Origin of the sequence: Paraburkholderia susongensis, from assembly GCF_900177725.1 — a bacterium.
Lineage (GTDB): Bacteria > Pseudomonadota > Gammaproteobacteria > Burkholderiales > Burkholderiaceae > Paraburkholderia > Paraburkholderia susongensis.
The window spans coordinates 227,509-285,179 of sequence record NZ_FXAT01000002.1; the positions used below are offsets into that span (position 1 = coordinate 227,509).

At 61.5% G+C, this 57,671-nt stretch carries 52 protein-coding genes and 3 pseudogenes; 19 read left to right on the forward strand and 36 right to left on the reverse strand.

Annotation, left to right across the window (positions count from 1 at the left end; genetic code table 11):
* The first annotated feature begins 348 nt into the window (after positions 1–348).
* Genes B9Z01_RS06120 through B9Z01_RS06130 form a run of 3 tightly spaced genes read left to right on the forward strand, consistent with a single transcriptional unit; the run spans position 349 to position 3,280 of the window.
* Positions 349–1,458 carry a sugar ABC transporter substrate-binding protein gene (locus B9Z01_RS06120; RefSeq protein ID WP_085481366.1) on the forward strand — a complete coding sequence of 370 codons (1,110 nt, stop codon included), beginning with the start codon at positions 349–351 and terminating at the stop codon, positions 1,456–1,458.
* The gene (locus B9Z01_RS06125) at positions 1,458–2,468 is read left to right on the forward strand and encodes an ABC transporter permease (RefSeq protein WP_085481367.1); all 1,011 of its coding nucleotides are present in this window, start codon (positions 1,458–1,460) and stop codon (positions 2,466–2,468) included. Before B9Z01_RS06120 ends, B9Z01_RS06125 begins: the two co-directional genes overlap by 1 nt.
* Positions 2,468–3,280, forward strand: a complete 813-nt coding sequence (locus B9Z01_RS06130) for an ATP-binding cassette domain-containing protein (protein ID WP_085481368.1) — start codon at positions 2,468–2,470, stop codon at positions 3,278–3,280. The genes B9Z01_RS06125 and B9Z01_RS06130 overlap by 1 nt, the downstream gene beginning before the upstream one ends.
* Positions 3,281–4,027: 747 nt before the next feature.
* On the opposite strand, the gene B9Z01_RS06135 is transcribed toward B9Z01_RS06130, so the two are convergent.
* The 13 genes and pseudogenes from B9Z01_RS06135 to B9Z01_RS06185 all read right to left on the reverse strand — a co-directional run bounded on the left by B9Z01_RS06135 (position 4,028) and on the right by B9Z01_RS06185 (position 17,670).
* Positions 4,028–5,479 (reverse strand): MFS transporter, encoded by a 1,452-nt coding sequence (locus tag B9Z01_RS06135; RefSeq protein ID WP_085481369.1) that lies wholly within the window; start codon positions 5,477–5,479, stop codon positions 4,028–4,030.
* Between the two features lie 136 nt (positions 5,480–5,615).
* A pseudogene (locus tag B9Z01_RS36085) lies at positions 5,616–5,777 on the reverse strand (IS256 family transposase); the annotation flags it as partial.
* A gap of 263 nt (positions 5,778–6,040) precedes the next feature.
* On the reverse strand, positions 6,041–6,892 hold the full coding sequence (locus B9Z01_RS06140; protein ID WP_143808841.1) for a shikimate dehydrogenase family protein: 852 nt from the start codon (positions 6,890–6,892) through the stop codon (positions 6,041–6,043).
* Complete coding sequence (locus tag B9Z01_RS06145) at positions 6,889–7,896, reverse strand: Gfo/Idh/MocA family protein (RefSeq protein WP_085481371.1); 1,008 nt, start codon at positions 7,894–7,896, stop codon at positions 6,889–6,891. Before B9Z01_RS06145 ends, B9Z01_RS06140 begins: the two co-directional genes overlap by 4 nt.
* 24 nt (positions 7,897–7,920) lie before the next feature.
* Positions 7,921–8,865: an electron transfer flavoprotein subunit alpha/FixB family protein gene (locus B9Z01_RS06150; protein WP_085482022.1), complete on the reverse strand. Its 945-nt coding sequence runs from the start codon at positions 8,863–8,865 to the stop codon at positions 7,921–7,923.
* Positions 8,866–8,896: 31 nt separating this feature from the next.
* A complete protein-coding gene (locus B9Z01_RS06155) occupies positions 8,897–9,646 on the reverse strand; it encodes an electron transfer flavoprotein subunit beta/FixA family protein (protein WP_085481372.1) in 750 nt (249 codons plus the stop codon).
* A gap of 51 nt (positions 9,647–9,697) precedes the next feature.
* Positions 9,698–10,657: an ABC transporter permease gene (locus B9Z01_RS06160; RefSeq protein ID WP_085481373.1), complete on the reverse strand. Its 960-nt coding sequence runs from the start codon at positions 10,655–10,657 to the stop codon at positions 9,698–9,700.
* A gap of 7 nt (positions 10,658–10,664) precedes the next feature.
* Entirely contained in the window at positions 10,665–12,164 is a 1,500-nt protein-coding gene (locus B9Z01_RS06165; protein WP_085481374.1) for a sugar ABC transporter ATP-binding protein, read from the reverse strand.
* 18 nt (positions 12,165–12,182) lie between these two features.
* Positions 12,183–13,118: an ABC transporter permease gene (locus B9Z01_RS06170; protein WP_244195934.1), complete on the reverse strand. Its 936-nt coding sequence runs from the start codon at positions 13,116–13,118 to the stop codon at positions 12,183–12,185.
* Between the two features lie 77 nt (positions 13,119–13,195).
* Positions 13,196–13,975 (reverse strand): sugar ABC transporter substrate-binding protein, encoded by a 780-nt coding sequence (locus tag B9Z01_RS06175; RefSeq protein ID WP_244195935.1) that lies wholly within the window; start codon positions 13,973–13,975, stop codon positions 13,196–13,198.
* 48 nt (positions 13,976–14,023) lie between these two features.
* Complete coding sequence (locus B9Z01_RS36090) at positions 14,024–14,275, reverse strand: twin-arginine translocation signal domain-containing protein (protein ID WP_244195936.1); 252 nt, start codon at positions 14,273–14,275, stop codon at positions 14,024–14,026.
* Positions 14,276–14,389: 114 nt separating this feature from the next.
* On the reverse strand, positions 14,390–16,063 hold the full coding sequence (locus B9Z01_RS06180; RefSeq protein WP_085482024.1) for a GMC family oxidoreductase: 1,674 nt from the start codon (positions 16,061–16,063) through the stop codon (positions 14,390–14,392).
* Between the two features lie 98 nt (positions 16,064–16,161).
* Positions 16,162–17,670 carry an aldehyde dehydrogenase family protein gene (locus B9Z01_RS06185; protein WP_085481376.1) on the reverse strand — a complete coding sequence of 503 codons (1,509 nt, stop codon included), beginning with the start codon at positions 17,668–17,670 and terminating at the stop codon, positions 16,162–16,164.
* 191 nt (positions 17,671–17,861) lie between these two features.
* On the opposite strand from B9Z01_RS06185, the gene B9Z01_RS06190 reads away from it, so the two are divergent.
* A complete protein-coding gene (locus B9Z01_RS06190; RefSeq protein WP_085481377.1) occupies positions 17,862–18,545 on the forward strand; it encodes a TetR family transcriptional regulator in 684 nt (227 codons plus the stop codon).
* A 52-nt stretch (positions 18,546–18,597) separates the two neighbouring features.
* On the opposite strand, the gene B9Z01_RS06195 is transcribed toward B9Z01_RS06190, so the two are convergent.
* Positions 18,598–20,154 (reverse strand): acyl CoA:acetate/3-ketoacid CoA transferase, encoded by a 1,557-nt coding sequence (locus B9Z01_RS06195; protein ID WP_085481378.1) that lies wholly within the window; start codon positions 20,152–20,154, stop codon positions 18,598–18,600.
* A gap of 5 nt (positions 20,155–20,159) precedes the next feature.
* On the opposite strand from B9Z01_RS06195, the gene B9Z01_RS06200 reads away from it, so the two are divergent.
* From B9Z01_RS06200 to B9Z01_RS06245, 9 genes and pseudogenes are all read left to right on the forward strand, one after another.
* Positions 20,160–21,488, forward strand: coding sequence for an acyl-CoA dehydrogenase family protein (locus tag B9Z01_RS06200; protein WP_244195937.1), 1,329 nt, complete (start codon positions 20,160–20,162; stop codon positions 21,486–21,488).
* Positions 21,485–22,264: a 3-ketoacyl-ACP reductase gene (locus tag B9Z01_RS06205; protein WP_085481380.1), complete on the forward strand. Its 780-nt coding sequence runs from the start codon at positions 21,485–21,487 to the stop codon at positions 22,262–22,264. Before B9Z01_RS06200 ends, B9Z01_RS06205 begins: the two co-directional genes overlap by 4 nt.
* 7 nt (positions 22,265–22,271) lie before the next feature.
* Positions 22,272–23,441, forward strand: coding sequence for a dihydrodipicolinate synthase family protein (locus B9Z01_RS06210; RefSeq protein WP_085481381.1), 1,170 nt, complete (start codon positions 22,272–22,274; stop codon positions 23,439–23,441).
* 59 nt (positions 23,442–23,500) lie between these two features.
* The gene (locus B9Z01_RS06215) at positions 23,501–24,352 is read left to right on the forward strand and encodes a sugar phosphate isomerase/epimerase family protein (RefSeq protein ID WP_085482026.1); all 852 of its coding nucleotides are present in this window, start codon (positions 23,501–23,503) and stop codon (positions 24,350–24,352) included.
* A gap of 41 nt (positions 24,353–24,393) precedes the next feature.
* The gene (locus tag B9Z01_RS06220; protein ID WP_275937492.1) at positions 24,394–25,365 is read left to right on the forward strand and encodes a Gfo/Idh/MocA family protein; all 972 of its coding nucleotides are present in this window, start codon (positions 24,394–24,396) and stop codon (positions 25,363–25,365) included.
* Positions 25,366–25,682: 317 nt separating this feature from the next.
* On the forward strand, positions 25,683–26,108 hold the full coding sequence (locus tag B9Z01_RS06230; protein WP_085481383.1) for an acyl-CoA thioesterase: 426 nt from the start codon (positions 25,683–25,685) through the stop codon (positions 26,106–26,108).
* A gap of 569 nt (positions 26,109–26,677) precedes the next feature.
* Positions 26,678–27,064: a DUF3331 domain-containing protein gene (locus B9Z01_RS36860; RefSeq protein WP_085481384.1), complete on the forward strand. Its 387-nt coding sequence runs from the start codon at positions 26,678–26,680 to the stop codon at positions 27,062–27,064.
* Positions 27,065–27,083: 19 nt separating this feature from the next.
* Positions 27,084–27,227 (forward strand): annotated as a pseudogene (locus B9Z01_RS36865) (D-glycerate dehydrogenase); the annotation flags it as partial.
* A gap of 663 nt (positions 27,228–27,890) precedes the next feature.
* Positions 27,891–28,691 carry an acetoacetate decarboxylase family protein gene (locus B9Z01_RS06245; protein WP_085481386.1) on the forward strand — a complete coding sequence of 267 codons (801 nt, stop codon included), beginning with the start codon at positions 27,891–27,893 and terminating at the stop codon, positions 28,689–28,691.
* Positions 28,692–28,924: 233 nt separating this feature from the next.
* Here B9Z01_RS06245 and B9Z01_RS06250 read toward each other — a convergent pair whose 3' ends face one another.
* The 6 genes from B9Z01_RS06250 to ehuA form a co-directional block, all read right to left on the reverse strand.
* A complete protein-coding gene (locus B9Z01_RS06250; RefSeq protein WP_085481387.1) occupies positions 28,925–30,283 on the reverse strand; it encodes an MFS transporter in 1,359 nt (452 codons plus the stop codon).
* 149 nt (positions 30,284–30,432) lie between these two features.
* Positions 30,433–31,206 (reverse strand): ectoine utilization protein EutA, encoded by a 774-nt coding sequence (eutA, locus tag B9Z01_RS06255; RefSeq protein WP_085481388.1) that lies wholly within the window; start codon positions 31,204–31,206, stop codon positions 30,433–30,435.
* 3 nt (positions 31,207–31,209) lie between these two features.
* Positions 31,210–31,869: an ectoine/hydroxyectoine ABC transporter permease subunit EhuD gene (ehuD, locus tag B9Z01_RS06260; RefSeq protein ID WP_085481389.1), complete on the reverse strand. Its 660-nt coding sequence runs from the start codon at positions 31,867–31,869 to the stop codon at positions 31,210–31,212.
* A gap of 4 nt (positions 31,870–31,873) precedes the next feature.
* On the reverse strand, positions 31,874–32,533 hold the full coding sequence (gene ehuC, locus B9Z01_RS06265; protein WP_085481390.1) for an ectoine/hydroxyectoine ABC transporter permease subunit EhuC: 660 nt from the start codon (positions 32,531–32,533) through the stop codon (positions 31,874–31,876).
* A gap of 73 nt (positions 32,534–32,606) precedes the next feature.
* A complete protein-coding gene (gene ehuB, locus B9Z01_RS06270; protein ID WP_085481391.1) occupies positions 32,607–33,449 on the reverse strand; it encodes an ectoine/hydroxyectoine ABC transporter substrate-binding protein EhuB in 843 nt (280 codons plus the stop codon).
* 36 nt (positions 33,450–33,485) lie between these two features.
* Complete coding sequence (gene ehuA, locus B9Z01_RS06275) at positions 33,486–34,376, reverse strand: ectoine/hydroxyectoine ABC transporter ATP-binding protein EhuA (RefSeq protein WP_275937493.1); 891 nt, start codon at positions 34,374–34,376, stop codon at positions 33,486–33,488.
* Positions 34,377–34,783: 407 nt separating this feature from the next.
* On the opposite strand from ehuA, the gene doeA reads away from it, so the two are divergent.
* Both doeA and B9Z01_RS06285 read left to right on the forward strand, forming a co-directional pair.
* Positions 34,784–36,004, forward strand: coding sequence for an ectoine hydrolase DoeA (gene doeA / locus B9Z01_RS06280; RefSeq protein ID WP_085481392.1), 1,221 nt, complete (start codon positions 34,784–34,786; stop codon positions 36,002–36,004).
* A 61-nt stretch (positions 36,005–36,065) separates the two neighbouring features.
* On the forward strand, positions 36,066–37,160 hold the full coding sequence (locus B9Z01_RS06285) for an alcohol dehydrogenase family protein (RefSeq protein ID WP_085481393.1): 1,095 nt from the start codon (positions 36,066–36,068) through the stop codon (positions 37,158–37,160).
* 187 nt (positions 37,161–37,347) lie between these two features.
* On the opposite strand, the gene B9Z01_RS06290 is transcribed toward B9Z01_RS06285, so the two are convergent.
* From B9Z01_RS06290 to B9Z01_RS06365, 16 genes are all read right to left on the reverse strand, one after another.
* Positions 37,348–38,745 carry an aspartate aminotransferase family protein gene (locus tag B9Z01_RS06290; protein WP_085481394.1) on the reverse strand — a complete coding sequence of 466 codons (1,398 nt, stop codon included), beginning with the start codon at positions 38,743–38,745 and terminating at the stop codon, positions 37,348–37,350.
* 41 nt (positions 38,746–38,786) lie between these two features.
* Entirely contained in the window at positions 38,787–40,310 is a 1,524-nt protein-coding gene (locus B9Z01_RS06295; protein WP_085481395.1) for an NAD-dependent succinate-semialdehyde dehydrogenase, read from the reverse strand.
* Positions 40,311–40,453: 143 nt separating this feature from the next.
* Positions 40,454–40,945, reverse strand: a complete 492-nt coding sequence (locus B9Z01_RS06300) for an Lrp/AsnC family transcriptional regulator (RefSeq protein ID WP_085481396.1) — start codon at positions 40,943–40,945, stop codon at positions 40,454–40,456.
* Between the two features lie 7 nt (positions 40,946–40,952).
* Positions 40,953–41,990, reverse strand: coding sequence for a N(2)-acetyl-L-2,4-diaminobutanoate deacetylase DoeB (gene doeB, locus B9Z01_RS06305; protein WP_085481397.1), 1,038 nt, complete (start codon positions 41,988–41,990; stop codon positions 40,953–40,955).
* A gap of 105 nt (positions 41,991–42,095) precedes the next feature.
* A complete protein-coding gene (locus B9Z01_RS06310; protein WP_085481398.1) occupies positions 42,096–43,103 on the reverse strand; it encodes a cyclodeaminase in 1,008 nt (335 codons plus the stop codon).
* Positions 43,100–44,104 (reverse strand): hydroxyectoine utilization dehydratase EutB, encoded by a 1,005-nt coding sequence (eutB, locus tag B9Z01_RS06315; protein WP_085481399.1) that lies wholly within the window; start codon positions 44,102–44,104, stop codon positions 43,100–43,102. Before eutB ends, B9Z01_RS06310 begins: the two co-directional genes overlap by 4 nt.
* A 165-nt stretch (positions 44,105–44,269) precedes the next feature.
* The gene (ehuR, locus tag B9Z01_RS06320) at positions 44,270–45,667 is read right to left on the reverse strand and encodes a MocR-like ectoine utilization transcription factor EhuR (protein ID WP_085481400.1); all 1,398 of its coding nucleotides are present in this window, start codon (positions 45,665–45,667) and stop codon (positions 44,270–44,272) included.
* Between the two features lie 354 nt (positions 45,668–46,021).
* The gene (locus B9Z01_RS06325; protein ID WP_085481401.1) at positions 46,022–46,363 is read right to left on the reverse strand and encodes a zinc ribbon domain-containing protein YjdM; all 342 of its coding nucleotides are present in this window, start codon (positions 46,361–46,363) and stop codon (positions 46,022–46,024) included.
* A 66-nt stretch (positions 46,364–46,429) separates the two neighbouring features.
* The gene (locus B9Z01_RS06330; RefSeq protein WP_085481402.1) at positions 46,430–46,762 is read right to left on the reverse strand and encodes a hypothetical protein; all 333 of its coding nucleotides are present in this window, start codon (positions 46,760–46,762) and stop codon (positions 46,430–46,432) included.
* A 170-nt stretch (positions 46,763–46,932) separates the two neighbouring features.
* Entirely contained in the window at positions 46,933–47,460 is a 528-nt protein-coding gene (locus tag B9Z01_RS06335) for an NADH-quinone oxidoreductase subunit B family protein (RefSeq protein WP_085481403.1), read from the reverse strand.
* Positions 47,460–49,022 (reverse strand): hydrogenase large subunit, encoded by a 1,563-nt coding sequence (locus tag B9Z01_RS06340; RefSeq protein ID WP_085481404.1) that lies wholly within the window; start codon positions 49,020–49,022, stop codon positions 47,460–47,462. Before B9Z01_RS06340 ends, B9Z01_RS06335 begins: the two co-directional genes overlap by 1 nt.
* Before the next feature lie 3 nt (positions 49,023–49,025).
* A complete protein-coding gene (locus tag B9Z01_RS06345; RefSeq protein WP_085481405.1) occupies positions 49,026–50,486 on the reverse strand; it encodes a hydrogenase 4 subunit F in 1,461 nt (486 codons plus the stop codon).
* Positions 50,479–51,138 carry a formate hydrogenlyase gene (locus B9Z01_RS06350; RefSeq protein ID WP_085481406.1) on the reverse strand — a complete coding sequence of 220 codons (660 nt, stop codon included), beginning with the start codon at positions 51,136–51,138 and terminating at the stop codon, positions 50,479–50,481. The genes B9Z01_RS06345 and B9Z01_RS06350 overlap by 8 nt, the downstream gene beginning before the upstream one ends.
* A complete protein-coding gene (locus B9Z01_RS06355; RefSeq protein ID WP_085481407.1) occupies positions 51,139–52,089 on the reverse strand; it encodes a respiratory chain complex I subunit 1 family protein in 951 nt (316 codons plus the stop codon).
* Entirely contained in the window at positions 52,086–54,095 is a 2,010-nt protein-coding gene (gene hyfB, locus B9Z01_RS06360; protein ID WP_085481408.1) for a hydrogenase 4 subunit B, read from the reverse strand. The genes B9Z01_RS06355 and hyfB overlap by 4 nt, the downstream gene beginning before the upstream one ends.
* Positions 54,096–54,115: 20 nt before the next feature.
* Positions 54,116–54,949 carry a fused MFS/spermidine synthase gene (locus tag B9Z01_RS06365; RefSeq protein WP_244195938.1) on the reverse strand — a complete coding sequence of 278 codons (834 nt, stop codon included), beginning with the start codon at positions 54,947–54,949 and terminating at the stop codon, positions 54,116–54,118.
* Positions 54,950–55,459: 510 nt separating this feature from the next.
* Between B9Z01_RS06365 and B9Z01_RS06370 the strand changes: the two genes are divergently transcribed.
* The 4 genes and pseudogenes from B9Z01_RS06370 (at position 55,460) to B9Z01_RS06385 (ending at position 57,660) form a co-directional block, all read left to right on the forward strand.
* The gene (locus B9Z01_RS06370; RefSeq protein ID WP_085481409.1) at positions 55,460–56,215 is read left to right on the forward strand and encodes a YoaK family protein; all 756 of its coding nucleotides are present in this window, start codon (positions 55,460–55,462) and stop codon (positions 56,213–56,215) included.
* Complete coding sequence (locus B9Z01_RS06375) at positions 56,212–56,658, forward strand: hypothetical protein (protein ID WP_085481410.1); 447 nt, start codon at positions 56,212–56,214, stop codon at positions 56,656–56,658. Before B9Z01_RS06370 ends, B9Z01_RS06375 begins: the two co-directional genes overlap by 4 nt.
* Positions 56,659–56,688: 30 nt before the next feature.
* Positions 56,689–56,826 (forward strand): annotated as a pseudogene (locus B9Z01_RS06380) (HPr family phosphocarrier protein); the annotation flags it as partial.
* 66 nt (positions 56,827–56,892) lie between these two features.
* A complete protein-coding gene (locus tag B9Z01_RS06385) occupies positions 56,893–57,660 on the forward strand; it encodes a fused MFS/spermidine synthase (RefSeq protein ID WP_143808843.1) in 768 nt (255 codons plus the stop codon).
* Positions 57,661–57,671: the final 11 nt, after the last annotated feature.

A 57,671-nucleotide genomic window follows, 5' to 3' on the forward strand; every position in this document is an offset into this window, starting at 1 on the left:
GTCACCACGCCGATCACCGCGCGGAGCTCGCCGCCCTGCTCCCGCGCGAGGCATAAACCCTGCATATTCGCTTTGTCGATGCCCTGGCTTGGCGGCTCCTGACCGCGCATCCCAATAGTCGGAATAGTCGGACTAGTTAGGGGTATACATGGATTAGGAGGTGCAACCGCGTTGCACTAACATTTTTGGTGCCGCACGGCGCATATCGAGCGCTTTCAGATCGGGGTTGCACGTCTCCACGCCCAAGTCCCGCGCTGCCCAGCGCATTCCCGGTACCGTTCAGCATCTGCATGCGATCGACCCGACGTCGAGCGCATCGACCAACGAAGAAAAGAACCGGAGGAAGACATGGCACAGCAACGTGATGACGAGCAGAAACACAGCCTTAATGGTTTCAGCGCAGCGCGGCGGGGGCTGATGCAGGGCACGGGATTAGGCGCGGCGCTTTCGCTGATGGGGGCGCTCGGCGGCGCGGGCGGACTGATCGGCACCGCGCAGGCGGCGGAGGCGGCTTTCCCCGCGCACAAGAAGTGGAAGATCGTGTTCGTCAATCACGTCACCACCAACCCGTTCTTCGTGCCCACGCAGTACGGCATCCAGGATGCCTGCTCGCTGCTCAGCATGGATTACCAGTGGACCGGCTCGGCCACTTCGGACGCGGGTGAAATGGTCCGCGCCGTGAACTCGGCGATTGCCGCCAAGGCCGACGCCATCGCGGTGCCGATCGTCGATCCGAGCGCCTTCGACAAGCCAATTCAGGCCGCGCTCGATGCCGGCATTCCGGTGTTCGCCTATAACGCCGACGCGCCGCGCGGCAAGAAGAATCCACGCCTCGCCTATATCGGCCAGGACCTGTATCTCTCCGGCTACCAGATGGGCGAGCGCATCGTGAGCCTCATCGACAGCGGCATGGTCGCGCTGTTCATCGCGACGCCGGGGCAGCTCAACATCCAGCCGCGACTGGACGGTGCGAGCGACGCCATCAAGAAGTCCGGCAAGAAGATCGACATCCAGACCGTGGCCACGGGCGCGACCGTCAACGAGGAGCTGTCGAAAATCAAGTCGTTCTATCTGGGCCACCAGGACCTGAAGGGCATGTTCGCCGTCGATGCGGGCAGCACGCAGGGCGTCGCGCAGGTGATGAAGGAATCGAACCTTCGCGCGAAGGGCGTGCACGGTGGCGGCTTCGACCTGCTGCCCACCACGGTGCAGCTCATTCACGAAGGCCACCTCGACTTCACGATCGACCAGCAGCCCTACGTGCAGGGCTTCTATACGGTGATGCAGGCGTTCGTGTTCCTCTCCTCGGGCGGCCTGGTCGGCCCGGCTGACACCAACACCGGCCTGAAATTCGTCACGAAGGAAACCGTCGAACCGTACCTCAATACCTCGACGCGTTATGAAGGCAAGACCACCAAGCCGCAAATCGTTCCGATGAGCGGCGCAATCAGGTCGTGATGAATACAGTGAACGAAACCAGCAAGATCGAAGCGACCCGCGCGCCCCCGCGCGCGGGGGTTTCATTCGCGTCACACTGGGCGGCCGAGTTGCGTATCCTGCTCGTGGCCGTGCTGCTGGCCGCCTACTTTGAATTCGCGAACCACGATTTCCTGCTCACCAACGCGAGCCTCGTCAACCTTTCGCAGTTCATCGCGCCGGTGGCGATCATCGCGTTCGGTGAAATCATGTTGATGATTGGCGGCGACATCGATCTGTCGGCGGGCATGGTGTTCGCATTCGCGCCGTTCATGATGGTGTTTGCGAACGACGCAGGCGCGCCCATGTGGCTCGCCGTGATCGCGGGGCTCGTGGCCGCGGCGATCGTCGGCTTCGTGAACGGCGCCGTGACGGTGTGGCTGCGGCTGCCCTCGTTCGTCACCACGCTCGGCACGCTCTTTCTCATCAACGGCATCACGCTCACCGTATCGCGCGGTACGCCCGCGCCCACGCCGGGGTCGCCCACGTTCTCGGCGTTCATGGGTGCGTGGGGCTACAGCGAGATCATCTGGACCGTGGCGATCGCCTTCGCGATGCATGTGCTTTTGCGGCATACCCGCTGGGGCCTGCATACGCAGGCCGCGGGCGCGAATCCACTCGGCGCGAGCGAGGCCGGTATTCATGTGAACCGGCTGCGCCTCGGGAATTTCATCATCGCGGCGGTGCTCGCGGGTTTCACCGGCATCCTCGAAGCCTTTCGCATTACCTCGATCGACCCGCAAGCGGGCGGCAATCAGATCATGTTCCTTGCCGTGGCCGCCGCCGTGATCGGCGGCACGCCGCTCACCGGCGGCTCGGGCACCATCGTGGGCGGGCTCATCGGCGCGGCGGTGCTCGGCATTCTCAACGACGGCTTCACGCTCATCGGCATCAACGCGTTCACGTTCAACATTATTCTTGGCGCCGCGATTCTGGCGGCGATGATCTTCAACATCCACATCGGGCGCATTCGCCGCAAGGCAGGGCGCTGATGGACGAATTGCAAACCTCCTCCCCAGGCGCGAATGCCGCGCCCGATGCGCCGCTCGCGCTGCGCGGCGAGAGCCTCGTCAAACGTTTCGGTGCGGTGACCGCGCTCGACGGTGTCTCGCTCACGCTCGGCAATGGCGAAATTCTGGGCGTACTCGGCGACAACGGTGCGGGCAAGTCCACGCTCGTCAAGATCCTCACGGGCTTTCATCAGCAAACGGCTGGCACGCTCTACATCGACGGCCAGGAAACGCTGCTGCGCTCGGTCGATCATGCGCGTTCGCTCGGCATCGAATGCGTGTATCAGGATCTCGCGCTCGCGAATTCGCTGAGCATTTACCACAACATGTTTTTGAACCGCGAGCTCGTGCGGCGCGGGCCGTTCAGGCTGCTCGACCACAAGCAGATGCGCGAGCGAGCGGCGCAATGTCTCGACGATATCGGCGTGCACGTGCCTTCGGTGGATTTGCCCGTGGAGCGCCTTTCGGGGGGGCAGCGCCAGGCCATCGCCGTGGCGCGCGCCGTGCATTCCAATGCGAAGATTCTATTGCTCGACGAGCCGCTCGCCGCGATGGGCGCACGCGAGGCGGGGCTCATCATCGACCTCTTGATGCGCCTGAAGGAAAAGGGCGGCCTATCCATCATCATGATCATGCACAACTATGCGCAGACACTCGATATTGCTGATCGCATCATGTTGATGCAGCGAGGCCGCGTGACGTACGAGCAAAAGAGCGCGCTTACTTCCGTGTCGGAACTCATGGACATCGTGCGACGGGAATACCGGGCAATGCGCTCTACCGGCGCGCATTGAGCCCGTTCCGTTAATCAAGAGGAATGCCCGAACGCGCGGCGCTGGCCGGTTTCAATCTTTGACGCTTTCGAGCCGTGTGAGTTGGTGGAGTTGAGAGCGAGCCCTCGTTGCATACCTGACCGGCGGGTGACACAGGAGTCGAAATACAACGATAAAAGGCCAGCTTTCATCAAACGCAATTGACATGGCTGTCGCCATCTACTGCATATATGAGTCGTCCACCATCGCTTTCTGGCGCTGTCCGATATTGAAAATACTCCGGCAGGCGCTGCATGGGGTAGTGCCATATTGCATGGACGGAGCCTTGGATGGATTACCGAGTCAGCTACGAACACAGCCTCAAAAGCGATCCAGACGCGTTCATCGTTCAGGTCCCATCGCAACTCGTGGAAGGAGTCCCTCCCAACGTTCCTCGAGCACCGCTGCCCGAGTACATAACCTAGCTCATTAGCAATCGCTCGCCGATGATCGGCCGGATTCGGAATCTTCGAGTACTTTGACACTGATCGATCTGCGGACTAGCTTGATACCGGCAAAGGTGCAGACGAAGACTTCTGGCTACGAGAGCGCGTTCGAGCCATGGCCGAAGATCGCGTCTGCACCTGGTGGCACTGCGAAGTGAGCTTGGCGCGCGGGGCGAGTAGATCTTCGATGGCATTCCGTGCAACACAGACCGGCCCACGTGCCCGTGGGAACCCTGGTGTCGGCTCATCATCAGGCAGCCGAAAGAACACCACCGGTTTTGCTTCAATCCTCTGCCGATTTTGAATTTCCGATCGGCCCTATTGTCCGCTTCGCCCCAGTCGGTTTCGCGTCGCTCAAAGTCTTCGCTCGTATCCGCTGGTATTCCCGCTGGTTGACCGGCACGACACCGGGTTTGCCCAGATCTTTCAGGTGGATGCGGTAGGTTTCTCGTGCAGTCAACGCCGCGATTGCAGCGATGATCGTCGCCGCAAAAGTGATTGCGCCGATCGTGAGCGGAATGTTGGCCGCCCCTCCCGGCGGTGCCACGGCAACAAACAGCGCAGGCATCAGCGCCGCGATGGTGATTCCGGTGTTATGTCCGATCGCCACTCCCGTGACCCGATTGCGGGTGCGGAACAGCTCAGGATAGAAACTTGGAAAGACAGCATTGAAACCCTGGTATGCAAGGCCCCACATCAGCACCGCCATAACAATCGCCAGCGGCGCATTATGAATGCTGATGGTATAGAGATAGCCGAACGAAAGCAGGCCGGAGCCGAGCGCACCGACGACCGTTGGGAGTTTGCGGCCGACCTTGTCCGACAGATTGCCGACATAGGGAATCAGGATCACCGCCAGGATGTTGCCGAGCACCGGAATCCACAGGTAGACGTCCGCATGGAAGCCGATACCGTAGGCCGGCTGCACTGCATACGCTGCACCAAAGATCGTCGCCACCACGGGAATAACGGTCGTCAATGACATGCAGGCAACGCGCAACATATCGGCCCAACTGTCGGTGAAGGCCTGGATGATCGGCGACCTGGCAATCTCGCCCTGCTCACCCTCTTCGACAAAGGCCGGTGTCTCATCGACATCGCGGCGAATGTAATAACCCGCGATGATAATAAAAAGACTCAAGATGAAGGGTATGCGCCAGCCCCAGGTATTAAACGCGTCCGTCGGTATATAGTGCGCGAGTGGCAGGAACACAGCCGCAGCCAGAATCTGGCCGGCCTGTACACCCTGCAGCGTGAAACTCGCGAAGAAGCCACGTCGCCCGAACGGGGCGTGTTCAAGCACCATTGAGCTTGCACCTGCGATTTCCCCTGCCACCGCGAAGCCCTGAATCAGGCGCATGACAACCAACCCCGTCGGTGCCCACAGGCCCACCTGCTCATAGGTCGGCAGCAGGCCGACGGCCATGGTCGAGAAGCCCATCATGAACATGCACAGGATCAGCACGAACTTGCGGCCATGGGTGTCGCCCAGGTGGCCCAGCACGAGCGCGCCGATCGGACGCGCCACATAGCCGACACCGTAGGTCGCCAGCGACGCGATGATGGCGATCTTCGGGTCTCCTTTCGGAAAAAAGATTTGTGGAAAGATCAGCGATGCCGCGGTGGCGTAAATAAAGAAGTCGTAGTACTCCAGCGTCGAGCCGATCCAGCCGCTGGCGGCTGCTTTCTTCGATTGGTGCCTGCCTTTCGGCTCGTTATCCATTGGGTTGGCCATGTGTGTCTCCGGGGTGATGGGCCACTTCACTTAACCAATCGCCAGCTTGCCGCGGTCGATGGTTAGCGCGATCGCAAGATGACGACAGTAGGTATGGGCGGTGTGATGGCGATCGATTTCAAGCGGCGAGTTCCTGCTAAACCGGTCGATCGCCCTGTACCGGTTCACTGTCCTTGAAGGCAATATCCTCAAGCAACAGCCTGATCTTTTTAAGCCCGTTGAACTGGCGCCAGGTTTTCTCTGCTTCCTCTATCAGCTTGAATGCCGAGCCGAAGAAGGTTGGTCACGGCATGCAGTTCTGGCTTGAGTAGTCCTGATATCTGTCGGTCCAGCTAGTTGATGAAAGATGTTGGCGATCTGGGTAGCGCCGAAACCTATCAGCGTCGTTTCGAGTCCCAAGCCCGGCTATTTACGACTTTCTGCTGGATTCAACCTTGGCTCCTTCCGTGAGTTGGTCATCCGCACGCCTCATTTATGTAACCCACCAGATAGTTACTTAGCGCGTATACTATGACCCATTCCGCGATCGATCAAGAGGGTTTTCCCGAGGTCCACGCTGCCTTACGTGGACTCGCGTCCCGCCTTTCCTGGCGGGGTTCCGTTCCCGGCTGGCGACGGAAGCAGGCCCAGAAACGCCGTCATCGCCGCCACCGCGTTTTCGAGCAGGTGAAGTCCAGGATGCGTGGTCAAATTTCGTGCTTTCGCGTCTTCCAGGAGGCGCGTTTCTGCAGGTTTCATGATCAGGTCCGCGACGACGGCGTGCGGGCCGGCATCAGAAAGGTCAATCGGCATGAGGTCGTCGGGGCGCATCCCGCATGGCGTCGCGTTGACGACAAGATCATGCGTCGCCTGCGCGCACGCCGGGCGTTCTCGGATGACCGTTCCGCTCCCACGCGCCCGCAATGCCCCCACGAGCTGCTGCAAAGACGCCGTATTGCTGTCGAACAGATCGAGCGACGCAATACCCGCATCGATCAGCGCATGTGCGACCGCCACGCCGGCACCCCCGGCACCGACAATGAGTGCCGACTTGCCACGCACGACATGTCCGCATCTATACAGCCCCTCCACGAAGCCGGCGCCGTCGAACATCGCGCCTGTCCAGGAGCCATCGGCTTCCCGGCGCAGACAGTTGACCGCGCCTGTTTGCTGCGCTGACGCCGACAAACGCGTGGCGCTAGCGGTCGCCTGGAGCTTGTGCGGCACCGTCACGACCACGCCGGCCAGATTGACCACGCCACGCAGTCCGTCGAGAACGGATCCCAGATCCGTGGCCGGCACATGAAACGGTACGAGGGCCGCGTTCATCCCGTGCCGCTCGAACAAAGCATTGAAGATTTGCGGAGACTTCGCCTGTGCAATGGGGTCGCCCAGAATGGCGACAATCCGTGTTTCTCCGTCTATGTGCGTCACTGACGATGCCCTGTGTCGTTGGTGATGCGTTCGATGAATCGTTGCACGCGCAGTGCGTCGTCGCCGGTTGCCAATGGAGCACGGTCCTCGCGAATGGCGGCGAAAAAGTCCTGCAGCAAATCGCGATGGGCCGTGTGCGAAAAGTCCATGGGCTTCGCGCCAAAACCTGACGACGATGGGTCATGGAAGTGGTCGACGCGACCATCATGGAAAAACACGCGCAGATGTCCTCCTTCGAGCACTGCCGTCCCATTCACGCCGATCAGTTCGATACGTTCCGGAAAGCCCGGGTACGCAGCCGTCGTCGCGAGCAGATGACCGGCCGCACCGCTCTCGAATGTGAGTGCAGCGCTCGCGAAATCCTCTGCCTCCATCGAATGCAGGGCAGTTGTTGCGGTTGCGGCCACGACCGATGACACCTCCCCTGCCAGCCACATCAGAATGTCGAGCGAGTGAATAGCCTGCGTCATCAGCACACCGCCGCCGTCGCGCGCATACGTGCCGCGACCAGGCTCGTCGTAGTAAGACTGCGGCCGCCACCAACGCAGATCGACTCCCGCATAGGCGAGCGGTCCGAGTGCGCCGTTTGTTACCAGCGCCGCAAGGCGCTGCACAGCGGGACGGAAGCGGTTCTGGAATACCACGCCAAGCTGTACCCCAGCAGCCCGGCAGGCTTCGACCACACGTTCCGCGCGAGGCATCGATATGTCGAGCGGTTTTTCAAGCAGCACGTGCTTGCGTGCGGCAGCGACCTGCTCGACGAGCTCGAGATGCGTGTATGGCGGCGTAAGCACCAGAACGGCATCGATACATGGGTCGTTCAATACGGCATTGAACGACTCGCTGACGGGAAAGCCGTAAGTGCTGGCGAAGCGCGCGAGCCGTTCCGGCGAACGCCCGACGACGCCCGCCACTTCCACTTCGTCATTCAGTTCGTTCAGGGCAAGTGCGTGAGGCGTAGCAGCCAGCCCGGCCCCAACGATCGCGATTCGAGTCTTGCGCATCCGTACGTCCTTGGCGAAGGTACTTCAGATGAGTGCTGTCAATTCAGGAACGGCCTCGAACAGATCCTGAGCCAAACCATAATCGGCCACGCTGAAAATCGGAGCTTCCGGATCCTTGTTGATCGCGACGATGACCTTCGAGTCCTTCATCCCCGCCAGATGCTGGATCGCACCCGAGATACCGACCGCCACGTACAGTTGCGGCGCGACGATCTTGCCGGTCTGGCCGACCTGATAGTCGTTCGGCACGAAGCCCGCGTCGACCGCGGCGCGCGAGGCGCCCAGTGCCGCGCCGAGCTTGTCGGCCAGCGGTTCGAGAACCTTGGTGTAGTTCTCGCCGTTACCGAGGCCACGGCCGCCCGACACGATGATCTTCGCGCTCGTCAGCTCCGGACGGTCGAGCTTCGTGACTTCACGGCTCACGAACTGCGAGAGGCCGCTGTCGGCCGCGGCTTCGATCTTCTCGACTGCTGCGCTGCCGCCTTCGGCCGCAACCGCGTCGAAGCCCGTCGAGCGCACGGTGATGACCTTGATCGGGTCAGCCGACTGCACGGTCGCAATCGCGTTGCCCGCGTAGATCGGACGCTCAAACGTGTCCGGCGAATCGACTGCGGTGATGTCGCTGATCTGCGCAACGTCGAGCTTCGCGGCGATGCGCGGTGCGATGTTCTTGCCGTACGCGGTGGCCGGCGCGAGGATGTGCGAGTAGTTCTTCTCCGGGTCTCGCACAAGCGTCAGCACCGTCGCTTCGACGTTTTCCGCGAGACCTTCCGCGAGTTGCGGCGCGTCGGCGAGCAGCACCTTGCTGACGCCCGCGATCTTCGCTGCCGCATCGGCCGCAGCCTGCGCGTTGTGACCTGCGACCAGCACGTGAATGTCACCGCCAATCTTTTGTGCCGCTGCAATGGTGTTCAGCGTCGCGGCCTTGATCGACGCGTTATCGTGTTCTGCTATTACCAGGTTAACCAGATTTGTCATTTGCTCTGTCTCCGCGTTCTACTTAAAGCACCTTCGCTTCGGTCTTCAGCTTCTCGACCAGCGTCTTCACGTCCGGCACCTTCACACCGGCGGAGCGCTTCGGAGGCTCGGCGACTTTCAGCGTCTTCAGACGCGGCGTGACATCGACGCCCAGATCTTCCGGCTTGACGACTTCCAGCGGCTTCTTTTTCGCCTTCATGATGTTGGGCAGCGTGACGTAGCGCGGCTCGTTCAGGCGCAAGTCGGTGGTGACGACTGCCGGCAGCGTCAGCGACAGCGTTTCGGCGCCGCCGTCCACTTCGCGCGACACGGTGACCTTGCCGTCTGCAACGACAACCTTCGAGGCGAACGTCGCCTGCGGCAGGTTCGCGAGCGCGGCGAGCATCTGGCCGGTCTGGTTGGAATCGTCGTCGATGGCCTGCTTGCCCAAGATCACCAGTTGCGGCTGTTCCCTGTCGACGAGCGCCTTGAGCAGCTTCGCGACCGCGAGCGGCTGCAGTTCTTCGCTCGATTCGATCAGGATCGCGCGGTCCGCGCCGATCGCGAGCGCGGTGCGCAACGTTTCCTGCGCCTGCGTCACACCGGCCGACACGGCGATCACTTCGATCGCCACGCCCGCTTCGCGCAGACGCACGGCTTCTTCCACCGCGATTTCATCGAACGGGTTCATCGACATCTTCACGTTCGCAATGTCGACGCCCGTACCGTCCGACTTCACACGGACCTTCACGTTGTAATCGACTACCCTTTTCACTGGCACCAGAATTTTCATGAGCAAACCCTTTCTTCAACAAAGCCGGCGCGAAACGGACCGGATCAAAACTCACTTGATGATCAGTACCTTCGAACGATCGAAAGCCACCGTCACCGCGACAATCAGAATCAGCCCGAACACGATCTGCTGAGCGAACACGCTGATACCGACGAACGTCATGCCCACACGCGCCACCGACACCAGGAGTGCGCCGACGAGCGTCCGGCCGATGCCGCCCGCGCCACCCGTCAACGCCGTCCCGCCGACGATCACCGCGGCGATGGCGGGAAGCAGAAACTGGTCGGCCAAAGTAGGCGACCCGCTTCCCAGCCGACCAGCCATCACGACGCCCGCCAGCCCGGCGAAGAACGACGACGTTCCGAACACGAGGCACTTGGTGACCGACACGCGCACACCCGATGCGATCGCCGCCGGCTCGCCGGCACCAATCGCATCCGTATGGCGGCCGAAGACCGTCGAGCGATGCAGAAACACACAGAACGCGAACACCGCGATGCCCAGCAGGATTTCGTGCGGCACGCCGAACGAGGAACCCGTGGTCCAGCCGAGCGAGGCATTGCGCATCTCGTCGCTGATGCCGATCGAGCGGGTACCGGAGAGCGTCAGGGCAGCCGCCGAGGCGATCCCGCCTACAGCGAGGGTCGCGATGAAAGACGGAATGCGCAGCACAGTCTGGATAACCCCGCTGAGCAGTCCGATGCCAAACGATGCAGCGAGCGCGACGACCGCGGCCATCGCCCCATAACGCGGCAGCAACATGGCGACGATCACGCTGGATAGTGACGCCACCGCCTGGAGCGAAAGATCGATACTGCCGAGCAGCACGACAAAGGTCGTGCCGGCCGCCATGATGAACAGCGTGGAACTGTCGGCGAGCAGGCCGAGTTGCGTCGATGGCGCGAGGAAGCTGGGCTGTGCGATCTCGATCAGCACATACAGCACGATGAGCGCGAGAAAGGGTGCGTTGTCACGCAGTCTGGCCGCGAGTGTTGCGTTCAGTTGTGGCATGTTGACCTCAAACCATGTGTTCGACGATTTCGACTTGCGAGGGCTTATGTCCAACCTCGCACGGCAGGATCTTCTCGGCGCGGCCGTCGCGCATCACCATCACGCGGTGGCTGAGCCCCAGGATCTCTTCGAGCGTGTCGCCGGTCAGCACGACAGCCACACCCTCTGCTGTCAGTTCGCGGATGAGCTGATAGACCTCCTCCTTCGCACCGACATCGAGACCGCGCGTCGGATGATCGAGCACGAGGATTCGGCTGCCTGCGAACCGCCACTTCGCGAGCACCACCTTCTGCTGATTGCCGCCCGAGAGATTGCGGCAGGATGCGTCGGGACCCGGCGTCTTGATGTGCAGACGACCGATCCACTCGTTGGCAAGCGCGCGTTCGCTTGCCTTGTGGACCACACCGGCACGGCTGACCGCCCCCAGACGAGGTAACGTGAGGTTTTGCGCGACGCTCATCTGGGTGACGAGCCCCTCCACCTTTCGCTCACGTGGAACGTATCCGATGCCTAGAGCGACCGCGTGATTCGCCTGCGGCTTAAGACGCGTAGCGCCCACCATCACCTCGCCCGCATCGAGTTTTTCCAGTCCCGCGATGACCCGGCACAGTTCCTCGCGGCCAGACCCGACCACCCCCGCCACGCCAAATACCTCGCCGCAGTGAATGTCAAAGGACACGTCGTTGAGCACATGACCCAGTGAAGCATTGCGCACCGACAACGCCACGTCCGGGCGGCAGGGTTTTTGCAGGTTCTCGCGGTAATACTCGCTGTGCAGGGACCGGCCGACCATCAACTCGTGAAGCTTCGTCACCGACGCATTGCCCGAGGACATTTCGGACACGACCTTCCCGTCCTTCATCACATACACCCGATCGCTGAGCGTCAACAGTTCATCGAGCCGGTGCGAGACGAATACGAACGATGCTCGCGACTTGAGTTCGCGCACGAGCCCAAACAGGATCTCGATCTCCTCGGCCTCGAGCACCGAGGTCGGCTCGTCGAGCAGGATGATTGGCGTGCCGCCGGTCCGGCTCGCGAGCGACAAGGCCCTCGCGAGTTCCACCATCTGCCGTTGACCAAACGACAGGTCTTCGCACAGCGCGAGCGGATCGACATCCAGATGCACCGTGGCGAGTTCCTTCTTTGCCGCCCGCTTGAGCTTAGTCCAGTTCACCCGGCCGAATGTGACGAACGCTTCTTCGCGCCCCAGGAACAGGTTCTCGGCGACCGTCAGATTCGGCAGGATCGATTGCTCCTGATAGACCATCGCGATGCCCTTGGCGGTCGCGTCGCGCGGATTGCGGATCACGAGCGGCTTGCCGCCGAGCTCGATCTGGCCGGTGTCCTGGCGGTACGCGCCGGTCAGCAGCTTCATCAGTGTGGACTTGCCCGCGCCGTTCTCACCGATCAGACCGACGATCTCGTTCGGCCGGATTTCGATGGATACGTCGTTCAGGGCAAGCACACCGGGAAATCGCTTGGTGATGTTCTTGAGTGACAGCATGTCTCTTCTCCTCATGGATCACTTGACGATGCGCCGGCGCGAGCGATTGAGCGCAAGGGTCACGGCGGCGATGATCAATACGCCCTGGATACCCTGCTGCACGTAGGGCGGGACGCCGAGCAGCACCATGCCATTGCCGAGCACGACCACGATCAGCGTGCCGATCAATGTGTTCATCGGGCTGCCATTGCCGCCTGCGAGCGACGTGCCGCCCACCACGATCGCGGTAATCGCAACGAATAGCTGACCGTCGGCGATACGCGCATGCCCCTGCCCGTATTGCGCGACGGCCAGGATGCCCGCCACGCCATAGAAAGCGCCGGCCAGCGAGAAGACCGCCATGCGCACGCGTGAGATTCGCACCCCACTCAGCCGCGCCAGATCCTCACCGCCGCCGATCGCCAAGGTATGACGGCCGAGCAGCGTGTGCTTGTAGATGAACCATGCGACTCCAAGAACCAGCACCGCGATCCAGACCGACAGAGGCAGGCCCAGATAGCGCGTGATCGCGATGGCACGCAACGACGGGTCGCTCACGCGGATCGTGTTCCCGGATAACCACGCAGTCCCGATTCCCGTTGCGACAAAACCAATCGCCAACGTCGTGATGAACGAGGGAATGCGCAGGAACACGTGCAGCACGCCATTGACGAGACCCAGTACCGCGCCCGCGGCGATGGCCACTGCCAGCACCCAAAGACCAAAGTGGTTGTCGTTGTACGAGTTCTCGACCAGCATCGACACCGCAATCGCCGCGACCGCGACAATGCCTTCGGCCGACAGGTCGATGCTACCCAGTTGAATGACGAACGCCGCGCCTAGAGCGATGGTGAGCGGAATCGCGGCACCCACCGCGATCCGCGACAGATTCATCGGATCAAAGAAATCGTGATTCAGCGCACCGATGCAAAGACCGAGCGCCACCAGCACCAGGAGCGGTGCAAATCGTCGCACGAGTGCCTGCTTCGATACGATCGGAGTCCCGGTTGTTGTGGGTATGGCCTGCCGGGTGGGCGCTGCGGTCAGCTTGTTCATCGATACACCACCGGACCCGCAACGCGGGCAAAGAGATTGTTCCAATCGGCACCTGGCGCAAGCGCATGCTTCATGACGTCCTGGACGTTCGCCTTGGTCACGAACGTTGCCTTGCAATAGGACTCCCGATGATCCTTGGGCAACGCGGCCACATCGATCTTCTTTTCCTTCGCCTGCAAACCCATCGACAGACCGATTCCACCCAGCCAGTACGGATCCCAGTCGACCGACGCGATCAGTTCACCGGCCTTGATCGCACTCAGACCGGGTGGCGTGCCGTCCATGCCGGTGACGGGCATCTGGCCAGCGAGGCCTTCGGCGCGCAGTGCCTCGATCGCGCCGAGCGCCATATCGTCATTCGCGGCCCACACGCCCTTGATCCTCGCGTTGAAACGCGTCATCCAGGCCTGCATGATCGGAAAGGCCTTTTGTGAACTCCAGTCGGCGACCTGGAAGTCGAGTAGCTGGATGCCGGGAAACTTCTTCAGCGCCGCGTCGAGACCTGCCTTGCGCTCGATCGCCGGCACGTTACTGAAAATGCCGCCGAGCGCAACGACGCCGCCCTTGCCGCCCATCTGCCTGAACAACTGCGTAGCGGTTTCTTCCCCATATGCGACGCCGTCGTACGAAAGGTGAGCAACATAGTTCGGATTGAAGTCCCACGGATGCAGATCTTTAGGCTTGTTCCAGATCGTTGTCACGAACGCGCCCGCCTTCGAGCACGCTTCGACGATCACACGCGCGTCGGCCGAATCGTTCGGGTCGACGTTGAGCACGAGATTGCCTCCCGTTCTTTGCAGCAGCGCGCGAATGTCGGCGATGCCCTATTCGGAACTTCCTTCGGTCGTGAGCGGCACATACGGCAGCCCCACACTCGCTGCAAAGCTCTGCGCGCCCTTGTTGAAAGCCGCGTAGTACGGGTTGGTGAGTGACCGGAAAGAACAGGCCAGGGTAGTTTGCCCCGCGCCGAGCGACAGGCGCGAAATGCCGCTACCGGCCATGGCAAACGCGGCGCCTGCGCCGAGCTTCATGAAGTCCCGGCGAGAAACGGCCGAGCGGTGGTCTTGACTGGACATGGTGTCTCCTATGAATGACTGACTATTCACGAAATAAATATACAGATAGTTACTCACTCCGCAGATAACCTGGTTACCCGGGGCCTCTCTCAGGTGCTCACTGGCGCCATCTAATTAATCCACCGTCGCCGCGCTGTCGCGCATCCGGCGACCCGCGTGAGCGGCCAACTGACCCGCGACCGGCGCCTGATCCGCCACGCGCCCGCGAATCAGGTCCGAGGCTTTCTCCGCGATCATCAGCGTCGGGGCATTGGTGTTGGAGCTGACGATACGTGGCATCACGGACGAATCCGCAACGCGCAGGCCCTCGATACCGCGCACGCGCAACTGCGGATCGACCACCGACATCTCGTCCACGCCCATTTTGCAAGTGCCGACCGGGTGGTAGCCCGTGCGCCCATATTGCTTCGCATATTCCTCGTATTGCGCCTGCGTGCGCACGGCATCTCCCGGGAAGTGCTCGCGCCTGATGTACCTGGAAAGTGCGTGCTGGCTCATGATTTCGCGGCTCTGGCGAATACCCTCCACCGCCACCTTCAGGTCATACGGATCGCGAATGTAGGCGGGATCGATGACCGGCGCATCGGTGGGATCAGCACTGTTGAGCGTCACGCTGCCGCGGCTGTTCGGGCGCAGGAAGTACGAGTTCAGCGTGCAACCCGAGCCCGAAGGCACCGGCGGCACACCGGCTTCCACTCCGGCGCCCGGCAGGAAGTGAAACTGGAGATCGGGGGTCGGCACATCGCTGCTCGAGTACCAGAACGCTCCACCTTCGGCGATGTTCGATGTGACGGGTCCTTTGTTGAACATTTTGTATTCAAGACCGGCGAGCAGCATCATGTGCTTCTTTGCATACTTGTCGAGGCTGTAGGGGCCGTTGAGCTCGTACACGATGTCGATATCGAAATGATCCTGCAGGTTCGCACCCACACCATCGAGCGCATGCACAGGCTTGACGCCCACACGTTCGAGATCGGCTGCACGACCAATGCCTGAGAGCATCAGCAGCTTTGGAGAGCCGATCGCGCCCGCCGTCACGATCACCTCGCGCTCGGCGCGTGCCACGACGACATTCGAGCGCGCGTGCTGATCGGCGAATTCGACACCCACTGCGCGCCCCTTCTCGATCACGATGCTCGACACCAGGCAATTCGTCTTCACCGTCAGATTGCTACGCGAGCGGGCCTGCTGAAGATAGCCGACCGCTGCGCTACAACGCCGGCCGCCGCGCTGGGTGACCTGATAGACCCCGACGCCCTCCTGCTGCGCACCATTGAAATCGCTGTTGTAGGGCAAACCCGCTTCCTGGCCGGCCAGCACGAAGGCCTTGGTGAGCTCATTGACGCTGATGAGATCGGATACACCCAGCGGTCCGCCGATGCCGTGATATTCGTTGCACAGGCGCTCGTTGTCCTCCATGCGGCGCAAGTATGGGAGCACCCCGTCGCGAAAGCCCCAGCCGGTGCATCCGTCGCGTTCCCAGCCGTCGTAGTCGGCTGGCTGGCCGCGCGTGTACACCATCGCATTGATGGAGCCGCCGCCGCCGAGCACGCGACCCTGCGCGAACGGAATCTGTCGCCGTTGCGTTTCCGCCGCCGCCACCGTGCGATAGCCCCATGTCAGCGGGCCGCCCGTCATCTTGAAGAAGCCGACCGGCATATGGATGTAGGGGTCGGTATCGGCGGGACCGGCTTCGAGCAACAGCACGCGGCTGCTGGCGTCTTCGCTCAGACGCGCTGCCAGCGCACAGCCCGCCGCGCCACCACCCACGATCACATAGTCATACATTGCTGTCTCCGATTCTGTGTTCTGCAGCCACGTCATCTCGCGTGGCTCCCACTTTCCAGGCGGTGCCTGGCGACCGCTTTCGTTGAGAAAAAATCGCCTTACGACATCCAGCGCGGCCGATTGCCGAGCTGGACATGCACCGACTTGAGTTCCGTATATTCCTCGACGCCATAGCGTCCCGTCTCGCGCCCGATACCGGATTGCTTGACACCGCCGATCGGCAGTTCAGGACCGCCGGTGATCGTGCAGTTGACCCAGATGCGCCCAGCTTGCACGTCGCGAAAGCTTCTGATAGCGCCCTCCAGATCACGGGTCCAGATGCTCGCCGCAAGACCGTACGGCACGCCGTTCGCCAACTGGATTGCCTGCTCGAAGCTCTCGAACGAGGTGACCGACAGCACCGGCCCGAAGATTTCTTCCTGCGCGAGCGTGCTTGCGGGCTGCACGTTGCGAAATACCGTCGGCTGGATGAAGAAGCGCTCGCCTTCGCTGCTGGCGGTGCCGCCGCAGACGAGCTGCGCGCCGTCGCGCATGCCCGCGTCGATAAAGCCGCGAATCTTGTCGAACTGACGCGCTTCAACAATGGCGCCGACGTGATTGGACGCATCGAGCGGATCGCCGACGCACACTTTTGCAAGCACAGCCTGCACGCGCTCCACGAGTTCCTGCTCGACCGACCGATGCACGACGAGCCGGCTGCCCGACACGCAACACTGACCCGCGTTGAAGGCGATACCGAACGCAATGGCATCGGCTGCGTCGTCGAGATCAGCGTCGGCGAAGACGATCTGCGGATTCTTGCCGCCCAGTTCGAGCCCGACCTTTTTCATGTTGCCGCCGGCGGCGTTTAGCACCGCGCGGCCCACCGGCGTCGAACCGGTGAACGAGATCATGTCGACGTCCATGTGCTCCGCGAGCGCCTGACCGACCACCGAGCCGAGCCCGGTCACCACGTTGACCACGCCATCGGGCAGGCCGGCTTCGGTGAGCAGCGCGGCAAGCTTGAGCGTCGTGGTCGAAGTCAGTTCCGCCGGCTTGACGACCACCGTGCATCCCGCGGCCAACGCGAACGGCAAACGCTCGGAGAGAATGAAGAACGGAAAATTCCATGGTGTGACGATGCCGACCACACCGACCGGCTGCCGTACGACCAGTCCGAACATGTCGGCGCCGAGCGTGTCATGCGAGTCGCCGTGCACCACGCGAGCAAGGCCCGCCGCATATTCCCAGATACCGGCCGCCGCGGTGACTTCGCCGCGCGACTGGCCGATCGGCTTGCCGCTTTCGAGCGTCTCGAGATAGGCCAGCGTCTCCACATTGTCGCGGATCAGTTGCGCCGCTTTGAGCAGAACCGTCGCGCGTTGCTCGCCGGGCAGCCGCGACCAGCGGCCATCGTCGAATGCGCGCCGCGCGGCGGCGACCGCGACGTCGAGATCGCCACGCGTCGCCCGCGTCGTAGCGGTCACCGGCACGCCGTGGCCGGGGCTCTTGCGCGTGAGCCATTCACCAGCCCCGCCTGGATAGTCCTTGCCATCAATGAACATCGACGTGCGCACCGGCTCGCCCGGCAGGCGCAGCGAAGCCGCCAATTCACTCAAGTTCTCCATACCGCCCTCCCAAATAAGCTTTTCACGGTGATGCGCAAAATCGTCGTACGGCAAGACAGCATCACCATCGCGTGTTCCGGCGCCCGTATTGCACCATCCGGTTACTTCCTGACAACATGCAATCTGGTTTATAGTCACCGACATGGGCGCTGGCCGACCTGTGCCCCAAACCCTCTTCTTTCGACAAACCCATGACCCTAACCACCACCGCCCAGCGTCGCGCAGCGAAACCCGAACAAGCGGTCGTGACGCGCCAACCCAAGCAGCGAGACCCGGAGGTGACGCGGGCTCGCATCCTCGAAGCCGCGAAAAAAGAATTCGCGAAGTTCGGTCTGGCCGGAGCCCGCGTTGAAGCGATTGCGACGCGCTCCAAAGCCAACAAGCGGATGATCTATCACTACTTCGGCAGCAAGGAGGAGCTCTTCGTCGCTGTACTCGAAGATGCCTACGCTGATATCCGCTCGGCGGAACTCAACCTGCATCTCGACCATCTTTCGCCGGAGGAGGCACTCGTTGCCCTCACCACCCATACGTGGAACTACTACCTTCGCAACCCCGAGTTCATGACGCTCGTCAACAGTGAAAATCTTCATAAGGCACGTCATGTCAAGAAATCTGAGCGGTTCAAGGAACTGCACCACGATTTCATCTCGATGCTGCAGCGCATCCTCGATCGTGGCGTCGAAGCCGGGGCGTTCCGAAGCGGTGTCGATGCGCGGCAGCTGCATATCACCATGGCCGCGATCGGCTACTACTACCTGACCAATCGGTTCACGAGCGGAGTCATCTTCGAGATCGACTTCATGGATAAGGCAGCCCTGAAAAGCCGGCTCGACTTCAACATCGAGACCATCCTCCGACTCGTACGTCCCTGAGCGTTCTGACGCAGGGAGCGCATAGCACCGTTCCCCGCGCCGCAGCGTTACCTCATGCAACCTTCTCGCGGCTCTGCGAGGCATCGATTTTCGTCCGGACCAGCACTGCCTCGTCGACGAGCGGGCGAAATGCCATTCGCGCCAACACATCGCGCTCGACATCAACGCCTTCCGCGACCTCGATCAGACGCACGCCGTCCGCTTCGAGACGAAACACCGCGCGCTCGGTCACGTACAGCACTTCCTGCCTGCTTCGGCGTGCCTGCTCGCCGCTGAACGTGATGTGCTGCACGCGCTCGACGAGCTTCGACACACTGCCTGGCGAGACGATGTTCAAACGCGCTCCAACTTGTTCAACCGCTAGACCCTTTGCCTCGAAACTGCCGCAAAACACGATCTTGCGAGCCCCCTGCGTGATATCGATGAAGCCACCCGGCCCCACCACCGTCGAGCCGAGCTTCGAGACGTTGATGTTGCCCTCGCCATCCATCTCGCCCATGCCAAGGAAGGTGACGTCGACGCCACCGCCGCTGTAGAAATCGAACTGATCGACACTCGACAGGATGGCGTCCGCGTTGCGTGCCGTGCCGAACATGGGACCATCGAGCATCGCGCCGTTGTGAATGCCCTGCTCCACCGATCCCCAGAAAGTGCCAAGCCGCCCCTGTTCCGCCAACAAAGCGGGGATGCCGCCCGGAATCCCAAAGCCGAAATTTGCCGACTGTCCGGCGTGCAACTCGGCCGCCGCGCGCGCGGCGATGATGCGGCGGATGCCCGTCGGCGCTTCGTAGAAGCCTTCGCCAATGGCACATTGCGCCTCGCCGCTTAGCGCCGGATCGTAATCCGACACCACGCATTGCACCTGCTCCGGCGTTTCGACGAGCGTATCGACGAGGATGCCTGGAATGCGCACGAGCCTCGCCGGTACGTAGCCGGCAGGCGCGCGCTCCTTCACCTGCACGATCACGCGGCCACCACAGTTATGGGCCGCGAGCGCGGCGGCGTAGACATCGAGATCGGCTGGCTCGCGGCGCAGCGTCACGTTGCCGCCCTCATCGGCCGACGAGCCTCGCACGATCGCGAAATCCACCTTGAACGGCTTGTAGCGAAGGTATTCTTTCCCGTCCAGTTCGATCAGTTCGACCAGGTCCTCGGTCGCACGCTCGTTGATTTTTCCGCCATCGAGACGCGGATCGACGAAAGTGCGCAAGCCTACGTGCGTGACGAGCCCCGGGCGCCCCGCGCCGATTTCCCGCAACAGCGTGGAAATCACGCCAGCCGGAAAACTGTAAGCTTCGAAAGCGCCGTCCTTCGCCATCTGCTGCATCGCCGGCGCCCAGCTCCAGTGCCCGCCGATCACGCGCCTGACCATGCCGGGATGGGCGAAGCGCCCAAGTCCGCTGCCCTTGCCGTCGCCGATGCCGAGCGCGTGCACCACCGTCAGATCGCGCGGATGCCCCGTCTCGAAAAAACGCTGCTCGAGCTTCGCGAGCACGGCGTCCGGCTCGAGCACACCGCCACCGTTACTGGCCAGCGCGATAGTGGCGCCGTCAAAAATCTGCCCGACCGCGTCCGCAGCCTCCGTCCACTTACTCACCACACCCTCCATTCAGATTGGCCGCAAAACACGTTGACAGCGGCCTTTCGTTGGTCTTAAATAACCATCCAGATGGTTACTTGTTGCGAATGTTGGCACACGAAACCTCTGAATTCAAGCGGAATTTCGCGGCGCTCGGGTTTACCTTCACAGCGCGCAACACCGCAAACATCAGGTCAACCAATATCCATGGAGACAGCATGAAGCTCTCAGAAACGCACGAGCAGATCCGCGCTACCACACGGCGTTTTGCGCAGGAAGTGATCCGCCCTCTGGCCGAGGAACTGGATCGTGAAGAACGCTTTCCGGCGGAGATTTACAGGCAGATGGGCGAGCTTGGTCTGTTCGGCATTACGGTGCCGGAGGCGTTCGGCGGCGCCGGGCTCGACGTCACCGCCTATGCGCTCGTGATGGAGGAGTTGTCGCGCGGGTACGCGTCGGTCGCCGACCAATGTGGCCTGCTCGAACTGGTCGGCACGCTGCTGAGCGTGCATGGCAGCGACTCCCAGCGCGCGAAATACATGGAGCCGTTGTTGCGCGCCGAACTCCGGCCGGCTTACTGCATCACAGAATCGGACGCGGGCACGGACGTCTCCGGCATTCGCACCACGGCGACACTCACCGCCGACGGATGGGAACTGAGCGGCGCCAAGCTCTGGATTCACAACGCACCGGTCGCCGATCTCGCCTTCGTGCTGGCGCGCACCGACCCGGCGGCGGGCAAGCGCGGCATGAGCATCTTTATCGTCGACTGTCATCTGGCGGGCGTATCGAAGGGGCCGAAGGAACACAAGATGGGACAGCGCGCCTCACAAGTCGGCGAGCTGCATTTCGACCGCGTGAAGCTGCCGCACGACGCCTTGCTCGGACAGACAGGCCGGGGTTTTCACATGATGATGAGCGCACTCGACAAGGGCCGGGTCGGCATTGCCGCACTGGCCGTCGGGATCGCGCAGGCGGGGCTGGAGGCCGCGCTGGAGTATGCGCAGACCCGCAAGCAGTTCGGCACCCACATCGCCGAGTTTCAAGGGATCCAGTGGATGCTCGCCGACATGGCGAAGGATATTCAAGCCGCGCGGCTGCTCGTGCACGATGCGGCCGAACGCCTCGAAGCCGGCGACCGCGCAAGCATCGCCTGCTCGATGGCCAAGTGCTTCGCCGGCGACACGGCGGTCAAGCACAGCGCCAACGCGGTGCAGATCTTCGGCGGCAGCGGCTACATTCGCGGCTACGAAGTCGAACGGCTCTATCGCGATGCGAAGATCACGCAGATCTATGAAGGCACGAACCAGATCCAGCGCACGATCATCGCGCGTGACCTGATCGCCAACGGAGCGTCGTTATGAGCGCCCGCCCCGTTGCACTTGTCACGGGCAGCCGGCGCGGCATCGGTCGGGCGATTGCAGTCGAGCTCGGTCGCGCCGGATTCGATGTGGCGCTCACCGATGCGGCGGCATCCGACGAGCTCGATCGGGCTGTTGCCGAAGTCGAACAGACGGGTGCCCGCGCGATCGCGGTCGTGTCCGATCTCGCCAACATCGACTCGCATCAAGCCACGCTGCTCGATATCGAAGCGCGGCTCGGCGGGCCGATCGATTGCCTCGTGAACAATGCGGGCGTATCGGTGATGTCGCGAGGCGACCTTCTCGATGTGACGCCTGAAAGTTTCGATCGTTGCATTGCCGTCAATACGCGCGGCACCTTCTTTTTCATGCAAGCCTTCGCCAGGCACTTCCTCGCCCGCACGCGCGCCAGCGTTGCGTCCCATCCGAGCGTCATCACGATTACTTCGTCAAATGCGGTCGCCGCTTCGCCTTTACGCAGCGAGTACTGCGTGTCAAAGGCGGGGCTGTCGATGGCGACCACGCTGTTTTCACTGCGGCTCGCCGAGCACGGCGTCAGCGTCTACGAGGTGCAGCCAGGACTGATCGAAACGGAGATGACCGCACCCTCTCGCGCCCGCTACGACGCCCAGATGGAGCAAGGCCTCACGGCCATCACGCGCTGGGGTACCCCGCAAGAGGTGGCGACCACCGTGCGCACGCTCGCGACAGGCGGCCTGCCCTACAGCGTTGGACAGGCCATCCGTGTCGACGGCGGCCTCCTCGTGACCAAATACTGATACGCATATGAACCTGACAATCAACCTGCCGACAACCCTCGGCACGATGGAAAGCTACCGCCTGCAAGGCAAGCCGCTCGACGTTCGCGTACCCACTCGAGCGTTCAACCGCATCGCCTATTCGGCCGCCCATGTGGTGGCCGATCCCCTGCGTGCAGGTGAACTGAACGCGGCGCCCGCAATCGACTGGGAACGCACACTCAAATACCGCCGCTATCTCATCAAGCAAGGCCTTGGCATCGCTGAGGCGATGGATACCGCGCAACGCGGCATGGGTCTGCCCTGGAACAGCGCACTCGAATTAATCACGCGCACGGTCGAAGGCACGCGTGATATCCCCGGCGCGTTGATCGCATCGGGATGCGGCACGGATCACGTTGCACTCAATTCGATCACGAACTGCGATCAGGTGATCCGCGCCTACGCGGAGCAACTCGAAGCCGTGCAACGCGTGGGCGGTCGCGTGATCCTGATGGCAAGCCGCGCACTGGCCCGCGTGGCGCGCTCGCCAGACGACTATCGTCACGTCTACCGCGAAGTGCTGGCGATGTGCGATCAGCCGGTGATCCTGCACTGGCTCGGCGAGATGTTCGATCCGGAGCTTGCCGGATACTGGGGTGCGTCGGACTACGAGAGCGCGGCACAGGTCTGTCTCGACGTGATCGGCGACAGCGTCGATCACGTCGACGGCATCAAGATATCGTTGCTCGATGACGCCAAGGAAATCGCCTTCCGCCGGCAACTGCCGCCCACCGTCAAGATGTACACCGGCGATGATTTCAACTATCCCGATCTGATTGCAGGTGACGATGCCGGATACTCGCACGCGCTACTCGGCATCTTCGATGCGATCGCTCCAGCCGCATCGCAAGCGCTTGACGCGCTCGCCGCCGACGACCTCGAAACGTTCCATGCGCTGCTTGCGCCGACGGTGCCGCTGTCGCGCCACATCTTCCGTGCGCCGACGCAATACTACAAGACCGGTGTCGTGTTCCTGGCTTATCTGAACGGATTTCAGGACCACTTCTTCATGCTGGGTGGCCATCATGGCATGCGCCCGCCCGCCTATCTCGCGGATGTATTCCGCCTGGCCGACCAGGCGGGCCTGCTGCGCGATCCGGCCGACGCAATCGTGCGTGTACGCAAGGTCATGGCATCACTCGGCTGCGGAGACTGACGACGAGCTCGAAAGTGGGATTCGCGGACTACTCGTCGTCGATATCGATCTGGAAAATCATGAGAAACCTCAAGGGAAAACTCGACCTGTGCGCCATCAACACCGCGACGTTCGGTCATCGCGAACCGCTCAGCTGCACAATCGACCGTATCGCCAGAGCGGGGTTTGGCGGCGTCGCACCGTGGCGTCACGAGGTGGAGAAGGCGAACGTTGCCGAAATTGCGAAGCAGATCAAGGCGCTCGATCTGACGGTCACCGGCTACTGCCGTTCCACGTACCTGCCGGCGGCGACGCATGCTCAATTCGTTGCGAACATCGACGCGAACAAGGCCGCATTGCGCGACGCCGCGACGCTCGGCGCGCGCTGCTTCGTGATGGTGGCCGGCGGCTTGCCTGAAGGCAGCCGCGATCTGAGCGGCGCGCGCGCGCAGGTCCGCGATGGTATTGCGGAGCTGCTCGAAACGGCTCGCGATTGCGGCGTGCCGCTCGCGCTCGAGCCGCTTCATCCGATGTACGCTGCCGACCGCGCTGTGCTCAATACACTGGCGCAGGCACTGGACATCTGCGATGCGCTCGATCCCGGGCGCACTGGCTTTCTCGGTGTCGCCGTCGACGTCTATCACTGCTGGTGGGACCCTGCCCTGCAGGCGTCGATTGCGTCGGCTGGCAACGCCGGTCGCATTCTTGCGTACCACGTATGCGACTGGCTGCGCGAAACCCGTGATCTGCTGCTCGACCGGGGCATGATGGGCGACGGGGTCGTTGACCTTGCCGCAATGCGTGAAAGCGTCGAACGTGCCGGTTACGACGGGCTGGTCGAGGTCGAGATATTTTCGAAAGAGAACTGGTGGCGCCGCGATCCGGATGAAGTGCTTCGCATCTGTGCCGAACGGCTCCAGAGCGTATGTTGATCAACACAGCGAACGGCACGAGAGGAACGACCATGCGCGACATGATCCGATGGGGCGTACTCGGCGCCGCCAGAATCGCCGACAATTTCGTGGTGCCGGCAATCCAGAGATCTGGCAATGGCCGTGTCGTCTGCGTGGCTGCCCGCGATGGCGAGCGCGCAGCAGCGTTCGCAGCGAGACACGGCATAGCGGGCTCGTGCGCGAATTACGATGAAGTCATCGCGAACGAATCGGTCGATGCCGTGTACATCCCGTTGCCGACGGCCAGTCACTTCGAATGGTGCCGGAAGGCGCTTCTCGCGGGTAAGCACGTACTGTGCGAAAAGCCGATCGCAATGACCGCCTCGCAGGTCCGCGAACTGATCGCGATTCGGGATGCGACCGGGCTCCTGTGCGGTGAGGCGTTCATGGTCGCGCATCATCCTCAATGGGCGTTCGTGCGCGAACGTATCGCCGATGGATCGCTCGGCGATCTCGAACTCGTGGAAGGCTCCTTCACCTACTTCAACGACGATCCCAAGGCGCTCAAAAACGATCTCGCACTCGGAGGCGGCGGCGTGCGGGACATCGGCGTCTACCCGGTCGTGACGACGCGCATCGCGACCGGTGCGGAACCACTCTCGGTCCGAGCAGACATCGCGATCGACCCGCGCTATGGGACCGACAGGCTCGCGGTTTGCGATCTGACATTTCCGGGATTTCGTCTGAACTTCTACTGCGGAACCCAGCTCGCGCGACGTCAGCATATGACTTTCCACGGTTCCAAGGCCTGGCTTTCGCTGGATGCGCCGTTCAATCCGGGTGTGTACGCCGAGGCCAGAATCAGGATTCGCTCCGATCTTGACGGGAAAGTCGAGACAATCGATTTCGGCAACATCGACCAGTATCAGTTGATGGTGGAGAATTTCGCCTCGGTGTTGCTCGGGCATAACAGGTCAATCGCATTTTCGCTCGAAAACTCACTCGGCAATCAACTCATCATCGACCAGATCCTCGAACAGGCGAGGTGCTAGCGTGCCCACGACGAAAGGCGAGACACGTATGACCGATGTTCAGAAACTTCGCGAGGTTCGCGCACTGGCTGCCGCATGCGCCAATGCCGAGGACGCCTCTATATGGCGATGGTTCTCCGCACTACTGGAGGGCGGGAAGATTCGCTGGTGTTTGTCCGCCAATGGATGGCTCATCAGCGTCAACCACCGGCATGTAGCGACCGCCACGTCTTTTGACGAGGCGATTCGAACTGCGAAGGCACGATCCGACTTCTTGCCTACGTGATATTAGCGCGGCTTCCGCCCATCGCGCGACATTCGCCACAAAAGTTCATGACATGACAACGAACAGAGAATTTCATTGCGACAAGTTGGTGCGGTTCCAGCACTGCGATCCTGCGGGGATCGTGTTTTACCCTCAGTATTTCGTCCTGTTCCACGAAGTGCTCGAAGACTGGTTCAATGACGGGCTAGGCGTGGACTACGCGCGGTTCATCGGAACCGAAGGGCTTGGCATTCCAACAGTCAACATCCAGGCCGAGTTCGTCGCGCCAAGCAGACATGGCGAGACCCTGCGGTTTGCCTTGCGGGCAAGGGAGATCGGAAGAAGTTCGATCAAGCTGGACGTCACGGCGTGCGTGGGCTCAGAGTTGCGCGCAAAGGTTGAACAGACCGTCGTACTGTTTTCGCTGAAGAATCAGTGTTCGGTCGCGGTGCCGCCGGCCCTTAGAGAACAGATGCTGCGGTTCTCGACTCGTGAATAAACTTCGCCGCTTTCTTGTCCGCATTTGCAGTTGACTTCGACACCTTCAGCGGACGAAGTCTGTTGCCGCCGGCACGGAAATAAATCAGTTGCCGATGTGCAGATGCACGCGTATGTGTTGCTTGCAAGAGACGGGCTCAAACTGAAGCCTGGCGTACGGACCGGATTCAATCGGTTCCTACATGAGAGAAGTGGATGAGAACAACAATCGAAAAAAGGCCCGGAGATCCGGAGAGTCCTTATACGCTCCGAACAGCAGAGGATGCAATTGCCCATCTAGAACGGATCCTGTCGTCGGGTGGCGCAAATGTGTTAGCGACCCTAAGCCACCACCGCAAGAAACCTTGAAATCTCGGGTTTGTCGGGTACTACCATCCGTCACCTGGGAACCGGGCTGCGCCGGAAAGAGGCGACTGACTCCAGTTTTATGTAATAGGCAGCGCTCCACAAGCTTCCTATCATCAACACCAAGGTCTGCGAATCGGCCTTCCAACGTCAAAACTTGCAATCACGGTGTCGTCCGGGCACTCATGCCTTGACGATGATGGTTATGACACCAGGAGGGATGCCATGCCCGAAGCGATACCTTCCGACCGGACCTGGTCGTACATCACCGCCCTGCTTGCGGGAAGCCTTCATCCTCTTTACGTTCATCAGACCACCGGCCCGAGATGCAACCCGGTATCGCATCGACGTACCAAAGTCACCGTAGTCGAGCGGCACGGACCCTCAAGTGTTGTCGTCTCCTGGTGCGACCCGACAGCCTGTTGCTATTGGGATCAGATATGGCGGCGCTGCCGCGCACGCAAGCGCGGGTTTTGCGCACTGACAGGAGTCCAGATTGTCGCCGGTGACGATGTCTTTCGCCCGCGACGGGCGTCCCCATCTCCCCGGAACATTGATGCGATGATTCTCGCGTCCGTAATGGAGACCATACCGCTTGGTGAGCTTGTCTGAAGCTTGTGAGGAAGTTTCGATGACAGCTCGTCGCGCGACCCTCGATGCGTCCCTGGCTGGGAGACAAAGCATGCAAAAGATCCTTGTTGCGGGCCCGACTTTTCCGGACGTGATCGAACGCCTCAAACGGTATTTCGAGGTCGACTGGAATAACCGTGAGGCGCATCCGCGCGGCCGGGCTCGACCGGCTCCTGGCGGCGAAGACTTCCGCGGTACAAACCCTGAACAACTCTTCGCCACGGCGATATAGCACGTGCTTCATCGGCACGCTAAAGGCCGTGAGCGCACGCGAGAAGATCGCATTTACCGGGGACCTGCGCCGCACCTGTTTGCAATGCCATTGCATTCTTACGTCACCGTTCGATGCGGCCGATTCCAGCTTTATGTAATAGCCGGCACTTCACAAGCTTCCTATCATCAATACCACGGTTCGCGAATAGTCCCTTCGATGCCAAAGGCGAATAACCAGGGTGTCGTCCGGCATTTTCGTCGCTGCAATTTCTTGCCAATTCTGGAAATGGTGGAGGCCACACATAATGTCTGACTCGAATGTCAGCGACACCGAGACGGAGACGGGCCTTCAATCGCGACCATCGCTGCGGACCATCTGGGAGCAAGGGCACACCACCGTGGGCGCGTGGTGTGGAATTCCAGGTGCGCTGAGCGCGGAGGCGCTGGCGCGTGCGGGCCGCGGCCCTGGCACAGGCGGCCGGCAAGGAACTCTCGAGCCATTCTTTCCCGCAAGTCAGCGCGCACCTTCTGACGGTGATGCGCGACCTGACGCCGTACGCCGCCCCGTTTCAGTCATCCTCGAGGGAGAAACGACATGCCTAAAGCGTTTTCAGTTCCCATTACTCCGCAAGGAAAGTCCGCACTGGCTACGCAGCCGCCATGGCACTATTCCAGCGACTGCCTCGCCATCGAATACTGGACTGATCCAAAAGCGATTGAAACGCTCCTGCCGCCTGGCCTCAGGGTGGACGAGAACTCCGCAGGGCGCGCCTTCTTCTGGTTTCTGGACTGGCAGTTCACCGCGTCCAATGACGAGTTGACAGACCCTGCCCGGTATCAATACCGCGAAGCCTTCGTTCTGGTCGAGGCAATCTTCGAAGGGACTCCGGTCAACTACTGCCCCTACATCTTCGTCGATAACGATGCTGCCATCGCGCGCGGCTGGGCGCAGGGGTTTCCAAAAAAATTTGCGAGCGTCTACCAGACACGCAGTTTCTCCGCCCCCAGTCCAGCGGCTGCGCCAGTCGCCAAAGGAAGTCGCTTCGGTGCCAGCGTATCGGCGCACGGAGAACGACTGGCGACCGCCCGTATCCAACTCGAGGAGCCTGTCGCAGACCCGACGACGATATTCAACCGACCCACGACAATGCGCCGTTACTTTCCCCAACTCGCGGCCGGTCATCATGACAAGCCGCCAGTCGACGAACTGACGATGTCGCTCACGGACAATCTCGCGATCGTGGATGTCTGGACCGGTTCGGCGGAACTGAAGATTCCCGAAGTCGACGGCGAAGACATGCACCTGCTTGCTCCGCTGCGTGTCGGCAAGGGTTATCGGTTAGGTATGGCGTATTCCGTGACAGACCTGCGCATTCTGAAGAACTACGCCAACTGATCAACTTAGCTATCCTTATCAATTAGTAGGGGCTCACGGCACGATATGTGGGCCACCGCCAATGCAAGTGCTCTCGAAAGTCTCCATAGGATTCGCTCTCATGCCGCTCTACACCTTGACTACTCAGAACGGCACACTCAACTCAGTGGTGACGCCAAGACCAAGCTCAGCAAGCAGATTTCGCGTAAGCTGCGCGGCTTCGATCATCGCGTCCCATAGCAGCGGTGACGAGATCATGGCGATGGGCGGATGTCCCGCTTCTTGCCGGGAATCTCCCTCCCGCGTAGTGAACAGCCCGTCGTCTCCGTCACGAAGATCAGCGCCAGTGCGCCAATCGCACACGCGCCCATCATGTAGTACGCGGGCATCAGTGCATTGCCGGTATGCGCGATGAGCCATTCGTTCACCATCGGTGCTGTTCCACCGAAGATCGACGTCGAGATGTTGTAGGCGATCGCCATCCCGGCATAACGTACTTGCGTGGGAAACATCGCCGGGAACATGGCCGAGATACTGGCGAGTTGCGGGACGTAAAGCAAGCCGAGCACGGAGAAACCTACGATTGCGCCGGGCACGCCATGCTTCATCAGGAGGAACATCGGAATGGCGGCGACAAAGAGGCCAACCAGCGAAAACCACCAGACGTTCTTGCGGCCAACCCGATCCGAGAATGTCCCGGCAAGAGGAAGAAAGACCATCATCGCCAACATACCGATGAGCGGAACGAGCAAGGACATGTTGTCACTCATGCCGAGCTGTTTCTGCATGAAAGTCGGCATATAAGCCAGCAACACGTAATTGACGACGTTCAACGCCACCACCAGGCCGCCCAGCAACAGCAGCGGTTTCCAGTACTCGGTCAGCAAGGCTTTCAGCGGCACGCAGGTGCGCTGTTCCTTGTGAATCGATTGTTCCAGTTCGAGGAAGACGGGCGTGTCCTCCAGTTTCGAACGCAGATAGAAACCAATGAGACCAAGCGGTGCCGCGATCAGAAACGGCAGTCGCCAGCCCCAGGCATGCATGGCGGTGCTCCCCAACACGACGGAACAACCGAGCATCAGGAACGCACCGAGCGAGAAACCTGCAAGGGTGGCGAATTCAAGGAAACTGCCGCAAAAACCGCGCTTCCTGTCGGGCGCATATTCGGCCATGAACGTAGCCGCGCCGCCATACTCGCCTCCAGTCGAAAAACCCTGAATCATCCGCAAGACGATCAGCAGCGCCGGCGCCCACCACCCGATGCGTGCGTAAGTCGGCACGAGCCCTACCAGCAGCGTTGCCACCGACATCATGATGATTGTCAGCGCCAGCACGTGTTTGCGCCCCAGCCGGTCACCGAGCGGCCCCCAGAACAGGCCGCCGAGCGGACGAACCAGAAACGAAATAGCAAAGGTGGCAAGTGCGAATAAGGTGGCCTGCGCCGTGCTGCCGGGGAACAGCGCAGCCGATATGTAGGTCAGGCCATAGGCATAAATTCCATAGTCGAACCACTCCGTGGCGTTGCCCAGCGCCGAAGCGGCGATGGCGCGGCGCAACAGGCTCGGCGATTGGGGTTGCAGTGCCTCGCTGTTCAATGGATGTACGTAGCTCATCGCTTCTCCTGAATTTCGAGCGATCCGACACATTCAGTACCGCCCCGAATCCACAATACCGCTGCGGCGATATCTGAAAGATGTTCTAGGACGATGCAATAGTTGGGGTTTTCCATGACGTCCGGTTGCCCGGCGCGAACATAGCTGGCTCAACGAACAGGCAGTGGCAGTGTCATCAATCGTCCCTGCGCGGGTTTGCTTGTGTTGTCGCCGCAAAGGCGCAGACACATCCAGGCAGTGGCGAAATTGCTGCTCACAGCCGCTTTGCCGATTGCGGCTTCGATTCGGGTAATAACCGCCGCGGCCCGCACCGCCGTGCAGGAGATAAAGAGCGCATCGGATTCTTCCGCCATCGCGTCACGCGCGAATGCGACGATGTCGTCGTATGAAATCCGCGCCATCTCCCGGTCATCGGTCAAGCCAATGCATGTAAAACGATCGATGATGAAACCTTGCGCACTGAAGTACTCGGCCATCGGCTGGCTGGTTGCAACGGTATAGGGTGTCAGCACGCTAATGCGGCGCGCGCCGAGCGCTTTGAGTGCGGTGACCGCGGCGGCCGTGGGCGTGACGACTCGTGCCTCGGGTTTCGCCGCATGAATCGCCCGCTCGATCTGCGCGTCTCCGATCACGACGGACGCCGACGTGCACGAATACATCACCACGTCGAGCGCTTCGTCGGGCAAGATCAGCGCGGCGCCCGCGGTCAACGACGGCTGCATTGCGAGAAGATTCTCCGGCGTCACAGGGTTTGCGTATGGCACGCGATTCACGTAGATGCCGATACGCTCATTCGCGACCAGTGCCGCGAAGTCCGGCTCGGTGGTGTGATCGGTTGCGAGGATCACAAGGCCGATACGTCTGGCGAAGGCGCGATCGTCCAGACGCGGTACCCGGCCTGGCTGATGGATGGAAGTCAGCATCGCTTAGTGCCCGAGGTTGGGAAAGCGTTTTTCGAGCAGCCTTACGCCGACCACCGCAATAAGACTGATACACAGAAACAGCACGCCGACGAGCGTCATCGGTTCGAGGTAACGGTAGTCCGTGTTCGCGATGATCTTCGCCTCGTTCATCAGTTCGAGCACGGTAATCGCCGACAACAAGGGCGTTTCCTTGAACATCGAAATCAGATAATTCGCGAGCGCGGGCAGCATCGGCGGGACCGCTTCGGGCAAGATGATGTGCTGCCACATCTGCGCCGGACTCAGGTTGCACGCCTTGGCGGCTTCCCATTGCCCGCGCGGCACGTTTTCGATGCCGGTCCGATAAACTTCGGCCGTATACGTCGCGTAATGAACACCCAGTGCGAGTACACCGGCGGCGAGGGCCGGCATCCGGATGCCGATATCGGGCAGCACGTAGAAAACAAAGTAAAGCTGTACGAGCAATGGTGTGCCGCGAATAAAGCTCGCCACGGCCGTAGCGGTACGCGATACCAAGCGATTCGGCGAAAGCCGCAAGATCGCAAACGCCATGCCGACCACCGCCGCCACTACCGCGCCGAGCAAGGTCGCGAGCACGGTGATCTTCAGACCTTGCAGCAAGATCGGCATAATCTCGCGCGCGAAACTCCAGTCCCATTCCATACGGTTATCTCCTCATCCCGTCGAGACCAAAGGTCATCCGGCGTTCGAGTTTGCGCACGCCGAACGAAATCAGGCAGGCCATGGCGAAGTACAGCGCGAGAATCGTCGCGAACGGTATCAGGGTATTGCCGGTTTGCGAGCGTACGACCTGCGCCTGGAATGTCATATCGCCGAGAGAAATCAGCGATACGACCGCCGTGCCTTTAAGCAACTCGATCGCGTTGTTGCCGAAGGTAGGCAGCATCAGCGGCAATGCTTGCGGCAATATCACGTGACGCATGCGTTGATACGTGGACAGGTTCAACGCAATGCATGCACTCCTCTGCTCCTGGCCAATTGCGATGATCGCGCCACGGACCACTTCCGCGCCATACGCACCCACATTCAAGCCGAGCGCTAGCACACCGGCCTGAAGTGGCGTGAGTGTGAGTCCGGCCATCGGCAGCACGAAATACGCCCAGAACAATTGAACGAATACCGACGTGCCGCGAAAGAACTCGATATACGACGTGGCGAGCGCGCGCACCGCGAGAAATCGCGACAGTCGCCCGAGTCCCGCGACGAACGCCATCACGAGCGCAAGCACCGTGCCCATCACAGTCAGCTCAACGGTTGCCTCGGCACCTTTCAGAATCAGCAGCAGATAACCGTACCAGTCGTTCATCAGCGCACCTCGCTGGCAACAGAATGGCGGTTTGGCGCGCTACCACGTAGCGTGTCAAACCGCCCGGGCAGACTCAGTTCTTCGCTGCGCACAGCTTTTCACGGCTCGTCGACATCGCAGCTTTTGCCGAGAACCCGTACGGCTCGACGATCTTCGCGAACTCGCCGGATTCCTTCATCTTCTTCAACTCGACGTCGAAAGCATCGCGCAGCGCGGTGTCCTGCTTGCGGAACGCCACGCCATCGCATTGCACGGGCGTGCCTTGCACCGGTGCGATCGATTCGAGATTGGCGTCTTTCGCTTTCGAGAGCAGGTCGCTGATCGACAACAGCGGCAGTGCGAACGCGTCGATGCGCCCGTCCTGGAGCATCTTCAGGCCGCTCTGCCCGTCCGGCACGATGACGACACGTTCGGTCGGAATCTGCGCGGCGGTTGCGAGTTTCTGTTCAGTCGTGCCGCCTTCGACGCCGATCACCGCTTTAGGATCCCTGGCGATTTCCTCGTAGGTCTTGATGTTTTTGGTGTTGCCCTTCTTGACGGCAAACGCCTCCACCGCGCACAGCACCGGCTCGGAGTAAGCAACCGCTGCGCAGCGCTGCGGGGTCATGAAGAGACCGGCTGCGATCGCATCATGCCGCCCCACGGCGAGCCCCGGGATCATTGCGCCATACTCGGAAATCGACGCGACGATATCGTTGACGCCCAGCTTCCTGAAGACCGCACGCGCCACATCAGGCGCGGCGCCCGTCACCTTGCCGTCGGCGCCGACCGCGGTAAACGGCGGTTCGTTGGCAATCGCGATGCGCGCAAAACCCTGCTCCCTGAGTTGCGCGAGTTTGTCCTGTGCCGCGACTGCGAGACCGGTCAAGGTCAGCAGCGACAACGTCCCGGTGATCAGAATCCCCTTCAATTTCATGATTTTTGGCTCCTAAAGCGTGGTGGCGTGGGTCGATCAGATGCGGTGACCCGCGGCGATGATCTTGCGCAGAAACGCCTGGGTTCGCTCATGCTCTGGATGACTGAAGATATCTTCCGGTTTGCCTTCCTCCACGATCCTGCCGCGGTCGAAAAACAGCACACGGTCCGCAAAATCGTGGGCGAACCCCATCTCATGTGTGACGAGCAACATCGTCATATCGGTTTCCCTCGCGAGCTGCTGCATCACGTTCAGCACTTCTTCAACGAGCTCAGGGTCGAGCGCGGAAGTCACTTCGTCGAAAAGCATGATCCTGGGTGCGAGGGCCAGCGCCCGCGCGATCGCCACGCGTTGCTTCTGTCCGCCGGAGAGTTGCGCCGGACGGCTCTTTGCCTTGTCGGCCATGCCAACCATGTCGAGTAGTTCCAGCGCGCGTTTTTCCGCCGACTCGCGGCTCTCGCCTTTTGTCAGCATCGGCGCGAGCGTCACGTTATCGAGCACGCTCTTGTGCGGAAACAGATTGAAGTGCTGGAAGACCATGCCGATCTTCTCGCGCATCTTCTGCAGATGGCGCGCGTTCGCGGGCACCATCTGGCCGCCGTGCGGCATATGAAACAGCTGTTCGCCGTCCACTTCGATGTGGCCGCCATCGATCGATTCGAGTGTCATCAGAATGCGCAGAATCGTGGTCTTGCCGGAACCCGACGGGCCGATCAGCGCGAGCTTCTCGCCCGGCATCACGTCGAGCGAGAGTTCGTCGAGCACGGTCAGCGCGCCATAACGCTTCGTGATGCGATCGATGCTGATCAACGGCTTCATCATCGGCGCCTCCCGGCGCGGCTGAAAGGTGCTGGCGCAGGCCGGCGGAAGTGTCGCCGTGGCGATGGCTGAAGCGCTCAGCATGTCGGCAACTCGCGCGGTTTTCATCTCGATTCGGTTCCCGTTCGTCATACCTGGCTCGATGGAAGGTGATGCGGCGGCGATTCTGGGCAAAGAGCTATGCGAACCAGAATACAAAGCCATATTTGCGTTCCGATTGCCCTAGAACAATTCTTTTTCCAGGGAGAACCGGGCCGCGCCATGAGATAAAAAGCCGACGGGACAGGAAACCGGCGTACGAGTCAGGGACAACACCTACCAGCACGGCGCGAAACCAGTCACGGCGATGCCGCTGAGTTCCGCGCCCCCGATTCAGACCCGCGGCGAAGATTGAACTAGCACATTAAAAGCCGTTTTTCGCGGCATTAGACTGCGGCCAGAAACGCCTGCAGGTGTCTCATTGCGTCCATGGGCCACCACTTTCCGCAACGACGTCACGCCAGAGAGAGGGGAAGATGTCAGATACAACGCAACAGGAACCGCGAACCACGGCGCCCGTCGTACGCCTGCCGTTTGAACGTGCCGAATACGCCGCCCGTATCGGCAAAACGCGTAAAGCGATGCAGGCCGCAGGGGTCGAACTCCTGATCGTGTCCGATCCGACCAATATGGCCTGGCTCACCGGTTATGACGGTTGGTCGTTCTACGTGCATCAGTGCGTACTGCTCGCGCTGGAGGGCGAACCGGTCTGGTTCGGCCGCGGCCAGGATGCGAACGGCGCAAAGCGCACCGTCTTCATGAAGCACGAACAGATCGTCGGTTATCCGGATCATTACGTGCAGTCCCCCGTGCGTCATCCGATGGATTACCTCGCCCGTGAGGTGATCGAAGCGCGCGGCTGGGGCGCATTGAAGATCGGCGTGGAAATGGACAACTACTATTTCAGCGCCGCGGCCTATCGTTCGCTCGTCGCTCATCTTCCCAAGGCGAAATGGCAGGACGCGACCAGCCTCGTGAACTGGCAACGCGCCGTTAAATCGCCACGTGAGATCGAATACATGCGCGTGGCCGCGCGCATTGTCGAAAGAATGCATGCGCATATCGTCGAGCGGATCGAGCCCGGCATGCGCAAGAACGACCTGGTTGCCGAGATCTACTCGGCAGGCATTACCGGCGTCGACGGTTACGGTGGTGACTATCCGGCAATCGTGCCGCTGTTACCCACCGGCGCCGATGCCGCCGCCCCGCATCTGACCTGGGACGATACGCCCTTCGCCAAAGATGCCGGCACGTTCTTCGAAATCGCCGGCTGCTTCAAACGCTATCACTGCCCGCAGTCACGCACCGTCTACCTCGGCAAACCGCCAAAGCATTTCGTCGACGGCGAACGCGCGGTGGTGGAAGGCATTGAAGCAGGTCTGGCTGCGGCCAGGCCCGGCAATACGTGCGAAGACATCGCCAACGCGTTCTTCGCGATACTGCACAAATACGGTATCGAGAAGAACAGCCGTTGCGGCTATCCGATCGGTGCGAGCTATCCGCCGGACTGGGGCGAACGCACGATGAGCCTTCGGCCCGGGGACAAGACCGTCCTCGAACCGGGCATGACGTTTCACTTCATGCCGGGCCTGTGGCTCGACGACTGGGGACTCGAAATCACCGAAAGCATCCTGATTACCGAAACCGGCGTCGAAACCTTCTGCAAGACGCCTCGCAAGCTGTTCGTCAAACCGTAAGCCCGTCGGCCTCCGTGCCGCCGTGATCGCGACGCGCACGGGAATACGTCAAAGGGGAAACATGCTTCCGAATACAATGAAGGCCGTCGTACTGACGGCCCACGGCGGCCTCGACAAACTCGTCTATCGCGACGACATGCCGGTTCCCGCCTGCCAAGCGGGCGAAGTGCTGCTTGAAGTGACGGCTTGCGGGTTGAACAATACCGACGTGTGGGTTCGCGAAGGCGCGTATGGCACGGATGACGACCCTCAAGCCGTCTCCACCTGGCGGCGCGGCCGCTCGACGCTGTCGTTCCCGCGCATCCAGGGCGCGGATATCGTCGGACGCGTGGTCGCGGTGGGCGGCGGAGTCAGCGATGCGCGTATCGGCGAACGCGTGATCGTCGATGCGTCGATCTATAACCGCGACGACGACAGCCTCGCCGATATCGACTACATCGGCCACGGCCGTGACGGCGGTTACGCCGAATACACCGCAGTACCCGCAGAGAACGCACATCGCGTCGATTCCACGTACTCCGATGCCGAGCTGGCGACGTTCTGGTGTGCGTATCACACTGGCGAGCAGATGATCGAGCGCGCCGCCGTCAAAAGTGGGGAAACAGTGCTGATTACCGGCGCGTCCGGCGGTGTCGGCTCGGGAATCATTCAGCTATGCCGCGCGCGCGAGGCGATTCCGTATGCAGTGGTCAGCAAGGGCAAGGAAGATGCGGTGCTCAAGCTTGGCGCAGAAGGCGTGATGCTTCGCGACACCGGGAATTTCGCCGCGGATGTCGAACGGATGACCGGAGGCCGGCCGGTCGATGTGGTGGCCGACCTGGTCGGCGGCACGTTGTTCGGCAAGCTGCTGAACGTGCTGCGCCCGGAAGGCCGCTACACGACGGCGGGCGCTATTGCCGGACCGGTAGTCCAGCTGGATTTGCGCACGATGTATCTGAAGCAGTTACAGCTGAATGGGTCTTCGCAAGGGACACGCGCCGCCTTCAAACGCGTGCTCAACTATATCGAGGCCGGTACGATCAAGCCGATTCTCGCCGCTACCTATCCCCTGTCCAGGTTTCATGAAGCGCAAACGCAATTCATGGCTAAACGTTTCGTGGGCAACATCGTCGTGATTCCTGACCGGCATTACACGCAAGCCGCAAAACAGGCTTGAATAACCGGCCTGCGCGGCACGCAGCCGGAACAGCGATCATCCGCTGCTCCGGCTGTTTTTCCATCCGCCTCACGACACTTCACTTCATGATCGGTCATTGATCAGAAGCGCCGGCCGCACCGCTTTCGCTGCGGCACACAAACCGGCGCGTCATCACCCCGTGTCACCACCCCGCGTCACCACCTCGTTACGCGGAAGCGGCCGGCGCAAGGACCTGGGACGCAACTTCGTCCACCGCCTCACGTGCCAGCTTCACGATCTCGTCGACGTCGTTGCGCGACGTGACCAATGGCGGCGCGAAACCGAGAATGTCGCCGTGCGGCATGGCGCGAGCGATCAACCCACGCTGCAACGCCGCAGCCGAGACGCGCGGACCGACCTTCAGTGCTGCATCGAACGGTTGACGGCCATCCTTGTCGGCCATGAATTCAAGCGCGGCCAGCATGCCCACGCCGCGCACTTCGCCAACCAGCGGATGTGAATCAAACGCCGCGTGCAACTGTTCGAGCAGATACGCACCGGTTTGCGCCGCGTTCTGCGTGAGGTTTTCGCGCTCGAGAATGTCGAGGTTCGCGAGTGCCGCCGCGGCGCAGATTGGGTGACCGGAGTAGGTCCAGCCATGACCCATCGCGCCGAATTCCTGCGATGCCTTGTCGATTACGTCCCACACGCCTTCGCTGACGATCACGCCTGACAATGGCGCATAAGCACTGGTCAAGCCTTTTGCCACGGTGATCAGATCCGGCGTGATGCCGTAGTGTTGCGCGCCCATCTGCGAGCCGAGGCGGCCGAAACCACACACCACTTCGTCGCAGATCAGCAGGATGTCGTGCTTCTTCAGCACCTGCTGGATCGCGGACCAGTAACCCGCCGGCGGTGGCAGGATGCCACCCGTGCCCATCACCGGTTCAGCGATGAAGGCAGCGATCGTATCCGCGCCTTCCTGTGCAATGAGCTTTTCCAGTTCTTCCACACAGTACGCGACGAATTGCGCCTCGTTCATGCCGGCCGGCGCCTGCCGGTACCAGTGCGGACACACCGTATGTTTGACGCGCTCGATCGGCAAATCGAAGTACTGGTGAAAGCTCGGCAACCCGGTCAGACTGCCGGTCACGATGCCCGAGCCGTGATACCCGCGTTGGCGCGAGATGATCTTTTTCTTGTTCGGACGGCCCTTGACGTTGTTGTAATACCAGACGATCTTGATCTGCGTTTCGTTCGCGTCCGAACCGGACATGCCGTAATACACCTTCTTCATGCCCTTCGGCGCCCAGTCGATAATGCGCGACGACAGTTCGATGATGGTATCCGTCGAGTGGCCGACATACGTGTGGTAGTAAGCAAGCTTCTTTGCCTGCTCATAGATCGCTTCGGCTACCTCGGTGCGGCCATAACCGATATTCACGCAATACAGGCCCGCGAAAGCGTCGATATACGACTTGCCTTGATGGTCCTCGATGCGGATGCCTTTCGCGCCGGTCACGATGCGGCCGGGCAGTGCCCCGCTCGCATGGTCGTGAGCGTGCGTCGAGGGATGCATGAAGTGGGCGCGGTCGGCGTCGAAGAGTTGGTCGAGTTGGGTCATGGGGAGCTCCTTCGTGTAATCGTTGGATGGGTTGGATTGACTCAGGCCGTCGCAGCGGCTGTGGTCGCAGCGGGTATGCGGTGAGCGGGGAGACTGTCGGTTACCGGCAGACCGAGCTGGCCGAGGCAGAAATAACGGGTTTCGACAAACGGCTCAAACCCTTCGGTCCCGCCTTCGCGGCCGAGTCCGGATGATTTGATGCCGCCGAATGGAATCGGCGCGCCGGTGAATTTCGCACCGTTCACGGACACCATCGCAAACTCGAGACGGCGGATCAGTTGAAACACCGTGTTGAGGTCTCGCGCGCAGACATAAGCGGCGAGGCCGTATTCGGTGTCGTTCGCGCGTGTGACAACTTCCTCGAGCGAATCGAATGGCGAAACCGCGGAGATCGGCGCGAAGTTTTCTTCGTCATAGATGCGCATGCCGGGCGCCGCGTCCGCAACCACGGTCGGCTCGAAAAACCAGCCGCCACGCTCGTGGGCTGCGCCACCGGCGGTAATGCGCGCGCCCTTCTCTCTGGCGTCGGCGATACGCTGCAGCGTGCTGTCGAACGCCGCCTGGTGCATCAGCGGACCGACCTGCACATCCGCCTCAAATGCGGCACCCACTGTTAGTGTTTTCACGGCCTCGCTGTAACGCGTGACAAACGTTTCGTACAGCGGCCGGGCGACGAAGATGCGATTGGCCGCGCAGCAGTCCTGCCCCGAGGTCTGAAACTTCGCTGCGATCGCCACACGCACCGCCTGATCGAGGTCGGCATCCTCGGTCACGATGAAAGGCGCATTGCCGCCGAGTTCCAGCGCGGTCTTCTTGATACCGGCGTGGGCCGCCGTCTGCATAACCAGCGCACCGACGCGCGTCGAACCAGTGAAGCTCACCGAACGCACCCGGGTATCGCGCACCAGCGTTTCCATCGCCATTTGCGGCTCACCCAGCACGACGTTGAACACGCCGGCAGGTAAGCCCGCTTCTTCCGCAAGTTGAGCAAGTGCCAACGCGGAGAACGGCGTCTCGTGCGCCGGCTTCACCACCACCGTGCACCCCGCTGCGAGCGCGGCGGCCGCCTTGCGCGCGATCATCGCGCAGGGGAAGTTCCAGGGCGTGATCAACGCAGCCACACCGACCGGTTCAATCACCGTGCCCAGGTGCGCGCCGTCGATATGGGTGGGAATCGTACGGCCGTTCAGGCGGCGCACTTCGTGTGCAAACCATTCGACAAAACTCGCGCCGTAAGCGATTTCGCCGCGTGCTTCCGCGAGCGGCTTGCCCTGTTCGAGCGACAGAATCGCGGCCAGATCATGCTGATGGCGCAGGATCAGCTCATGCCAGCGCAACAGCAGCGCCGAGCGTTTGGCGACCGGCAGCCAACGCCATGTCGAGAATGCACGTTGCGCGGCGTCGACGGCTTCGGTGATCTGCCCGGCGTCGAGCATCGGCACGTGGCCGAGCACTTGCTGATCCGCTGGATTTCGCACGGCGACACTCGCGGCGCTCGCGCTATGAACCCAGCGTCCGTCGACGTAGCACAGCGATTTGAATAGAACCGGATGACCCAGCAACATGACGACCTCCTGTGTGCGATGTATGTCTGTCACTGTACGTCCGGTGGCGATGCGGTTTTTTTGGTTATGGGCCCTCAAAGCCGGTGTTTTTTCTGGAATTCGCCGCGATGCATGGCGATTCTCCAGCGCAGCCGCCGTACGCTTCAACTACCGTTGTCGATCATATGTTCCGCCCAGTCCGGCAAACCCTCCGCGTGGCTTTTCACCACCTTGGTGACGATGTAGGTAAAGTACTTTTCGATACCCAGCTCGTCGGTCAGGAGCGAATCGATAAAGCGCTGATAGTGGTCGATGTCGCGCGACATCACATGCATCACATAGTCGACGCCGCCGCCCGTCGCATGGCATTGCACGACCTCCGGTGCGGCGGCGATCCGCTCCTCGAAGCGTCGCATGTCTTGCGCGGTATGGCGCGCCAGCGTGACCTCGACCACCACACGGCTGCCCTTGAAGGCGCGCACCCAGTCGATATCGGCGCGATAACCGCGAATCACACCGCCCTCCTCCAGGCGCTTGACGCGCTCCCATGCCGGCGAGATCGACAGATTGATCTGCTCGGCGAGATGCGACTTGGCGATGCGCCCGTCGCGCGCGAGAATGAGCAAAATCGCCAGATCGTATCGGTCGAGTTTCATCGTGCGCTCAGACTGCCACCGGTATGCCGCGCTCGACGACATCGGCCACCACCGCGACCGTATCGCCGATCCGCACGAGACCGGGAAAATGCCGTGCCGCGAGCAGGCCGCCGCGGCGCGCGCGATATTCGACCGGCGCGACGCCGGTGCGCGACGCGTCGTGAATTCGCGCGATCACCTCACCGCTTTCAACCATCTCGCCCAGGTCCTTGCACAACTCCAGCAAGCCTTCGTGTTCGCTCGTCGTGAAGCAGGTGCCATCGGGCATGTCGAGCAGCGTCGTGGTGCGCGGGGCGGAGTGCCCCGTCTGGTGCCGGGCCTCATCTGAACCGAGGATGCCTGCCTGCTGCAGGAAACCCCGCACGCCGCGCTCCGCCACCGCTACGCTTTGTACAGTCGCCGTACCGCCGCCGCCGAGTTCAGTCGACACGAACACCTTGCCCGCTTCTTCGACGGCCGTGTCGTACAGGCCGACGCTATCGAGTTCGAGCATCCGCATCGAATACGGCGCGCCGAACGCGCGCATCGCCGCTTCGCACCGGGCCTGCTGATTGGCATCCGGCAGCAGATGAATCGCGGCAAACGGCACGAAGTCGAGCGTGCGGCCGCCGGCGTGCAGATCGAGTACGTAATCGGCGAGCGGCAGCAGATAGCGCTGAAAATAATCGGCGATCTTCTCGGTGACCGTGCCGTCCGGCTTACCCGGGAAACTGCGATTCAGATTGCCATGATCGATAGGCGACGTGCGCGTGCCCGCACGGAATGCGGGCAAATTCATGAACGGCACGATAATCACACGCCCTTTCACGTCGTGAGCCTTGAGCGTAGCGGCCAGCTTCGACAACGCAATCGGCCCCTCGTATTCATCGCCGTGATTGCCGCCGGTGAGAAGCGCCGTCGGTCCCTCGCCGTTGCGGACCACCGTGACTGGAATCATCTGCGCGCCCCACGCGGAGCCATCGTGCGAATAAGGCAGCTTCAGAAAGCCGTGTTGTTCGCCGTCGGCGTTGAAATCGACCGTCGGCTGAATGGGTGATGCCCGCATAGGTACTACTCCCTCAAAAGCGACGCGCGCGCACGCCACAGAATCTTTCGACGCCGGAACAGATACGCTCGCCTCCCGTTCCAGTCGTGTTGTTTCAGGCATCGTTCATTCCCGGCACTTCATGTCATTGCGAAAAATCGTGCCGGCGCCCACCGCGTGCGCCCGCTTCAATGCGAGCGCGGCAATCGCTGTGTCCTGCGCGCCGGTGCCGGTCAGGTCGCAGATGGTCACGTCAGTCTCGTCGGCACGGCCCACGGCCTGTCCCGCAATCACCTGACCGAGCTCCGCGATAGCGCCGCCGGCGTGCATCGCACCGGCATTCAGTGCGTGGTGCAACTCCCCTAGCACGCGTGTTTGCTGCGCGCGGTCGCACACATAGCGCGCCGCAGCCAGTGCGGCCGGCGCGATTTCATTCTTGTACTCGGCGTCCGAACCCATCGCCGTGATATGCAAGCCCGGATGCAGGTCTGCGGCTTCAATCAGCGGTGTGCGGCTTGGCGTCGTGGTGATTGCGATGTCGGCGTCGGCGAGCGCCTCGTGAACATCGCGCGCAACATCGCATGGCACACCGAGCGAGGCGGTCATTTCCACGGCGAAATGCTGTGCGCTGGCCGGATTACGCGCCCATACGCGCACGCGTTCGACGCGACGCACCAGCATCAACGCTCGCAATTGCAAACGTGCCTGCTCGCCGGCGCCAAGCACGGCCACTCGCGGCGTGTGCCGCTTCGCCAGCCAGCGCGCCGCGACCGCACCGGCGGCGGCCGTACGCACCGCCGTCAGATAACCGTTGTCGAGCAACACCGCTTCGGTCAGACCCGTGTTCGCCGACAACACCAGCATCAGACCATTCAGGCTCGGCAAACCGAGCGACGGATTGTTGAAAAACCCGGGACTCACCTTGATAGCGAAGCTACCGAAGCGTGGTAGATACGCCGTCTTGACATCGACTTCACCGTTGCGCTCAGGCAGATCGAGACGCAGGACCGGCGGCATCGCGACGGCTTCGGTGGCGAGCGCGAGGAAAGCGGCTTCCACCTGGTCGATTGCGGCAAGGTCGAGCGGCACGAGTTCGCGAAGCTCCGCTTCGCCGAGGAGCGTGATTGAGGTCATAGGGCGTTGTGCGAGCTGGGTTGCGTCGAGGCGGAAGCGACGAGGCGGCGATGCTGCTCCATGTCGATGTTGGCGCCCGTTACGATCAGCACGAGAGGCCCGCGTTTGATACGCGCGGCCGGCAACATGCCGTCGAGCAAAGCGGCCATGCCCACCGCCGCCGCGCCTTCCACCACCAGCCGTTCATGCTCGTAAGCGTGCACGATGCCACGCGCAATCGACGCCTCGTCGAGCAGCACGGTCTCGTCGATCAGATCGCGTGTGAGCGCATACGTATAGCGGTTTTCGAGCCCGATGCCGCCGCCCAGCGAGTCAGCGAGCGTTTCGACTTCTTCGACCAGCACCGGGCGGCCCGCCGCAAGACTCGCATGCATCGCGGCGCCGCGCGACATCGTCACGCCGGTCAGGCCGATTGCGCGATTAGCGCCGCGGGCAGCGAACGCAATGCCCGCAAACAGGCCACCGCCGGACAGGGGCACGACAATGTTCGCCACGTCCGGCAATGCCTCGACGATTTCGAGTCCGATGGTTGCCTGACCGGCGATCACATGCAGATCGTCGAACGGCGGGACATAGGCGAAACCTTCCTCCCGTACCAGTCTCAACGCTTCATGCTCCGCTTCGTCCTGGCTTTTACCGGCAATCCGTGCTTGTGCGCCGAGTGCGCGCACGGCCTCGACTTTATTCGCCGGCACGAGCGCGGACATGCAAACCATTGCATCGATACCCAGCGCGCGTGCTGCATGCGCAACCGCGCGGCCGTGATTGCCCGTCGAAGCGGTCACGACTTTGCGGCAACCCTGTTCGGCGAGTCGAGCGAGTGCATTGGTGGCGCCGCGCAGCTTGAAGCTGCCGGTCGGCTGCACCGTTTCGAGTTTCAGAAAGACCGGTGTGCCTGCCTTCTCCGACAGACTCTGCGATTCGACGAGCGGCGTATGAAAGACGCGCCCCGCGATACGACGACGCGCGCGGTAGACATCGGCTAACGACAGAACGGACATGAACGCGGCCCTGCACGAAAGGGTTCAATTCCGATGCTGTCGCACCTGCGTTCTCACGCTGATTTGCGGCCGCATCGTTTTCAATGCAGTCCAGTCTAATGTTCTAAAAAACGATTTCCATTGTCCTAGTTCATTTCATCTGAGCGGTGCGAAACCGGATCGAACTCAGGTGAAATCGTGCACCTGCGGGTACTGCTCGAACACGTCGCGCATCGTTTCCAGCGCGGCTTTATAGGTTTCTTCGCCAACCTCGACGCCGACGCAGATACGCACCGCGTTCGGCCGCTCCGCGTCGCGCACCAGAAATGGATCAGGTGAAGTCACGGCGATATCGCGGTTGCGCAGTTCTCGCACCAGACGGTCGGTGCGCCAGTGATCGGGAACGCGCAGCCAGGCGGACAGTGCCTGTGGATGCGCGCCGAGCACGTATTTACCCAACGTTTGCTGCAATTGCGCCTGACGCCGTCCCAGACGTTCGCGCTGTATTTCCACGAGCCGTTCGGCGGTTCCGTCGACGATCCATCGTGTCGCCACTTCGGCCATCGGCGAAGTCGCCATCCAGCTGCTCACACGCAGCACGCTTTCAGCGCGTAGTGCAAGCCGCCGCGGCGTGGCGAGGTAGCCGATCCGCAAACCGGCCATCACCGACTTCGTCAGGCTCGTGCAATAGAACGACAGATCGGGAATCAGACTCGAAATCGGTGTGCCATGCTTCGCGGGCAACGGACCATAGACGTCGTCCTCGATCACGTAAACGCCATAGCGTTCGGCGATTTTCGCAATCGCGCGGCGCCGCGAGTCGGGCATGAGCGCAACGGTGGGATTGTTCAGCGTGGGCGTGCAGACAAGGGCCGTGATGCGCTCGCTATCGCACATCTCTTCGAAGTGTTCAGGGTGAATGCCGTACTCGTCGATCTCGAGGCCTTTCAGCGTAAAACCCAGCACATTCGCTGAGCCGATCACGCCGTGATCCGTGAGGCTTTCGCACAATACCGTGTCGCCTGGCCCCACAAGCGAAGCCAGCGCCAGAAAGATGCCGTGCGCCGCGCCATTCGTGACGAGCAGCGTATCCGCCGAAGCCGGCATGCCCAGCGACGCGAGCCACGCGATCCCGGCCTGCCGATGATGCTCGAAGCCCGCAATAGGCCGGAAAGCGCGAATCCACGGCTGGTCGTCGAGTGTCGAAAGCGTCGCGCACACCTTGCGCCACATGGCGTCGTGCTCCGCCGTATGAATGATGCGTGCGATCGAGAAGTCGACCACCGAGCGCTCGGCGGTGTCGAGCATATAGCGCGACATGGTTTCGGTGACGCGCGCCGCCACGAAGCTGCCACGTCCCACCTCGCAACGGATCAGCCCCTGCCGTTCCAGCTCCTTATAGGCGTTGGTCACCGTCTGCACACTGATCGCCAGTCCCGCGGCGACATCGCGCTGCGGTGGCAGGCGAGCGCCTGCCGGCAGCGACGCGCTCTCGATGTCGCCGGCGATCGCCTTGACCAGCCGTTTATATTTCGATTCGACGCCGTGCACCGCGCGCACGGCTTCCCGCCACTGCTCGATCACCCGCTGCCTCCGCTACTTTCGGCCCTGCATTTGTCCCTGCATTTGGCTCTATCGCCCCCCACATAGTGAGGCCAAATACTGCACAGAAATTATTGTCCTAGTGCATTAGAGAACAAAAATAGGACTTTATATCCCGCATTCGCGGGTGCGGTGCCGCGCCTCTCAGGCGCGCCGGGAGTGGCTCTTGTGGCCCTTGACGATACCCGCCGAGATCGGCGGCCACCCGCCGTGACAGATCACCGCCACAGGTGTCGGGTTCGACACCCGGTCCATATCGATCTACGCTTCATCGCCGTGTACTGATCGACAAGTGCACCACCGGTTGTTCGACGTAGGATGTGCTACGGACCTGGGTCACGCCTTCTTGACGAATTCCGATTTCAGGCTCATGGCACCAAAGCCGTCGATCTTGCAATCTATGTCGTGGTCACTGTCCACCAGCCGGATATTTTTTACCTTGGTGCCCATCTTTATCACGCCAGCCGAGCCCTTTAGTTTCAGGTCCTTGATGACAGTGACGGTATCTCCATCCTGCAAGACATTTCCGGCTGAATCGCGATAAACCCTGTCAGCCGTTTCGGTCTGCACGGCCGCTTGCGCCGACCATTCATGCGCACACTCCGGACAGATGTAGACACCCCCATCTTCGTACGTGAACTCGGAATTGCATTTTGGACAGGGAGGCAAGGCGCTCATGTGAAATCCTCGGTGCCAGACGACGGCAGTGAAAGCATAAAAGTATAGCGCTGTCCGGTGGCTGGCTCAGGGTCGATCCGCCTTGACGAGCGCAACCAGCTTTTCCCGCTCGGCAGCAACGCCTTCCTTATCGTCCGACGGCCAGTCGAGAACAACTCCATCGTTGAGCGATTTCCGTACCAGCGACGAATAATCCCACTTGCTCAGTTTCCCCGATTGCAGCGCCAGCCCGATATCACGCCGGAGATCCGCTGGGAAGCTGGCATAGGCGCCCGATAGTGCCGCGTACTGTCGGGCATCGATTTCGGCGGACGCGTGATGTGAGGCCCAAAACACGACGGCGAAGATAGCCATGAACGGCACAGCCGTGTAGCGGAGAATGAATTTGATGGGCGTCATTACAGGTTTTCGGGAAGACGCTCGAGCCGCGAATTTGCAGACCCGACGCTTGATGTTGCGCATGACATCGACGGAAAGCAGCCGAGAGAGGCGGGACGGCCTGCGACGAGCCGCAGGCCGTGTGTCCGGGGCGCTCTGAGCGAGTCACCGGTGTATGTCACAGCTGGTGATCATGGCGCGAGCATCGTGCGTTTCACACGAAGCGCGGCGAGAATGCCTCTCAGGATATCGATGGGGGGCGGCGGACAACCCGGTACCGTGACGTCGACAGGAAGAAATTTCGAGAGCGGTCCACATACGGCGTAGCTTTCCTTGAACATGCCACCGGTGCAGGCGCACTCGCCAACTGCGACGACCAGCTTCGGCTGCGGCGTCGCCTCGTAAGCTCGCAATACCGCTTCCTGCATGTTCAGCGTGAGCGGGCCAGTGACGAGCAGCATGTCGGCATGGCGGGGACTCGCGACGAACCTGATACCCAGTCCTTCGATGTTGTAGTACGGATTGTTGAGCGCATGGATTTCCAGTTCGCATCCGTTGCAGGAGCCCGCGTCGATCTCCCGAATGCACAACGCCCGGCCTAGTATGTCGAGTATGTCCTGCTGGATCTGCTGGCTTCCGGTGCGCCATGCGTCATCGCCTTCCGGCACACGCTGATCCGGTGTGTCGGTTTTCGCGATCTGTTTGAGAAGTTGCCACATTACAGGTCATGTCCCGCGTAGTTCAGATTGAACGACTTGTTGATCAGTGGAAAATCGGGAACGATATTGCCGATGATCGCGTGTTCGAGTGCCGGCCAGTTCTGCCATGACGGGTCATGGCAGTGACATCGCAAAATGTTCCCGTCAGTCCCGGTCTCCAGTGCGATGAACACATCGCCGCGCCAGCCTTCGATCCACCCCACCCCGCGTGATGGCGCGCCTTCGTGTTCAAGCGGCGTGACGATACTGCCTCCCGGCAGGTCCGAGAGAAGAGTCCGGATCAGCCGGACCGATTCGTAGATCTCGTTGAACCTCACCGTGACTCGAGCCGCCACGTCGCCCCGGTCATCGTTGACGGCCTGCACCTGAACCTCGTGGTAAGGCGCGTAGGGATGATCGATGCGCACATCGATTTTCCGGCCGCTCGCACGCCCCACCAGCCCGCACACGCCGAAGTGCTCCGCCACTCTTGCGGAGAGGACGCCGGCACCCGCAAAGCGATCCTGCAGCCCCGACTGGTCGTCGTAAATCTTCTGCATCACACGGACCTGCGCGTCAATCTGGTCGCACTGCGTCAGCATCGCGGCGATGAAGCGCGGATCGATGTCCGTTGCGACGCCCCCGGGAACGATCCGATCCATCAGATAGCGATGTCCGAAAGCCTGATTGTTCAGACGTAGCCAGTCTTCCTTCAGACGGGAAAACTGTGCGAGGCCATACGCGAACCCCGCGTCGTTGCCGAGCGCTCCAAGGTCACCCAGGTGGTTGGCAATGCGCTCGCGCTCCAGCAGCAGCGCGCGCAGCCACTGCGCGCGTGGCGGAATCCGTCCATTCAACGCTCGCTCGACCGCCATGCAATAGGCCCACGTAAACGCGACCGTCGTGTCTCCGGCGATGCGTCCTGCGAGACGGTGTCCGTCGAGCGCGGACACGTGCTCGAACAGCCGCTCGATTCCCCGGTGCGCATAGCCCAGCCGCTCCTCGAGGCGCAACACCTTTTCGCCGACAACCGAGAAGCGGAAGTGTCCGGGCTCGATCACGCCTGCGTGGATCGGACCGACGGCAATCTCGTGAACACCGTCACCATCGACGTGGACGAACGGATAGTCCGCTTCCTGGGATTGAAACCGCTCGGTCCCGGAGGACAATTTCTGCAACGGAAAGTAATCGGCAGGCCAGTTGCCATGATTCAGCCACGGCCGTGTATCGCCGGCGCCGATCGCGCGCAGCCCGACCAGATCGTAGACGGCCCGTTGCATGCGTGTCGCGCACGGAAAGACCGCCGATATGTCCGGGTATCCGTCGCTGTCCCCATGCCCGCCGGCTACCGGCAACTGAAGCCACAGGATGCCGTCCTCCAGCGCGTAAGCGGCGGAGATCGCGAATGTGCCCGGAGCTTCTTCGGCACCCCACAGGGAGATCAGGCGGCCATCTGTCTCGCGTACGGCTGCGGCGGTGCGGATCCACGCGTCGGCATCGACCCGCGCGAAATAAGCCGACGACCTGCCCGCAAACACGGACAGGCGAACCAGTTCGGGAAACCCGAATGCCTCGATGCGCATATGTCACCCCGCGATCATGGCCGCCGCCTGCCGATACCACGTCGCAAGATAGGGCGGAATGTAGAGTCCCAGCATCAACCCGATTCCAAGATGGACAAACACCGGCAACAACGCCGGTGGGTGTTCAAGAACCTTGGCCGTCGTGTCCCCGAACACCATACCCTGCACGCGCACGAAGATGGCAGCGAACGCCACGGCAAGCGCGAGCAACAGGAAGGGCGTGGCCCACGGGAGTTTGCTCATTGCGGTCGTCAGGATCAGGAACTCGCTTGCGAAGACGCCGAACGGCGGCATGCCGAGAATCGCGAGCGCGCCGAGCATCATGCCCCACCCAACGGTTGGGCTCACGCGTAACAACCCGCGGATGTCGTCGATCGCCTGGGTGCCGGCCTTCTGGGCCGCATGCCCGACGGTGAAGAAGATGGCCGACTTCACCAGCGAATGCACCGTCATGTGGAGCAGGCCCGCAAAGGTCGCGATGGGGCCGCCAAGCCCGAAGGCGAACGTCATCAGGCCCATGTGTTCGATCGACGAATACGAAAAGAGCCGCTTGACGTCTTTCTGCCGGAACAGCGAAAAAGTGGCGATCAGCACCGAGACCAATCCGAAGCCGACCAGCAAGTGTCCTGGCAGGCCGTTCTGGAGTGCACCGTCGGCTAGCACCTTGCAACGCAGCACCGCATAGAGCGCGACGTTGAGCAGCAGACCGGACAGCACGGCCGAAATCGGTGTAGGACCTTCGGCATGTGCGTCGGGCAGCCAGTTGTGCATGGGCACGAGGCCGACCTTGGTGCCATAGCCGATCAGCAGAAACACGAACGCTAGCGAAATGATGGTCGGGTCGAGACTCCCCTTGACCGCGTTCAGACTGGTCCAGAGCAGCGCATCGCCGCCGCCGAGCTGCCGGCTCGCGGCGAGATAGAGAAGGATCGTGCCGAACAGCGCCTGCGCGATGCCGACGCCGCACAGGATGAAATACTTCCATGCGGCTTCGAGACTTGCCGCCGTGCGATAGACGCTGACCAGCAGCACCGTGGCGAGCGTGGCCGCTTCCATGGCGACCCAGAGGATGCCCATGTTGTTGGTGAGCAGCGCGAGCAGCATCGCGAAGATGAACAACTGGTACATGCTGTGGTAGAGGCGCATACGCGGGCCGGTCATCTTGCCGCGGTCACGCTCGATGCGCATGTACGGTCTTGAAAAGATCGACGTGGTCCAGCCGACGAAGGCTGTCAGCGCGACCAGAAACACGTTGAGCGGATCGACGAAGAACAGCTTGCCCAGCGCGAACGCCGGCCCGTGCGCCACGGTTTGCACGGCGAGCAGCGCGGCGGCCGCGAATGTGAGGAAGCTGAAGCCGACGTTTAGCTCGGCCGCGACATGGTGCTGTCCCACCAGCGCCAGACACATGCCTGCGAAAAGCGGAACTCCGAAAACCAGCAGCAGTACCCAGGCTTCAGTCATCTTTGAGTTTTTCAAGGTGATGAATGTCCAGACTGTCGAACTGCTCGCGGATCTGGAACATGAACACGCCGAGGATCAGGATGCCCACCAGCACATCGAGTCCAATGCCGAGTTCAACGATCATCGGCATGCCGTTCGTGGCCGCGGCCGCAGCAAAAAACAGGCCGTTTTCCATCGACAGGAAGCCGATCACCTGCGGTATCGCCTTTGCGCGTGTAATCATCATCATGAACGACAGCAGCACGCAGGCGAGCGCGATGCCGAGCGTGCCGCGGGCGACCGACGAGGCGAGCTGGCTGATCGGCGACGCGACATTGAACGCCACGATCACAAGCACGATGCCGATCAGCAGGGTGGCGGGAATGTTGAGGAGGGACTCCACATCCGTCTTGACGTCGAGCCGTTGCACGAGCCTGTAAAGTATCCAGGGAATCAGGCCGACCTTGAGCACCAGGGTCAGTGCGGCGGAGATATAAAGGTGTACGTCGGCAGTGACATATCCCAGGATGACATTGGCTGACACGAGTGCCACGCCCTGCAGCGTGTACAGATGAATCAGCGACAGGATCCGGCGCTGGCTGAGCATCGCAAACGACAGCAGCAGCAGGATGGCGGCCAGGAAGTTGATGATCTGCGTGGCGAACCCGTGCATTCACGCCCCCAGCAGAAAGTGAACGAGCATCCCGATGACGGCCAGCAGGAACGCTGTCGCGAGAAACTCCGGCACGCGGAAAATGCGCATCTTCGCGTTGGTTGTCTCGACTACCGCCAGCGCCGCGCCACCTATCAATAACTTGATGAACAGCGCGGGTATCGCGAGCAGCAGCGCTGTCGGATTGCCGGCCTCCGCGATGCCCCACGGGATGAACAAGGCGAGCCCGATGCAGGAGTACGCGAACAGTTTGAGACTCGCGGCCCATTCCATCAGCGCGAGATGCCGGCCGGAATACTCGAGGATCAGCGCCTCGTGGATCATGGTCAGTTCGAGGTGCGTGGTCGGGTTGTCGACCGGCAGGCGCGCGTTTTCGGCGAGCGACACCATCGTGAACGCGATCCCCGCGAACGCGAGGCTCGGATAGATCGCCAGTTCGCGATGGCTGAGCGTGGCGACGATCGTGGTCAGCAAGGTCGACTGCGTGATCAGCGCCGCCGAAAACAGCACCATCAGCAAGGCAGGCTCCGCGAGGAAGCCCACCAGCATCTCGCGGCGCGCGCCGAGCGTGCCGAACGCGGTGCCGACGTCCATCGCGGCCAGCGAGATGGCCACGCGAGCCAGCGCGAAAAGACCCACCAGGGCGATCGCGTCCGCTGCCGGCGACAGGGGAAGGTCGGTTGAAAGCGTGGGTACGATCGCACAAGCAAGCGTCATGCATGCCCAGACGACATACGGCGCGCCGCGGAATATCGGACTGGCGTGATCGGCGACGACCGACTCCTTGTTGAACAGCTTGTGCAGCATCCGGTAGGGCTGCCAGATACTCGGCGCCCGGCGGTTCTGCAACCTGGCGCGGCACATGTTGACCCAGCCCGTCAGCAGTGGGGCCGCCGCCAGAGCAAGCAGGATCTCCAGCCCCTGGGAGAGCAATCCGGAGAGCGTAATCATCGTCTCACCAGCAGCAGCAGCACGATCAGCACGAGAAAGCTGTGCATCAGATAGACCGCGATGCGGCCTGTCTGGAGCAGGCCGGCCAGAGCCGCGACGCGCTTGACCAGTTGCGCGATCGGCTCATAAATCAGGGCCCACGCACGATCTGTCACGGTGACGCTATACACGGGGTGACTGTCGAATGGCGAAGGAAGCCGCCGTTCGATCCTGAACAGCGGTGCGAAGATTTCGCGGATCGGCTGCCCGAACCCTTCTGCGGTGTCCTGCATGCGCGCGTTCACGAACGGAAAGCCACAGGCCCAGGGTGCCGCACGCCGCAGGCGTCCATGGTAAAGACGGCGCACCAGCATCCACGCGAGCCCGCAGCAGGCAACGAAGAACAGCAGGAAAATCAGCGGCATGTAGCTGGCACGGCCTACACTGGTGGGTGCGAGCAGCAGCCAGCCGTTGCGCGCGACAGTGGGTCCGATGCCCACGCCAACCAGCATCTGCGTGATGCGATCCAGAACGACCACGAACTGCACCGGCAACAACCCGAGCAGCACGCATATCGCTGCGAGCCACGCGAAGCCGACGCGCTCCCACGGACTCGCATCCCGTGCCTCGCGTAACTTCGCTTCGCGAGGTTGACCGAGAAAGATGATGCCGAAGAACTTGACCATCGTGTAGCCCGCGAGCGCGGCCACGAGGGCAATCAGCGCGGCCACGAGCGGGACCACCATATTCAGGAACGGGTCAGGCAGGCCGGGGGTGAACAGAAAGCTCTGCAGCAGCAGCCATTCGGAGACGAAGCCGCTCAATGGCGGCAGGCCCGCACTGGCAAACGCGCCCACGAGAGCGGCCCACGCCGTCCACGGCATGAAACGGATCAGGCCGCCCAGGCGCCCGAGATTGCGCTCGCCTGTCGCGTGGAGCACGGAACCGGTGCCGAGAAACAGCAGGCTCTTGAAGGCCGCGTGGCTGGCGATCTGGTAGAACAGAGCCGTCATCGACAAGGCGGCCAGCGCGTTCATCCCGTATGCGCGAAACAGGATCGCGAGCCCCATGCTGACGAACATCAGGCCGATGTTGTCGATCGACGAGTACGCAAGCAGCCGCTTCATGTCCGTCTGGATGGCGCTGAACACCACTCCGAACAGGGCGGTGAAGAGTCCGAGCATCAGCATGAGCACGCCCCACCATGCGATCTGCACGTGCAGCAGGTCGAACACTGTGCGCAACACGCCATAAAGGCCGGCTTTCAGGACGAAGCCGCTCATGAGGGCCGACACCGGTGACGGCGCTGCCGGATGGGCCTCGGGAAGCCAGACATGCAGCGGAAAGATCCCTGCTTTCGTGCCGAAGCCGAACAGCGCCAGCAGAAACGCGACGGACGCCCAGAATACGTCCAGATGCTGCTCGCGCATATTGGCGAACGTGTAGTCGCCGGTATTCGCCTGCAACAGGCCGAAGCACAGCAGGAGCGCGAGTGCACCGACGTGGGAGATCAGGAAGTAGAGCCAGGCCGCCCGGCGGATGTCGGCGAAGCGGTGATTGGTCATCACGAGGAAAGTGGCCGATACCGTCATCGTCTCCCACGCAACCATGAAGCAATACGCATCGTCTGCCAGCAGCAGTACTGCCATGCTCGCGAGGCACACGTGATATTCGAAGCAGAGTAATCCAGGCGGTGTACCCTCGCCCTTGCGGAAATAGCCGGCGGAGAATGCACTCACGCCCGTGCTCACCACGCCGAGTACTGTGAGGAAATACGCCGACAGGCCGTCGAGCCGAAAATGGAACGGCAGGTCCGGCAACCCGAGCGGCACGATGGCTTGCTGGGGATTTGAGAAAACGCCGGTCAGGCCCAGTCCGCACAGAAGCAGGCCGAACACCGCGCCGACAGGAAACAGCACGTGCGCCACAACGCGTGTGCGGCGCAGGTTCGCGAGTCCCAGAACCGCAACGACGAGCCAGCCCGCGACCACCAGCACCACGTAATGGACGACCAGCAGATGTTCCATCGGCGTTGTCTCCAGTGCCGTCAGACGTCCTGTTCGACGGTCGGCGTGTTGGACGAAGGGCATCCCGCAACGGCCTCTGCCCGGTGATGACGTTCCATTTTTTTGACATACCGGTACAGATCAAGCCCCGTCGATTTCGTGATGGCCTCAGCGCGGGCATAGAGGTCAAGCCACCCAGGCACGGTTCTCTGTTTGACCCCGATCGCGATCGTGTTGCCTTCGCGCCGCGCTATGGTGCGGAACAGTTTTCCGTTGCACGCGCGGCGTAACCGGTCGAGGTAGATGGCGAGCCGCGGGTCGCTGTTCAGCAGGTTGGCCACCAGCACACCTTCGTCGCGCAGCGCAGCATGACAGCAGTCGTAAAAAGACTGGCTCGACAGGCTGGCGGGCAGCCCGGACGCGTCGAATCCATCGAGCAGGATCACATCCGTGAAGCCAACCTTGCCCGAGAGATATTCCGCAGCGTCGGCGTGCACGATCCGGAATCGGTCTGATTCAGGTGGAATGAAAAACTGCTCGCGCAACGCGATCACTCTCTCGTCGATTTCCACGTTGGTCACCCGTGCAGACGGAAACTTCTGGAAGCAGTATTTCGACAGCGATCCTCCGCCCAGTCCCACGATCAGGATGTCTTCGGGACTGGAGTGAAAAAGCTGGAATGACATCATGGCTCGCGTGTACGGCAGATCGAGCGCAAGCGGATCACTCTGGCGCATCGAGCTTTGTATGCCGAACGCGTCGAAACGCAGCGACCGCGTGCGCGGCCCCTCGCGTATCACGGGTTCCCCGGAAGTCTTTCCCCGTCGCCTCGTCAGGGCTTGCCTGAACGGATTGTGATCGGCCGGCAAATTCATTGTCCTCCTGAAACCGCGCGGTCCAGTTGCCATGATTAGCAGTCGTGCAGTGACTGAGAGATGACGACTGGGCCGCGGTAAGCTCAACGCATCCATCCGTGAGGGACAGGCGCCGGGATAGCGCCTGCCGCCAGACACGTTTCGAAGCGCGGCACGGCGTGAGTGAGCATACGCGCCGCGTTTTCGTGAACCGCGTCGCCGCTGCATCGTTGCTGCGACGTATGCAACCGCGGCATCCCTGCATGCCGCCCACCTTCCGGAGAGGTTCTCCATCAGGAGCATCAGGTTAGCAGTTAATGATAATTGCGTTATCATCCTAGCAGCTTTATTGTTCTGGTTCCACACGTGATGATCCGTCGACGTGAGCGGAGGACATGCCGCGTTCGTTCAGGACGCGCCGGAGATACGGGTTTCACCCCGCGCGTGGAATTTGAGAAAACAGCCTGCTGCACCGGTCCCCGCCTGCGCCGAGGCGCGGTCCGGATACGCGAACACACGAGTCGATACCTGATGCCAGCACACTATTTCCGGACCTTGACGGGAAAGGATCGCAGCACCAGAGCCAACAGGCAGCTTGGCTTCTCGCTTGCGTTCGTGGCTGGTGGGACCAACGCCGGCGGCTTCCTGGCAGTGAAGCAGTACACGTCCCATATGAGCGGCGTGGTCTCTGCGATTGCCGACCAGACCGCCCTGGGCGACCTCTCGCTGGTTCTGGCGGGTGCCGGATCGCTGATCTCATTCCTGCTGGGCGCCGCCTGTTCCGCCGTGCTCATCAACTGGGGGCGGCGCCGGCGGCTGAACAGTCAGTACGCGTCGCCGTTGCTGGTCGAGGCTGTCCTGCTGCTTTGTTTCGGGTTGCTCGGCAGCCATCTCGCCCTGTGGGAAACCCTGTTCGTGCCGGCGACGGTCGTGCTCCTGTGCTTCATCATGGGTCTGCAGAACGCAATGATCACGAAGCTTTCGGGTGCGGAAATCCGTACCACCCATATGACGGGCACCGTGACGGATATCGGCATCGAGATCGGCAAGCTCCTCTACTGGAATTCATCGAAGGTCGAACCCACTAAGCCGTTTGTCCTCGCGAACCGGGCAAAGCTGAAAGTACACATGACGATGCTGACGATGTTCTTTGTCGGTGGCATCACAGGGGCGATGGGATTCAAACACATCGGCTACGCCTCGACGGTACCGCTTGCGGGCGTGCTGATTGTGCTGGCCATCGTGCCCCTCGTTGACGACCTGCGCACGGCAGGGAGGTTGACGTGATCGATACGAGTATTCCACTACTGTCCCATGACTACACGTACCTGTATCTGCGAGACGTGATGGGCCGCCGCGGACTGATCGTCATCGGCGTGGGCAAGGCGGGCGAACGCGGATTCCAGATGCTGTACCGGTTTTCTGATATCTGCGATCGCCTGGAAGAATGCGGGATTAACGTGATCTTCGTCTATCAGAAGGAATCCGCCCGACACGTTCAGGATGCGACCTCCTTGTTCGGCGCCCGTTACAGGCAAAGGCCGTGTCTGTTTCTGGACCATGACGGTCAGTTCTTTGTCGGCCCACCGCGCCCCAGATCGCTTCGCGCGGTGTATCTGGACCGGGAGATGAGGCGGCTCGACACGGCCGAAATTGCACTACGGGATGAAACGTGGGATTCACTGCTGCGCGCCTTCTTTGTCGAGGTCGCAGCAGGTTTCATGCACTGAGCGCGACGACGTGAGAACGGCCGGTCCGTCAACGCCAGGGACGTCATGTCAATCATGTCACTTCGGGCCGGACCCGGCGCGCATGTGCGTATCCTGGCGACGGGACCTGACGAAATCGTAGCGCTTGAGGCGCTTTCGGCCATCCTGCGTTGGCAGGAATCGTGCTAACCGGCCAATGCAAAAGACAGCGCACACACCCGCCGATTGCCGCCGCATCGGTTTTCGACCATACACATGAAAAGAGAGAGAAAGGCGAGCAAGCCCCTGGTCATAGAGAATGACCAGGTGGTTTCACTGTACTTTGATGCGCGCGGCGTGCAGAGCACTATGTTGCGGCACTATCCGTACGCCCTTGCGCTGGGTTATACGCGCACCATGATGGGTTTCCTGCTGTTCCAGCCATTTCCGCGCCGCATTTCGATGATCGGTCTGGGTGGCGGTTCGCTGGCGAAATACTGCTATCGCCACTTGCCCGACACCGAGATTGCCGTCGTCGAAATCAACCCCCAGGTGATCGCGCTGCGCGACCGGTTCCATGTGCCGCGTGATAGCGAACGCTTCAAGGTGATCTGTGCCGACGGAGCGCAGTACGTCACGGTTCCGGATTACCGGCCCGACGTGCTGCTGATCGACGGTTTCAACGCCGACGGGTTGCCCGCCGAGCTCGGTAGCAGGACGTTCTACGAGGCCTGCCGTCGCCGGTTGAGTGACAACGGGGTAATGGTGGCCAATCTGGTGACGGACGAACCGGACTTCCATCACTACCTTCGCTCGCTCAGGGAAGTCTTCGCGGACGCGGTGACGCTGGCGCCGTCCGAAGGCAGCGAACACAACGTCACTGTTTTTGCGTGGAAAGGAGCCGATGAGTTTCCGTCCCTCGCAACGATGCTCGACCGGGCGCGCGCGCTCGAACCCACGCATGCGGTGAATCTCCATGCGACGGCCGCGCGCATCGAGTACGGCAAGAGGTTTAACTGGGATCGATACGGACAGGCGAGTTGAGCGCATTCATT

Coding starts and splice junctions, on each gene's coding strand:
- B9Z01_RS06120 (WP_085481366.1), top strand. CDS start 349: ATGGCACAGCAACGTGATGACGAGCAGAAACACAGCCTTAATGGTTTC.
- B9Z01_RS06125 (WP_085481367.1), top strand. CDS start 1,458: ATGAATACAGTGAACGAAACCAGCAAGATCGAAGCGACCCGCGCGCCC.
- B9Z01_RS06130 (WP_085481368.1), top strand. CDS start 2,468: ATGGACGAATTGCAAACCTCCTCCCCAGGCGCGAATGCCGCGCCCGAT.
- B9Z01_RS06135 (WP_085481369.1), bottom strand. CDS start 5,479: ATGGCCAACCCAATGGATAACGAGCCGAAAGGCAGGCACCAATCGAAG.
- B9Z01_RS06145 (WP_085481371.1), bottom strand. CDS start 7,896: ATGCGCAAGACTCGAATCGCGATCGTTGGGGCCGGGCTGGCTGCTACG.
- B9Z01_RS06155 (WP_085481372.1), bottom strand. CDS start 9,646: ATGAAAATTCTGGTGCCAGTGAAAAGGGTAGTCGATTACAACGTGAAG.
- B9Z01_RS06160 (WP_085481373.1), bottom strand. CDS start 10,657: ATGCCACAACTGAACGCAACACTCGCGGCCAGACTGCGTGACAACGCA.
- B9Z01_RS06165 (WP_085481374.1), bottom strand. CDS start 12,164: ATGCTGTCACTCAAGAACATCACCAAGCGATTTCCCGGTGTGCTTGCC.
- B9Z01_RS36090 (WP_244195936.1), bottom strand. CDS start 14,275: ATGTCCAGTCAAGACCACCGCTCGGCCGTTTCTCGCCGGGACTTCATG.
- B9Z01_RS06180 (WP_085482024.1), bottom strand. CDS start 16,063: ATGTATGACTATGTGATCGTGGGTGGTGGCGCGGCGGGCTGTGCGCTG.
- B9Z01_RS06185 (WP_085481376.1), bottom strand. CDS start 17,670: ATGGAGAACTTGAGTGAATTGGCGGCTTCGCTGCGCCTGCCGGGCGAG.
- B9Z01_RS06190 (WP_085481377.1), top strand. CDS start 17,862: ATGACCCTAACCACCACCGCCCAGCGTCGCGCAGCGAAACCCGAACAA.
- B9Z01_RS06195 (WP_085481378.1), bottom strand. CDS start 20,154: ATGGAGGGTGTGGTGAGTAAGTGGACGGAGGCTGCGGACGCGGTCGGG.
- B9Z01_RS06205 (WP_085481380.1), top strand. CDS start 21,485: ATGAGCGCCCGCCCCGTTGCACTTGTCACGGGCAGCCGGCGCGGCATC.
- B9Z01_RS06210 (WP_085481381.1), top strand. CDS start 22,272: ATGAACCTGACAATCAACCTGCCGACAACCCTCGGCACGATGGAAAGC.
- B9Z01_RS06215 (WP_085482026.1), top strand. CDS start 23,501: ATGAGAAACCTCAAGGGAAAACTCGACCTGTGCGCCATCAACACCGCG.
- B9Z01_RS06220 (WP_275937492.1), top strand. CDS start 24,394: ATGATCCGATGGGGCGTACTCGGCGCCGCCAGAATCGCCGACAATTTC.
- B9Z01_RS06230 (WP_085481383.1), top strand. CDS start 25,683: ATGACAACGAACAGAGAATTTCATTGCGACAAGTTGGTGCGGTTCCAG.
- B9Z01_RS36860 (WP_085481384.1), top strand. CDS start 26,678: ATGCCCGAAGCGATACCTTCCGACCGGACCTGGTCGTACATCACCGCC.
- B9Z01_RS06245 (WP_085481386.1), top strand. CDS start 27,891: ATGCCTAAAGCGTTTTCAGTTCCCATTACTCCGCAAGGAAAGTCCGCA.
- B9Z01_RS06250 (WP_085481387.1), bottom strand. CDS start 30,283: ATGAGCTACGTACATCCATTGAACAGCGAGGCACTGCAACCCCAATCG.
- eutA (WP_085481388.1), bottom strand. CDS start 31,206: ATGCTGACTTCCATCCATCAGCCAGGCCGGGTACCGCGTCTGGACGAT.
- ehuD (WP_085481389.1), bottom strand. CDS start 31,869: ATGGAATGGGACTGGAGTTTCGCGCGCGAGATTATGCCGATCTTGCTG.
- ehuC (WP_085481390.1), bottom strand. CDS start 32,533: ATGAACGACTGGTACGGTTATCTGCTGCTGATTCTGAAAGGTGCCGAG.
- ehuB (WP_085481391.1), bottom strand. CDS start 33,449: ATGAAATTGAAGGGGATTCTGATCACCGGGACGTTGTCGCTGCTGACC.
- ehuA (WP_275937493.1), bottom strand. CDS start 34,376: ATGAAAACCGCGCGAGTTGCCGACATGCTGAGCGCTTCAGCCATCGCC.
- doeA (WP_085481392.1), top strand. CDS start 34,784: ATGTCAGATACAACGCAACAGGAACCGCGAACCACGGCGCCCGTCGTA.
- B9Z01_RS06285 (WP_085481393.1), top strand. CDS start 36,066: ATGCTTCCGAATACAATGAAGGCCGTCGTACTGACGGCCCACGGCGGC.
- B9Z01_RS06290 (WP_085481394.1), bottom strand. CDS start 38,745: ATGACCCAACTCGACCAACTCTTCGACGCCGACCGCGCCCACTTCATG.
- B9Z01_RS06295 (WP_085481395.1), bottom strand. CDS start 40,310: ATGTTGCTGGGTCATCCGGTTCTATTCAAATCGCTGTGCTACGTCGAC.
- B9Z01_RS06300 (WP_085481396.1), bottom strand. CDS start 40,945: ATGAAACTCGACCGATACGATCTGGCGATTTTGCTCATTCTCGCGCGC.
- doeB (WP_085481397.1), bottom strand. CDS start 41,990: ATGCGGGCATCACCCATTCAGCCGACGGTCGATTTCAACGCCGACGGC.
- B9Z01_RS06310 (WP_085481398.1), bottom strand. CDS start 43,103: ATGACCTCAATCACGCTCCTCGGCGAAGCGGAGCTTCGCGAACTCGTG.
- eutB (WP_085481399.1), bottom strand. CDS start 44,104: ATGTCCGTTCTGTCGTTAGCCGATGTCTACCGCGCGCGTCGTCGTATC.
- B9Z01_RS06325 (WP_085481401.1), bottom strand. CDS start 46,363: ATGAGCGCCTTGCCTCCCTGTCCAAAATGCAATTCCGAGTTCACGTAC.
- B9Z01_RS06330 (WP_085481402.1), bottom strand. CDS start 46,762: ATGACGCCCATCAAATTCATTCTCCGCTACACGGCTGTGCCGTTCATG.
- B9Z01_RS06335 (WP_085481403.1), bottom strand. CDS start 47,460: ATGTGGCAACTTCTCAAACAGATCGCGAAAACCGACACACCGGATCAG.
- B9Z01_RS06340 (WP_085481404.1), bottom strand. CDS start 49,022: ATGCGCATCGAGGCATTCGGGTTTCCCGAACTGGTTCGCCTGTCCGTG.
- B9Z01_RS06345 (WP_085481405.1), bottom strand. CDS start 50,486: ATGACTGAAGCCTGGGTACTGCTGCTGGTTTTCGGAGTTCCGCTTTTC.
- B9Z01_RS06350 (WP_085481406.1), bottom strand. CDS start 51,138: ATGCACGGGTTCGCCACGCAGATCATCAACTTCCTGGCCGCCATCCTG.
- B9Z01_RS06355 (WP_085481407.1), bottom strand. CDS start 52,089: ATGATTACGCTCTCCGGATTGCTCTCCCAGGGGCTGGAGATCCTGCTT.
- hyfB (WP_085481408.1), bottom strand. CDS start 54,095: ATGGAACATCTGCTGGTCGTCCATTACGTGGTGCTGGTGGTCGCGGGC.
- B9Z01_RS06365 (WP_244195938.1), bottom strand. CDS start 54,949: ATGAATTTGCCGGCCGATCACAATCCGTTCAGGCAAGCCCTGACGAGG.
- B9Z01_RS06370 (WP_085481409.1), top strand. CDS start 55,460: ATGCCAGCACACTATTTCCGGACCTTGACGGGAAAGGATCGCAGCACC.
- B9Z01_RS06385 (WP_143808843.1), top strand. CDS start 56,893: ATGAAAAGAGAGAGAAAGGCGAGCAAGCCCCTGGTCATAGAGAATGAC.